Origin of the sequence: Niallia sp. M35, assembly GCF_050971705.1 — a bacterium.
Taxonomy (GTDB): Bacteria; Bacillota; Bacilli; order Bacillales; family Cytobacillaceae; genus Niallia; species Niallia circulans_A.
The window spans coordinates 346029-403699 of record NZ_JBPCEP010000001.1 but is presented as its reverse complement, the minus strand read 5'-3'; the positions used below and the strand labels follow the sequence as shown (position 1 = coordinate 403699).

Below are 57671 nucleotides of genomic sequence, written 5' to 3'. Positions count from 1 at the left end.
AAGTTGACCCTTAAAACCATAAAAAAAACAGCTGCCTATAGCAACTGCCCCTCCCAAGATCATTTCATTTATTTTAAGGGAAAATTTTTTTAAGTTTTTCATCTAATCCAGTAAAAAGCATGAATGCTGTTATTGGTATGCCCATAAGTAGCACAAAAGGTAGGGATGTATGTTCATTTGGTCCTAAAACTAGGTAAGCTAATAACATAATTGCTGCTAATCCTATATAATTCTTTAAAAATGATGCCATTGAAGCTTTCCTCATATTTATTACCTCACTTAGTATTTATTGTTAAAGATATCAACATAAAATAATCACCATTTTTCCCCTTATATTTTAAACTATAACACAAAATTCATGAATTCCTTAGCAATTATTCTAATGAAATGTAAATTAAAATTCCTTCTAGCTATTTAATTAACCAGCCCCCCCTTTAGTGCCTGCATAAATAAAAAAGCATTCATCCGTCTTGGATCAATGCCCCGATTAGTTTAAGAACAATTCTTCACTTACTTTAGTTTCTTACAATGATGCTACCTATTTTAAGCAAGTTCCCCTTTGTGTAAACTATATAGTGATATATTTGTAATCCTGATCTATATGCTTTCTTGTAACAATTTCATTTTCATCTAAGCCATTACATATTGCAAAAAAACCTTCATTAGTTTCAAAACCGACGCCAATCAATTGTTCCATCCATTGAATAATTTCAACAGTATTTATTTCTTTCTTTAAAAATTTATTAAGCTCTACCAATTTGTTCTTTTTCCAAACTAGTTTTCTACCAAAGTAATTAATCTCTTGTAACAGGTCAATGTGATCAAAAGTTACAGCATATTGATTAGTCTTGTATGCACATAGTTCTAACTGGCAAGTTTTAAATTTTAATATTACTGGCAGGTCATTAAACCATTCATCATTAATACTATCCCAGGACATCCATAGTTCTTCTATTGTTTGCCCTTTCAGAGATTCCAGCTTATATTTATATTCTGCTATGATTTTAAATGATTCTTCATACAATTTGGGATTGTAATTTTTTATTCCTAAGATAAAATTCCCTCCTTCTCCATGTTCCTTTATAGTGCTCCGTTATTAATTAAGGCTATGCCTTAATTGGTGCGGTTGTTTCAATATATAAATTGACTTTCTATGAAAAAAAATGCCCCGATAGTTCAAGAAAAATGAACAAATTTTAGTTCTCTGCCAACAAAATTAGAAGATGGAGGTTGTAGTTCTAATTCTCTCGACCAAACTGAAAGTTGTCCGATATGATGAATTTCGTGTGCAATAATATGGTGAATAATATCATTCACAGCATATTTTTTTTCATCCCAAGGGACACTGACACTCTGTTCCTTCAAGTCATCTGTGTTTTTCAAAAATTCAGCGATTTCATTCCGTAATTTATCTGAAAGAGTTTTAACCTTTTCAAGTGTGTGATAGTCATCAAACTGAAATACTACATCCTCTTTCCCTTGAATACCACGAATCCAACTATATTCCACATCAATTATATGGAAAAGTGTAAATAAAATATTTCCTACTCCGCCAATACGATTTTTTAATAACTCTTCAGTTGTTAATTGATTACACCAGTCAAACCATTCATCTCTTACTTGCCAGTTATATACAAAGAATTTTATTAATATTTTGAACACCCCTAATTTAGCTTAATATTATATCTTTCGCTATAAAGTCATTATTTCCTTCTTCCACTAACCTCCCTCTTCAGTAAAAAATGCGATACCTTTTTGTAAAAGTATCGCAACCATTAGTGAAATAACCCATTAATTTTTTTGATTGTGTTAATAGGGAAAGAATAAATCGTATGTGTGTCTTCTGTATTCATAATGGTTCCTGACTTTTCATCAACCAAAATTTCAATTGTTTCTATATCCTCTATAGTCTCTTCTTGAACTCCCCTGCTTCTACAGCAAAATATGAGAAATACTTCCCTTTAATTAAAGGAGAGTCCCTTATAGTTTTTTATTTTTTAAATTATAGCAAAACTAATCGTTCCAATGGAAGGACTTTAAATCTTTGCTTTAAATAACCAGAAAATGATATTAACAGCTCTTTTTTAGAGCATTTTATTTCTTCCAAAGGTTTTAAACGCATTTATCATACTTTCGATAACTCTCTTTTTATAGAAGACTTATCTGAAAGAAAATAAATTCTTCTCTACCTTTAGATATATTAATAGCAAAAGTTAGCTCACAAAAAATGAGTGAAGCAACTTTCATTTTCATGCTGTCCATAAAACAAATCGGATGACGATAGAGATGCTTAAAAGGACAAAAAAATGCAACTGATAGTATCAGCTGCATTTTTTAATTAACGCTCCTCATTTCATCGTAAGTTCATTCGATTTATATGTGTTTACATAGAATTCCTTCGCTACCGGAGTCCGATTTTCTCTTACTACTTTTACCAACACCAACTACGTGTTAATCAATAGTTATTATTCGGACTTTTTATCTCTTACTTCGATGCCTGAATTTAAATAATTCCTCCTAGTATAAGAGGAGTTTTCCAATCTCCTAAAGTTCTAGCGGCTTACTCCCCCACCATACCGTCGTTATCATTATCGCGCATATATTTGTACAGCCAGTGATCACTTGTTATAGGCATGCTATATCCTGCTGCTTTTGCTTCTTTAATTGTTACTTGACCATCACCGTTTGTATCAATAGTTGAAATATCCTCTTTTTCCTTTGAAGTAGTTGACTCGGAAGACTTACTACCAGTTAATCCAAGTGATTTATTTACTTCATCAGGGTTCATATTGTCGAATTCATCCTTAATGACATTTCCTTTTATAGTATAGGTATACTGATATCTAGAAGGAATCTGCGTTTCTGTATTCGGATAGGTGATGATGGCTTCAAAGTTCGTGGCTCCACCTGCCTTACGGATTGCGTCTTCCATATAGGCTTGATCACCATGGCGGTTAAGCGTACTATCTTGTGGGGTAATATTATAAGCATTCGACACTCCGCCTAGTGAATCTGCAATGATATGTCCTTCATCTAAATCTGCTCTCTCGACACCAGGAACCTTTGCTTCATCAGAGTAGTATCTGCCAGACGATGTTACTGGTTCATTTTTGTCATCTTGTAGAATGATTTTCTCAGCAACGACACGGACTAGCTGCCCATGCTTATTTGTAAATGCCCAATATTCACGATCCCCATATCCAACGTCAACAACAACATTTGGTTCACGATGCCCAGACAAATCACCGCCATCCACTTCAATAAGCTTGTATCCTTTAAACAGTTCATTTTTTGATTGGGTTACCGTTTCCTCTACTACTTGTTTTCCAGTCGATGTTTTTTCTTTTTCACTATTTTTAGTAGTTACTTCTTGTGAATTAGCATTCCCATCCGTATTCGATACATCTTCTACGTTGGAGCAACCAACTATAAAGATGGCAGTTAAAAGTAAGATTAAATAGTTCATTTTCTTTTTCATGTCAAGACTCCTCATGGTGTTTTCTTATAAATCATTCTAGAAATTTTTGACGAAAGCAGAATTAACAATGTTAACCCGTTTATAATAGTATATTACAATTTTAATATTATTACAGTAGATACTCAGTTCAATTACGTAAAAGATTAAGAGAGATATTACATTTTTTTCTAATTAGAAGTTTCACTAGTATTCGCTTTTCGATTCAACAAAAGATGCTATTTAGTATGATTAAAAAAGCACTATTCCAAGTCAGGAATTGCCCCATTTAATATTACTTAACATCCACAGTAGAAAATTTCTTTTTATTTACCTTAACTAAGGTAAACGATAATAAAGCAGAAATAAAGATTAAGATAGCGGCAAATATATAAACGGCTCGTATTCCAACAAAGTCAGCAATGAAACCTATTAGAAAAATGGATAAACCTGAAACAGTTGATAATAGAATACTTTGGGATGCAAACACCTTGGGTAAGTCTATGGTTTGAATATTTATTTGAAATGCAGTTTGTTGAGCCACATCTCTTATTTGGTAGGCTGGACCCATTGCAATACAAAGCAGAAGAGCCAATATAGGACTACTGGTCAGCCCATAAATTAAAGTAAAAATACTAAATACTAACGAACCAATCGCCATACTAAATATCAAATGCTTCTGAATTGTTTTAGCTATGAATATGGTGATTATCCCCCCCAAAATAGCGCCAACATAATAGCTTGCATTAATAAAACCCCACCATTGCTCTCCTTGGTTTAGGGCTTCTTTTACATACACCAATGTTATTGCTCCAACCCAAATGGAACCTGCCATTCCCTCAATAACATCCATTAAAGTAACCATTCTAAGCGTCTGATTATGCCATAAAATCTTCCATCCTTCATTCATCAGCGCCCACTTGGATTTATTTTCGACAGGAACTTCCATATTAGAAACGAAATGTTTTGATGTAATATATAAAGCCAATACAGAAAGCCAGAGCAATACTACATTAAACGCCAAAGTAGAATTATGCCCCCAATTTATTACCGCAAAACCTGTAAAGCTATAACCAGCTATTTGAACAGATTGAGTTGTGATGGATAAAGAACTGTTAGCTCTCACAAGATTTTCCTTTGATACAATTTTAGGTGTAACAGAGTTAAGTAATGGGTTCCCCCATCCTTCCATAAAAGATATAACTAAAATAAATAGCAGCAAAACATAAATATGATTCGTTATCGGCAAAAAACCGAGTAGTAAAAAAGTAAGTAATAATGCCTTCAACCCCTGAAACTTTACCATTAATTTAGCGAAAGCAAACTTTCTATAAATTAATGGGGATGTTAGACCAGCAGTTAAATTAGCCAAAGCTTTGAATAAAGGAAACAACGAAGACATTAATGCAGAGTCCGTTTTTTGATATATGTATGTGGTAATAACCATAATGTAAATGACATCTGCTAAGGCTATGCTTGTCTTAGCAAACCAGAAACTATAAAAACGTATACTATTCATACTATCTCCTCTCTTGATTAATCGAAAACAACCCTATGATTATATCATTGGAAATGCAAGTTTTGCCTTCTTCTTTTTGTTTATTACACACATATCAAAAGATTATATCCATTCCAACGCATAAAAACGCAGCTTTTATATAACCTGAAAGTTAATTTAACTAAATAGTCAACTTTTTAGTTAAATTATAAAATTACGCTCTTACTTCTTCATGACTTTTTTAAAGTGGAAAAATTCATATTCTGTATCTGGTTTCGTTTCATCCACTTCAAAGTCTGGGCCTGGGTTACCTCTATGCAAAAATTCCACGATATGAAAACCACATTTATTCACATAAAAGTGAATATTGCGTTTTTCAAAATAAGGTGTATATAGCTCCCAAACTTTTGTTTCTGGGTATGCCGCCTCTATTGCTTGCCATGCTTTTGTCCCGATACCTTTTCCATGTGCATTCGCATTCATATATAAAAATACAACTTCATTATGCTGTGTGTCTTCATCAATTTTTAATACTGCCCCACCCAGCTTTTCTCCGTTCATTACGAGATGATAAATCTCTGCATCTGGTTCTGTGAGCATTTTGTCAACATCCTTTTCAGGTGGAACCGGTGCTATTTCGGTTGGATTGTCATGCTCTGGAAAACTATCTTTTACCCCTTTTAAAAAGGCTTCGTGTAATTCCTGCTTAAAATCAGCCAGCATATTCTTGTTTACCGGAAGTAGTGTAACAAATTGTTCTATATTACCTGTCATCCTATATCTCCCTTTCCGCACATCATTGTGCTTTACCTTATTCATTATCCTCCAAGTAACTATTAGCAAAAGGCATACAAGCACCTAATCTACTGTCCCGTATACTCCATGTTTACTATACATCGATAATAGCTATTGAAGTAATCAACATCAGATCATATTCAAGTAATCCCCCGCCTCGCTTATGCAAAAATCGATTGCACAATCTTGTCTCCATATTATGTAATCGCTACTTTTCCTTAAACTTTAAACACCATATTTGCTCGTTCTTTGGGATATTCTGTGTTTACATAATAATCCTCTGCCTTCCAGTATCTATTCTTAAATTTATTTAGATTCTGCTGTGTTTCCTTGCTTTCTCGAGCAAATCTAGTTTCCTTGGAACAATCTAAATAGAGGATAAAATCGAAGAATTCTCTCCATTCTTTTCGTTGTAAGAAAACTCCTTCCATTATGATTAAGTCGGTATGCAATAAGGAAATCTTTTCTATTTGGTGGGTATCAGAGTCCGGATTATATTTACACAGCTGTAATACTGTTTTATCTTATAGTTTCTTAAAAAGTGATTCTTGTAAAGCTTGGACATCCCATTGTAAATGATAGTATTCATGCCATTCCTCATAGCTGGTATGATAACGCCGATTTCTTTGTACAATATAATCATCTAAGTGTAAAACTGTTACAGAAAATCCTTTTTCATGGAGACATGCTTGTAGTTTTTTCACTATGGTTGTTTTTCCAGACCGGCTTAGCCCATCTATCCCAACCACAACTCTTTTCCCTTTTGCGGGTGTTGGGATGCTTGCTGCGATAGCATTTATATGATCTTGCAAAATTAGTCCCTCTTTTCCTTTACAGCTGTTTCACTATATTTGTTATCATTCTCTCATTCTTCTTTTTCATTAGATTTTAACAGACCAATCTGATTCCATCCAGTTTTTTGGAAAACATATCACCTATTAGGTATCTCTTTTTTCAATCTAGAAATCAATTATTTTTCTTTTTATCAGCTGACCTCTCCTACTTCAATTAAATAAGCGTTTTAAATTTCCTAATCTAAAGCAATGGAGACCAAAACTTTTTGGTCTCTATTGCTATTTTACTAAAAAGGTATGCTTACAGCTTTTCTTTTGTAAAATTCCATTAAACTTTTTTCGTTAATGGAAATAGTGCACAATCTTTAATTGTCTCACTGTCCGTTAATATCATTAAAAGCCGTTCAATTCCAAATCCCCAACCAGAAATTGGCGGCATTCCATATTCCATTGCCAATAGGTAGTCCTCATCCATTTCCATCGCCTCCAGATCACCGCCGCTTTTCAACACAGCCTGTGCCTCTAATCTTCTTCTTTGTTCAAGAGGATCCACTAATTCTGAATATGCATTGATAATTTCAACCCCATTTACTACTAGTTGAAAGCGATCCGTAATTGCGGGATTATGATCATTTGCTCTTGCCAAGGGTGACAAATCAATAGGATGATTGATTAAAAAAGTTGGCTCTATTAGTTGCGGACGACACATTTTTTTATATAGCAAATCGATAAAGTTCCCTCTCCCTAAGGTCTCGATATTGTCTTGTTCTAAATAGATATTTCTCCGCTTTGTTTCTTCATACAAGTCATCTACATTTGGATATAAATCAATATCAATGCCTGTATCTTGGAGGATTAGCTCTCTAAAGGAGACGACTTTCCAGTCTAAAGAAAAATCAATTGTTTTTCCTTGGACTGGAATAACGGTTGTTTGAAAAGTCTCATTCAGAACATATAGAAGTAGATCACGCATAAGTGCCATTGTATCCTCATAGCTCCAATAAGCAGCATAGCCTTCTACCATTGTAAATTCTTGAAGATGCTGAGGACTGACTCCTTCATTTCGAAAGCACTTAGCAAACTCAAATATTTTTGTAAAACCTCCTACTATTAATCTTTTTAAGTAAGTCTCTGGTGCAATTCGTAAATTTAGTTCCGAATCCAATGCATGATGATACGTTCTAAATGGACGAGCTAATGCCCCGGAAGAAGTATGCTGTAACACAGGTGTCTCCACTTCTAGAAAATCTCTTTCTTCTAAAAATCTCCGAATCGCACGCACTAACTTTGTTCGTGTTAACATTCTTTCTTTTGTTTCCTTTGTCATCATTAGGTCTAAATAACGTTGTCGATAACGGGTTTCTACATTGTTTAACCCATGCCATTTTTCTGGCAGAGGATGCAGAGCTTTTCCTAGTAACACATATTTTTCTATTCGCAGCGTTTTTTCCTTTGTTTTCGTCGAATACATTCTCCCTTCCACACCAATAAAATCTCCTACATCTAAATAGTAAGCGAAATCATTAGCTGACTGCTCTCCGACCTCTTCTTTTTTCAAAAGCAGCTGCAGACTTCCTTGAATATCTGAAATCGTCAGGAAGCTAAATTTACTAAACTGGCGAATCCCCATGATTCTTCCTGCCACCCGCACTGCTTCTGTGCCATCCTCCAGTAAAGCTGCTTCATAAAGTTCATAATTTGTCGCAAATCTTTCTGGATATACGAAAACTCCCTCTGATCTTAATGCCGCTAATTTTTCTATTCTCCGCGTTGTTTGTTCCTGGCTCATTCTATGGCCCTCCAGTCCTTTTATTGGATTATTTACTTATACTTATAAAATAAAAAAACTCTCACCCCCAAGATTATTCATCTTGAGGACGAGAGTTATTATTAACTTCGTGGTACCACCCCAGTTTATTGATATGTTGCCATATCAACCTCTTCGGGTACGGCAATTAAAAAATTGATTATACCCTATCTCTATAACGGGAGATCCCGTCGCAGTATCACAAAGAGGGTTTCTTTGATCCGTGCGAAAGCTCCAAGTCTTTTTTCATTAAGATTCTTATTACCCCTTTTCACCAGCTGGAGCTCTCTTTAAATAATGAATCAAAATTACTCTTCTCTTCTTAGCCAACTATTCCGTATTTATTTTAGAAAATATTACCTTAAATTAAATTTATAGTCAATAGTTAGAGCTAGTATACTAGTTTTTTTATTTTCATTATTACTGGCTCTAAAACAGTTATACTATTTGGCTGAGATAACTCACTTAAATTTCGTGAATTCTCCCCCACTTTTTAGTAATTCTTTTAGAAACATTTGCTCTGGAACTGCGAATTTCCCCTGCTTGTTTCTGATACTGAACAATATTTGATTTTCTGGCTTTGTGTTGATTCTTTCCATTTTCCAAGTCTGATCGTTCATAAAATAACTCGTTTCTCCGCTGCCATTTTCCAAGTATTCTAACGTCATTCGCAGGAGACCAATCCATATTAATTCTACATCATCATTGTTTTCCTCTGATGTTATATTATGATCATAATACGTTAATCTATATAGCCATTATTTCGCACTTGATAGTCATTTGCTATGCTTATTGCTTTCTCTTCTGTAATAGCTATTTTTTCTCTTTTTGAATTAAATATATATGTATGTATATTTATAGCTCTCTCCTCCTTAAATGTTAAAAGAGAATATCCACTTGGAATATTCTCTTTTAATTATTAAAAAGTAGGCAAATTATCTAAGTTATTTTCTTTAATCCCATCTGGTTCACTACGGATAATATCCCTGCCATATTTATGAAAAACATCCACATGCGCTAATTTTCCTGCTTTAGCTTCATCAAGGGCAGTATTATAGTCTAATTCTCTACCACTGTTTGTTTTAAAAGCAATAATATCATCATCCTCATTTTTACGAACAGCCACAATTTGTTCTATATTGGGATCGATTTCTTCGGCCGCTTCTATTTGAGCTTCGCTACTTGCTTGCTGCAAATAATCATCGTAAATTTTTTGATAGTCTTTTTCATCCATTACAGCCACCTCCAAAAAATTAGTATGCTCTGGAGTTTTCGAATTATGTATCATCTATCTTTCACTATCGTTAAGCAAGTATTTTTCTTTAAAGCTCGGGCTTAACTGACTCCACACATCAAATTTATTTCCATCAAGATCGTAAAAGACAAAATTGTTGCCTGGATGTCCTCTATCCTCAATATCGTCAACCGTAACACCTTTTTCTTTTAAGGAGTAATGAAGTTTCTTTAATTGGTCTATCCCATCGACTTCAAATGTCAGAAAAAAATGCTCATTTCCTGCATCATCTTGAAAGGCTGCTTTTTCTCCTTTTTTTGCTTTAACAAGAAAGAAACTTTGATTCGCAAAATCTAAAATAGCTTTATCTTCATTTCTGAAATTTTCTCTTGCTCCTAATTTTTCTTGATACCAGTTTGAGGCTAATTCTGGATTTTCAACTGGCAGATAAATTGTTCCCACTCTGTGGATGATTGTATTCATTATTTTTCTCCTTTTCGATAGAATAGCTTGCTTTTATATTCGGCGAAAAGGAAAATATATCCTCTTCTTTGTATGTGGTTTGGCTGATATTTGGTTGCTTTGGTTGATTTCTTTTTAGTTTGGCTGATTTTCCCGCTGCTTTGGCTGATTTCTTGTTTGTTTGGCTGATTTTCCCGCTACTTTGGCTGATTTCTTGTTTGTTTGGCTGATTTTCCCGCTACTTTGGCTGATATTTTTTTAGTTTGGCTGATTTCCCCGCTGCTTTGAATAATATTTTCACTATTCTGTCCCATTGCAACGTAAAAAAGCTCCCTTTTATTTAAAGGAAACCACCTAAACGTTAATTCCATTTAGTTATTTTATCGTGGACAAGATTACTAGCTAATACTGTTTTTATTGCTGAAGATAACTCAATTGGAAAATTAACCTTTTCATTACTATTTATAAATCTAAACCCTTTTATTTTATCCATTTCATTTATCGAAGGTATTCTACCAACAGACGCTGCAAAATAGAAATAGCCCTTCCACTTAGTATGTCCGAAATAAAAATCTCCGTAAGTTGATGAATATAAAGACCGATTTCTTCTTGTGTTTCTCATTTCGCACATTCCTTTCCTAATTCCTGTCTGCCCCCTGGGAAATTCCAAATGTTTGCTCTATCTTGAACTACTAACATATGATGACCATCATCTTTATAAGGACAAGAAAAAATCCCAGCATTTTTCAATAGCAATATTAGTGAGGGTTTTACTATGCCTCCATTGATTTATTTCTTACAGTCCATATTTTATAATTCACAACATTCCTCCTTTTATCACCTTGCTTTTATTTTACTAAACCGTCTCTTTTCTTCCATAAAACATCCAAATGAAAAGGACATTAATCTTTTTTAGATCAATGTCCTTTATGTTTAGGATAACCTTCGAAATTTCTTATGGCAAATCCTTGCTTTCGTGCATATTCATTAATAGCTTGAAGTAATTTATTTTTAGCGATAGAAAAAGACCCGTGAATTTCTCTCTTATCATCTATAACATACTCTACATAAACGACGAAATTTAAAAGATCCATTTTCCGAATGACAAATTCATTGCATTCATATTCTCCACATCTTATATTGCCATTATAAATAAAATCAATAATGCCGTCATAAAACTCTTGATCTGAAATTTCCGCTTCTAAAAATGATTGCAGTATCCCTTCCATCGTACATCATCCCCTTGTAAATTCTCGCCTTTTATATTCTTTGTTCTCTCGTTGTACTCCTTCTTCAACATAAGTCATTTAAGTACATATTGGACAACTTTTGTTTTCCAAATACCATATCCTATCCATGCACCTAACATATTTAAGATAAAATCATCAATATCGAAACTCCCTAATCTTGTAACTACTTGTACTACTTCAATAACTATTAGTAAGGAACACATCGAAATAATAAATTTGCTAAATTTGTTTAAATGCTTGAATAAATAAGGTAAGTATATACCCATTGGCATGAACATCATAAAATTACCAAAAAGATTTTCGATAGGTATATACATATTCATACTTCCGTTAAACATTGCTAGAATATAGGTAGTGATCGTTTTAAATGGGACAAAATTGGATGAGTATTTTATATATTCTATCCATGATATATCTGACCAGAAGATCGCTCTTGTGCCTAAGAATAATAAATAAACTAGTGCTAATAAATAAAACACGAAACTTATCTTTAAAACTACTTTTCCTATTTTCTTCATTTTCCCCTCCATTACTTTTCTATGTTTTGTAAGCTGGTACATCCCTTTATTTACTCTCTTTCAATGATTAGACGATTCTCAACCAAGGGAAGTTTTACCTCTACTAATATTTTTTTGTTTATTCCAGCATAAAAAAAGGCTTCCCTTTTATTTAAGGAAAGACCTGTTAAATCCCGCAAGCATACCCTATTAATAGTTCTCTCTCTCTAACTTCAAGGTTAAATCTATCTATTCCAATTCTTCTTGCTTCATATAAAATTCCATTGCTTGATTAATCCATTGTTGTTCTTCTTCTGTAAAAGGAGATGGTGTCATATTTTCAATTTCTTGAATATCAAGCTCTTCCATATTAGTATCAGCCAGCTTTTGCATCAAATCCTCCCCAAGAAATGCCAAGGATGCTTCTATATAGGTCTTTATCATTTCTTGGACTTCTGGATCCTCTACTGGTTTACCATATAATCGTTTTACTTTTTTAGACATCTGAATATATGTTTTATCTAAAGTGATTTTATCTTCTTCCGATTTCTTTGATAGCTCTTCAACAACATCTGTTAACATATGACGCTCCATCCACTCTTCTTGGATATATTCGGTACGCATGCTATGAATGAGGCTAAATAAAACAGCACTATCTACTTCTCCTTCTTCCTTGACTAGCTTAATTACTCTTTTAATAGATTTTATGGATTGTTCAATTTGTTCTTGTTCTTTTTCTAACACTTGCAATTGGAGAGACAAACTTTCATTCAAATCAGCAGTAAAACTTGATTCATATAACAAATTAGCAATATTATCTAGACTATATCCTAGAAATTTCAGGCTAAGAATTTTCTGTAAGGTTACAATATCCTGATAATTGTAAATTCGGTGACCGGATGATGGATTCTTTTCGGGTCGTAATATACCAATCTCATCATAATAATGTAATGTAGGAATTGATACTCCTGTCTTTTCTGAGAATTCCCCAATCGAAAACTTGTTATTTTTGTCCATTAAAATTCCCCCTATTCAAAGTTTAATCTCATTATAACTCCTCAAGTAACTGGAGGTTCAAGGGAGATTTGGAAAAATTCTACCTAATGGTTGGCTATTGGGGAATAAGTTAAAAATTCCCCAGCTTATAGACTGTGGATATACTTCTTCTAACAACAAATAAACCCCACTTTCTGAATGGCTCTCATCCATCCAAAAGTGGGGGGTATCATTTATTCTTATCCAGCTTACTCGCCTAAATCCACATTGTGGTATACTTGCTGCACGTCATCTAAATTAGGACTAATAATACTACTATATCAATGTTTTCACTAATCATTTAGTGTATGAAGTTATTAACATTTATTATAATTTAAAAGATGGGTTATTACTCTACTTTATTAAAAGTATTTCGTATAATTTTTATTGTTACCAAACAATATTGTGGTCAGTGTTAAAAAGCACTCCCTATATCTTTTAACATCTCCATTATTAATGGACTAATTTGAATCAATCCATAACCTAATCCAGCATTCATTATCGAACTCCATCCCTTTTCACTCTTTCCAAGCATAAAGAAGAAACATCCACCTAAAATAATTACTGAAGCAACTGAAATAAATAGCGCAACAAGGACATCAACTAATAGATTTAAAGCATGGCTAGTGTTTCCATTGCAGTATGACCAGCAAACTCAGTAGCTGCATTAACTGGAACAGCTGCAGGACTAGCAGCAAAGGTAGCTTTAGCTATTAATAATGGATGTTCATATTCTCCTAATTACTTAATCTAAATCATTTTTTACTACTCTTTTTTTGGATGCGTAGTATTTTTCTTTCTTGTAATTTCCACTCATAAAGTCATTATAACGATAGTCTCCATTGTAATCTCTCCTTTTAAGTAACCCCGATTCAAAATTGAATATAGTTGATTTCTAATAGTTACTTTTATAATTATAAGTTGACATCTTCTTCTATTTGTTAAGTGTCCATATTAACATTTAAAACATACTTTATCCTTAGTTTTTTTTACTAAAAGGTTAAAATCCCTGTTTTAATTGTTATCTTCCTACCTCATAAATTAACATAAACATTAATACTCTTCTCCCTCAGCGTCATTCGAGTACATTTCTTTATCAACTTGTATCCACTTAATGATATCTTTCTTGTTTTTCGGATAAGACTTCTCTAACTCCTTGTATTCCTCTACAAGATCATGTCCCTTTTTGGTTAATCTCGCTGGCTTCAAAGAGAAAAACGTATCCATTCTAAGCACTCTTTCAACATATCCTCCTTTTTCCAAATCAAATATGAAATTTTCAAATTCTCTCTGCTTAAATCCATAGTCTTCTGCAGTCGGTAAAGATTCACCTTTATCAATTTCTCTTAATACACTATAAATAACTCTCATAGAATATCTCTCCTATTTTTAAATACTCTACGCATTTTTTAAAATATCCACCATAATTTACAATATATTCCAATACAATTACAGAAGCTTCCTTGGTAAATACTGCTGATTTTGAGGGTATAATAAAGAATAAAAGTATAAAGTTCCTTTTAGTGACCATATCTATAGTTGTTTTATGTTACTCTTTATTACTATCAAGTATTTTCGCAAACGAAAATCAAATCAAAAATAATACAGTTCTAGTTAGCAATCAATTGAAAATTATGACAAAGAAACATCCTCTTTAATCTTAGGAGAACAAATTACTCCACTCTCATTGAATGGCTATTTAGATGATCTGATATTATCAAGTGATGATATTAATGCATCTTACGAATTAGTTTCTCTTGAGCCAAGTGAATTACAAGAAATAAAAAATCTCAATCCTAAATGTAAACCAACTAATGGTTTATATTTAAACTATACTGATTTGGAAGACAATATCCAACAAGTAAAATACTACCTATCTACTCAGTTAATAGAAGCTCCAATTAATTCTGATGTCAGTCTGTTCGCAGTAGATACAATTTTTGATACTGCTAGTTTTACTTAAAAGACACTGAAATTCAAGTATCTTAAATAGTGTATTAAAATCATCTTACATCTGCATATAATTTGTTATTCATAGAGATAAGTAAATTAACTAGTGTACCTAGCGCAATACAAAATATACCGCGAACACATTTAGGAACATTATTTATGTACAACATGCTCAGTCCTTGATTCTTTAAAAGCATTAGATATGCTAAAATTAAATTCATTTTTCAAGTAATTTAAACATGAATTATTGTTATTTGTATATCCTTTAATAGTTCTGGGTGAGCAATTTTTAATCTTTAAATCGCATAAAAATTCTTGGTAAGCATCTGCTAATAACAAAGTAAAACCCCACTTTCTGAATGGCTCTCATCCATCCAAAAGTGGGGGGTATCATTTATTCTTATCCAGCTTACTCGCCTAAATCCACATTGTGGTATACTTGCTGCACGTCATCTAAATCTTCGATTGCATCAATCATTTTCTCGAATTGCGCCTGTGCCTCTGGATCTAATGTTACATCGTTTTGAGCAAGCATTGTTAACTCGGCTACAGTGAATTCTGTTACACCAGCTTGTTTAAATGCTTCTTGGACAGCGTGGAATTGATCTGGCTCTGCGTATACAATAACAGAATCTTCTTCTTCCATGATATCACGGACATCTACATCTGCTTCCATTAGTAGCTCTAATGCTTCTTCTTCTGTTTTTCCTTCTACACCGATAACAGCTGTTGCATCAAACATATAAGAAACAGATCCACTTACTCCCATGTTTCCGCCATTTTTGCCAAATGCGGCACGAACATCTGAAGCAGTTCTGTTTACGTTATTTGTTAAAGCATCAACGATTACCATCGAACCGTTAGGGCCAAAGCCTTCATAGCGAAGCTCGTCATATGTTTCTTCGGAACCGCCTTTTGCTTTTTCAATCGCACGATCAATGATGTGTTTGGGTACACTATATGTTTTTGCACGCTCTAGTACAACTTTTAATGCTTGATTAGATTCTGAATCTGGTTCCCCTTGTTTAGCCGCTACATAAATTTCACGTCCGAATTTTGCATAAATCCGACTAGTATTTGCATCTTTTGAAGCTTTTTTGTCTTTAATATTGTTCCATTTACGACCCATTATGAACACTCTCTTTCTGCTTATACATTCAACTTATTTATTATAGATAAAAACACGGTACTTCTTCAACTTTTAGTTACTGTATTTAAGCGCTTATCTATCTGTCATTACTTAAAGCCACTAATATTATACATGAAATGACCATTTTATTCAGCTTTTTGAAAAAAACTTTGTGGCAAACCTTGGACATTTTTAATGGGAATGCAAAAAAAACTTGCAACCAAGGTTACAAGTTTTTACGATCAATTACTGTTTTTGCACAAATAGCTTTTCTCTTGTTTCTTTCGCTGCCTCTACCATTACTTCAAGTGCACGAATCGTTTCTTCTTCATTTCTAGTCTTCAAGCCGCAATCAGGATTAATCCAGAATAATTGTGGATCCAAAACACCTAAGGAGTTTCCGATTGTTTGCATTATTTCTTCTTTTGTTGGCACTCTAGGACTATGTATATCATATACACCAAGGCCAATTCCTTTCTCATATGTTTTATTTGCAAATGTTTGAATAAATTCACCGTGACTTCTCGAAGTTTCAATAGAAATGACATCCACATCCAGGGCATCAATAGCATCGATAATGTCTTCAAAATTCGAATAACACATATGGGTATGAATTTGTGTTTCCTTTTCCACAAAAGTGGTAGCAAGTTTAAAAGAATAGACGGCAGTATTTAAATAGCCCTGCCACTTTTCTTTTTTCAATGGCAGCCCTTCACGAAGTGCCGGTTCATCTACTTGGATCATGCGTATATCGTTTTTCTCCAGCTCCTCTACTTCATTCTTAAGGCTGAAGGCAATTTGTTTGGCAACTTCTGCTCGTGAAATATCATCTCTTACAAAAGACCAGTTTAAAATCGTAATGGGCCCTGTCAGCATTCCTTTCACAGGCTTATTCGTCAGACTTTGGGCATAAACCGTTTCTTTCACCGTCATTGGATTCACATAGGCCACATCTCCATATATAATAGGCGGCTTCACACAGCGGGAACCATAGGATTGAACCCAGCCGAATGTTGTAAACTGAAAACCAGCTAGTTTTTCGCCAAAATATTCAACCATATCGGTTCGTTCGAATTCTCCATGTACCAATACATCTAATCCCAAGTCTTCTTGTATTTCCATCCATTTTTTTATTTCTGCTTGAATAAAAGTCTCGTACTCCTCATTCGTTATTTCTCCTTTTCGCCATCGCAAGCGTTCCTTCCTTACTTCCTTTGTCTGCGGAAAACTTCCGATTGTAGTGGTTGGAAGAATAGGGAGTTTAAAAGCTTCTTGTTGTGCTTGCTGTCTGATTTTTGCATTTTCGCTTCTTTCCACTTTATCAGGAAGCCATTTTAATTCTTCTTGAAGGCGTTGATTATTTCTTGCTGAGGAGGCATTCAATTGACCGATTGCTTCTACGCTTTTATTGATTTCTGCTTGAATGACTGCTTTTCCTTTTCTAATTCCTTCTGTTAATGCATTTAATTCTTGTAGTTTTTCATCTGCAAAAGAAAGTGCTTCTTTTAAAATGGGAGTGATTTGCTCTTCCTTCACTGTTACCGGTACATGAAGTAAGCTTGATGACGGCTGAACAATTAACTTATCACTTCCGATTGCTTTCTGTATCTCTGTAAGCAGATTCCACTTTTCCTCTAAATTAGCTCTCCATACATTTCTACCATCAATAATGCCTGCCGCTAGGATTTTATCTTGGGGAAATCCGTATTGCTGGATGGATACTAAATTCTCTCCATCATCATGAACGAAATCTAAACCGATTCCTGCAACAGGCAACGAAACAATTGTTTTATAATCTGTTACAGAATCAAAATAGGTTTGGAGAATTATTTTTAAGTTTGGAGCCGCTTCTCGCAATGTTTGATATATTTGCTGCGTGATCTCCCATTCTCTTGCTGTGACATCTGTTACTAAATATGGTTCATCAATTTGAAGCCATTGTACCCCTTCTGCTTCTAGCTCTTTTAAAACCTGCGCATATAAAGGAAGATAGGATGCCACTGTTTCTGCAAGCTTATCTTCTTCATAGCCTTTTGCTAATTTGACAAAGGTCAGCGGTCCTAATAATACTGGTTTCCCCTCGATTCCTAATGCTGCTTTTGCTTCCCGATAAAAAAACAGCGGGCGATTCTCCGTTAATGTTGGTGTTCTCTCCCCAAGCTCTGGCACGATATAGTGATAATTTGTGTTAAACCATTTTTTCATGGCTGCTGCTACAGCAGCCGGATTTCCGCGAGCTATCTGAAAATAAGTTTGTAACGGGACCCTGCCCCCATCATAAGCAAATCTAGCTGGCACTTGCCCAAACATTGCAGCCGTATCTAATACATGGTCATAGAAACTAAAATCGCCAACTGGAATCAAGTCAATTCCTTGAAGCTTTTGCTTTTGTAAGTTTTTCAATCGAAGGTTTTTCGTTTCTTGTAAAAGCTCTTCTTCTGAACACTCTCCCTTCCAATAACGTTCCAATGCTTTTTTCCATTCTCGCTTTTCTCCAATTCTCGGATAGCCTAAATTAGAACTTTTGTACATTTCTTTTCCCCATTTCTTATTTTTTCTCAGCCGAAAGTTAGTAAAAAAAGAGTCTGACATCCACATTCTCTTTACAGAAGCTTCCTACATTCTTGCTTCTTGGATAAACAGTGGAGTCAGACTCTTATGAGATTTTCTCTCATTTTAGTCAGCACTAACTAGAGTTGAGATACGCTTTGTCCCAACACATGGTCTCCCTCCTCTATATCCACGTAGAGTAGCTTACTTACAAAATAGGCAGGTCTCCTGACTTAGAATCATCACTCTTTCTCCCCTTCCCATCTAAAAAGACAGTGGATATTGAGAAATTGCTCCTCTTTACAGTGGCGGGACCGTGCCGGATTCTAACCGGTCTTCCCTTTTAAGCTATGAATACTTCATTCACAGCACCTATTTGCGCTATTCAATTGTCCTGTGTAAAAAATAAAAAACCTCCCTTAAAAAAAAGAGAGGTTTCACCTTGTATCCTTATCCCCCTCTTATCTTTCAAAGCATAGTAGCTTTGCTGGAATTAGCACCTTTTCTTTAAAAAGAATGGTTGCTGAGGCTTCGACGGGCCAGTCCCTCCACCTCTCTATATAAGAGTTTTTATTCGATTTTGAATTAACAAAATATTAGCACGATAATTTCTTGTTGTCAATTCTTGTTTTATAGACGTTGAAAGTTTTTTTACTTTTTGGATACGTAAAATTTTTATTCTCTAATAATTCATTTCCTTCTTTTACCTCTTATTTTTCTTGTTCCCCTTCTTGTTTACGAACGTTTGTTCTGATATGATAAAACCATTAAGGAGATGATGAATACGTAATCGAGGTTCGATTAAATGGACAGCGATGCTGCCGCCGGAGCATGTTCAAAGTATAAAAGAGATTTTAGAGTAACCCGGAAAAATATCAATTCTCATTTTAGAAAAAGATAAAATACAGAATAGAACTACTCTTACTAGAAGGACTCGAATATAATCTTTTGCTTCACTACGATCTTTTTAACCATGGAACGATCGATCGTTTAACTGGCAAAACCATCTAAAACAAGAGTTTCGTATTCAAGGATAAGAATAATCATATGCACTCTATTCCTTTTCACAGCTTAGTAAACATACAAAACAATAAAAAAAGGAGCACTACCGTGTTTGATTATGACCAATTGGCCAATAGAGCGATTCTTTGCGTTGATATGAAAAGCTTTTATGCAAGTATTATAGCGGTCACTAAAGGTTTAGACCCTCTAACCTGTCATCTAGTTGTTGTCGGCAATACCGATCAAAAAGGCAGTGTCGTACTTGCGGCATCTCCTGCTATGAAGAAGGATTTTAAGATAAAGACTGGCTCCCGCCTTTTTGAAATACCAGATGATCCACGAATTATTGTAAGTAATCCCCAAATGGGACTATTCGTTCGGGTGTCAACGGAAATAACGAAATTATTTTTTCGATATGTCCCTGTGACTGCTGTCCATACCTATTCTGTCGATGAAAGCTTTCTGGATGTCAGTGGAATGGAAAAAAGCTTGGGCACTCCCTTCCAAATAGCACAAAAAATAAAAGCTGATATTATGCGTGAGTTTGGGCTGCCTTCAACAATCGGCATCGGTCCCAATATGCTGATGGCGAAGCTTTGCCTCGATTTAGAAGCAAAAAAAGCAGATGGTGGTATAAGCAGATGGACTTATAAAGACATTCCAGATAAACTATGGCCTATCTCCCCTTTACGCGATATGTGGGGGATTGGGAAGCGAACGGAAAAAACATTAAATAATATGGGCATATTCTCTGTTGGTCAACTTGCACACTATGATTTAGGCTTACTAGAGAAAAAATTTGGAATTATGGGCAATCAACTTTACCATCATGCTTGGGGCATTGATTTATCGGAAATTGGCGCACCTATTATGCAGGGACAAATCAGCTATGGGAAAAGTCAGATTTTATTACGGGATTATAAAGAGATTGATGAAATCAAATCAGTTCTTCTTGAAATGTGCGAAGATGTTGCCAAAAGAGCACGAAGTAATCACCATGCAGGGCGCACCGTTACATTAGGCATTTCCTACAGCAAAGATGAGTTCGGCGGCGGTTTCCAGCGCTCGCGAACAATCGAAAATCCGACCAATGTAACCATGATTATTTATCAAGTTTGTCTTGAATTATTTCATGAGCATCACCGAGGACAAACCGTTAGACAAATTTCTGTTTCTATTACAAAATTAGAGAATGATAATGAAATGCAATTAGATTTATTTGATACAGGAGGCTGGAAAAAAAGAAAGCTTGGGTATGTTGTCGATACTATTCGAAATCGCTATGGATCGACCGCCCTTTTACGTGCTGTTTCCTACACTTCTGGCGGTACAGCCTTGCAGCGCGCACAGCTGCTTGGCGGTCATAAAAAATAAACAAAAATGAGGTGTTTCAAATGCTAAAACAAATTCGCTTAAAAGAAGAAAATATCCCATCAAAAAATAGCTATCCTTTTACAATCCCTGCTATTAGCCATTTCAGCTCCCTCGATTTTCAAAATAAAGTGACTTTTTTTGTAGGGGAAAATGGTTCTGGAAAGTCGACCTTGCTTGAGGCAATTGCCTATCAATGTCAATTTAACACAGCAGGCGGCGGAAGAAATAACCGCTATGAGGTTCATGCTTCTCAATCGGATTTAGGAGAATATCTGCAGCTATCTTGGTCCCCGACTAAGCTCACCAATGGATTCTTTTTGCGGGCCGAATCCTTTTATCAATTTGCCACCCATATTGATCAACTAGATGAGTTCGATAGTAATAAAAAATTCGCGAGCTATGGCGGAAAGTCCTTATTGCAGCAATCTCATGGCGAATCCTTCTTATCCCTCTTTCTCCATCGTTTTAGAGGGGAAGCCATTTATTTGCTCGATGAGCCTGAGGAAGCGCTATCGCCGCAGCGGCAATTAAGCTTTCTCCGCATCCTCCATGATTTAGCAGAAACAGAAGAATGTCAATTTATTATTGCCACCCATTCTCCGATTCTATTAGGGTATCCAAATGCAACAATTCTAAGCTTCGACGGGGATCAAATCGAAGAAATAGCATATGAGGATACAGAACATTATCAAATTACTAAATACTTTTTGCAATATCGGGAGAAAATGTTAAAAGATATATTTACAGAAGAAGAAATGTAAAAAAACATATATAGGATAATCTAATCAAAGTAAGTAAATAGTATAACTATCTAATTACTTCCAGGAGGATGTTATGCTTGGATTATTACTCTCTGTCTTTTTATTTAACTTGATTGCTTATAAAACAAATAAAAAGTTAACAGTAAATCAAATCTTACATATATGGATCTTCACGATTGCATTTCAACAGCTATTTGACTTATATATTGATATTGGATATCATGCCTACTGGTACTTCAGCAAAACCGAAGTAGATTGGGAATCCATCATTCATATTCTATTTTTAGTACCGCCTGTAAATATTATTTTCTTAAACCTTTATCCGATGAAAAAGCGGATTCTAAATAAAATTTTGTTTATTTTCCTATGGAATTTTATCATTGTGGGATACGAGTGGCTTACTTTACTCCCTTCCCCATGGGGATTCTTTCATTACGGCTGGTGGAAACTCGCCTACTCCTTTCTTATTAATCCGTTCTTATTATTTATTTTAATTAAATATTATAAGCTAATAAATAAGCTCGAGAAGAAATCCTTTTTGGCGTAATTATAAAGAAAGCGCGCCCTATTGGATTGCTACTCGGCTTTTTTGTTGGGGTTTTATTTGGTTTGGCTGATATATCTGTAATTTGGCTGATATACCCTGTGGTTTGGCTGATTTTCTTTCCACTTTGGCTGATATATTCTGTAGTTTGGCTGATTCCCCCTCCACTTTGGCTGATATACCCTGTGGTTTGGCTGATTTTCTCTCCACTTTGGCTGATATATTCTGTAGTTTGGCTGATTCCCCCTCCACTTTAGCTGATATAGTGGCAATTCATCCTCTTTCTTCGCCACTTTTGGCGATATACCCAAAAATCCATCCCGTTTCCCTTCCACTTTTGGCCGTATACCCAAAAATCCATCCCGTTTTCCTCTGCCACATTCATGAATATAATCGAATATATATCTGAAATTAGTATTTACGCGCGTCTATATTTCCTATTTGACAGCAAATAGGACTATAAACTCATTTTTTTTACAAAAAACATTAAAAAATCATGACTTTATACCTTGAATTAACAGAGGAACATGGTAGAATTAAGTTTGGGCAAATTTTACGAAAGTAAAAGACGCAAAGCCACGGGCCTAAAGCGAAATGCTATGGCAGCCGGGTTGCCAAGATTATTGTATATCTTGTTAATAAATCTTCCTGTCTAATTTGCCTTATAAAATTAGAAAAGAGGAATGTTAATGTTTTACCCAACTGTAGTAACGGATGAAAAGCCTTGTCTTAGACATGTTGTAAAGGACAAAAATTATTGTATGTGTGGATCAAAGTATAAATCATACTCCACCTTTAAAAAATCAGACTTTAAACGAATTGAATTTAAGCAGTTAACTGATATCACCTGTCCTTACTGCCAGTCCATCATTAATTAATGATGGATTTTTTATTTTCTGCTGTTCCATCCCCTTTAGCAAATCAAACTTTATTCTGCAATTTTCCGACTCTACTGAGAATAAAATTATTATTATAGAAGAAAACTAAAGATATTTCATATTTAAGAAAATTTCAAAATGGAGATGAAATCCAATGTCGATTGTTATTTTACGAATTTTTATGGTTCTGATTAGTTGGGAAAGCTTGTTTTTTCTTCCAAAATCAGTAGTAAAAAAATTTCTGCCTGTTACGTTTTTCTCTGCTTCTCTCCTTTTAATTGAAACGCTCTTATCACTTATCTTTAAATGGTGGAAGGTCAAAGGCGGATTAAAATCATTGGTCGCAGACGCATTAGGGTTTATATTCGGACCTTTCGCCGCCATTAATATTTGGATATTTCATTTAACACAAAAAAGGTTCCTTGTGTACACACTAGTAAACTTAATCATGGACCTTATTTTTGCGTTTCCACTAAATGCCTTTTTTCAAAAAGTAGGCTTTTATAAATTAAAAAATTTCACATCCATTCATTTATTCATAATTGCATACGGACTTTCTTTTCTTAATTACTGGTTTCAAAAATTTATCATCTCCGATAAAAAGATAAGGACTGCTTCTTAGCGAGCAGTCCTTATCTTTTTAATTATTACTTTCCCATTCGGCAATTTCTTTGCGGACAATTGGCGCAACTTCTGTTCCAAGCAATTCGATTGAACGCATCACTTGGTCGTGTGGCATGCTGCCAACAGGAACATGGAGCATAAATCGTGTGATTCCCACATTTTTGCGCAGAGCAATAATTTTATCTGCGACAGTACGCGGATCTCCGACATATAAGGCTCCAGTTTCACTGCAAGCGGCATCAAAAGTTTCTCGAGTATATGGTTCCCATCCTCTTTCTTTTCCAAGCACATTCATGGCATATTGAGTGGATGGGAAGAATGCATCTGCTGCAACTAGTGGATCTTCTCCTACAAATCCATGAGAATGACACGCGACTATTAACTTTTTCGGATCATGACCGGCATGCTCCACTGCACGGTAATACAGATCGACAAGCGGGGCAAAGTTTGCTGGGTTTCCTCCGATAATCGCTAACACTAGTGGTAATCCAAGAATCCCAGCTCGTACAACAGACTCACTATTTCCTCCACTTCCAATCCATATTGGCAGTGGATCTTGCACTGGCCGTGGATAAACACCACGATTCTGAATAGCTGCACGATGCTTTCCACTCCAGGTTACTTTCTCGGATGCTTGCAATTTTAAAAGTAAATCTAATTTTTCATCAAATAATTCATTATAATCATTTAAATCATAGCCAAAGAGCGGAAATGATTCAATGAAAGAACCTCGGCCAGCCATAATTTCTGCACGTCCATTTGATAGCCCGTCCAATGTTGCAAAATCTTGAAACACGCGAACTGGATCATCAGAAGAAAGAACTGTCACCGCACTTGTTAACCGAATCTTACTTGTCTGTGTGGCTGCTGCTGCTAAAATAAGCGCAGGTGCGGACGCGGCATAATCTTTTCGATGATGTTCTCCTACGCCAAAAACATCTAACCCAACTTTATCTGCTAAAATAATTTCCTCCACTACTTGACGAATTCGCTCTGCATGGCTTACTACCTTCCCTGTATGCGGGTCTGGAGTTGTCTCTACAAACGTACTAATACCTATCTCCACTATGAATATATCCTCCTTAATAATGACAAAAAAATCATATCTTCTTCTCTATTAAAACAGGAGATGTCTCGAATTACAACTATTGTGTTAGCGAAGAAAAAAGTAATGAACTTCTGATTCACTTCCCTTACAATGAAAGAATATACATAATCTAACCGCGGAGGGATACATATGTTTGAACATACAATTGATGAAGATTTAGCACTGAGAATGTTCCGTTTAGATGATGCCGAAGAATTTTTCCAATTAACGATGAAAAATAAAGCCTATTTAAAGGAATGGCTCGGCTGGCTCGATTATACGCGAACAGTAGAAGACACAAAAGAAAATATTCGGCAAAGACTGCAAGAAATTATTGAAATGGGCGGCTATCCAAAATCCACAGCCATTCTCTATAAAGGAAAAATTGCCGGAACCATTGGTTTCAACGTGATTAACCGTACAAGTAAGATTGGCGAAATTGGCTATTGGTTAGGGGAAGAATATCAGGGAAAGGGAATTATGACAAAGGCATGCCAAGCAATCATCCATTATGGCTTCACTGAATTAAAGCTTAATCGTATTCAAATTGCAGCAGCAAGCGAAAATAAAAAAAGCAGAGCACTTCCAGAAAGACTTGGATTTACAGAAGAAGGGATTATTAGACAAGCAGAATGGCTTTATGACCATTATGTCGACCATGTTATCTATGGTTTGTTGCGTGAAGAATGGGAAAACTCAAAATAAAGGACGGGATACCATGTTTTATAAATTGACTAGAGAACAACAAAAAGCAATGATTGCAGACATTCAATTCTTTTTTTCTCAAGAGCGAGAAGAAGAGATTTCGGAATTTGCTGCCGAACGAGTGTTAGACTTTGTGAAAGACTCCCTTGCTCCCCATTTTTATAATGCTGGAGTAAAAGATGCAAGAAAAATCGTGGAAGAAAGAGCCAGCTCTCTTGAAGACGAATTATTGACACTTGAAAGACCGATTAAATAAAAAGGGAAGGCCCACTGCCTTCCCCTTCTTTTCGTTTTTTTTCAAAAACTAGCTCCATTGTTAAAAGCAACTCCACCGTTTCTTGCATATTCATGAACAAATTGGTTGATAATCCATTTTGAGTATTCCACTCAATCCTTTAACGGGAATGGAAACAAATTGATAGTCAAACATATAATCAGCTCCTCCACGTTTATTAGCGAAACCGAAAATCCCCTACTCTCTTCGATCACCCTCGCTTTTATGTTTTATACGCACTCACCTAACCAGTGGTTTCCTATACGCTACGATTTTTTCTAACTTCACATATATATAATCATTATGTGCATATTATAAAACGAACAAACGTTCTCAAAAAAGTATTGAAAAGAACGTCTGTTCGTTTTATTATAATAATATAAGGAGAGTGTTTACATGATTAAAGACCGTGGAACAAAAAAATGGGTAGCAATGATGCTGCCAGAACATGTTGCTGCTGTGAAAGAAGAGCTATTAAATGAGAAAAAAATAAAAAAGCCAGAATTAGATCAAGAAAAATTAAATGATATCGATTTACTTATTCACGAGGGAATGGAATATCATTTATTTCTGCAATTTTCATTATTTAAAAATGGATTTATCGAAACATTCATTGGCAGAACTGTTTTTATTGACTACTTAAAAAAGGAACTTCGGATAGAAGACGAAACCAATGTTATTCACTACATTCCATTCCATCTATTAATCGATGTGGAACGCCTATAATTTAAAGGAAATCACCATGAATAGACTATCAAAGGAAGACATAAAAATACTGGAACATCTCATTTATTTGCCTCTCTTGCTAACTGTTTTAGAAAGAGATTACCAGCAAGCAAAAACAACTCCCTTTAAACTTAATCAAGTCTATCTAAACTTAATCGAACATACGATGAAAAAAGTCCAAGATGATTTAAAAGGCTTCAAAGAAAAAATGGATAGAAAGAAATTAAAACTAATAAAAGGCAATATGGATAAAAACTTTACCGAGTATCATTACTATGTAGCCAACTATCACGAAGTTCACCGATTTGCTAATACAGAATTAAAAGCAAATACAGAAAAGCTATTATCTTACTATTTATTTAAGGAAAATGCTGTTTTTTAAGTTGCCTTAAATAAATAAAATCCTGAGATTAATGGTCATGAAAAATGGACTCCATTCATCTCAGGAATCAATTTTTTAGCCTACTTAAATATACTAACAATCAAATCCCTCGTAACTGAGATATCTGCTTCCTGCTTTACTCTATATAAATAATCCGCTACCCCTTCGCCGCTTATTTATGCTGACGCTCAAGAAGCGACTTCGTAAGTGGCTGCTGTTCTCAAACGTAATTTTCCCTGCTTGCTTCTCGCAATTTCTCCTTTAGCAGCTCTATCGGCAGATCAAAATAGACAAGAATCGTCGTGAAACCATGTGTTTTATACTATTGAAGCAGTTCCATCCGACTTTCGCGATTGCTATTACTCAAAATGAGATGACAGTCAGAGTGATGGACGGCATAATCAACAATTGTTTTTGTGAGAGCATGCTTAATAAGATTAGGCCACTTCTTTGGCAAAAGCTTTTCATAATAGGTCTGCAACATGATTATCTTGATCCATGACAATCGCGTTTTCAAGTCTGCTTTTAACGTTTGCGTAAAAAGTGGACTTTCCGCTATGTGTCACGCCCACTGTCATGATGACTAATCTTTTCATGTTCCCCCATTAGCAAAATGCTTCCTTCACTCTAACAAAAATCATCATCTTTTCCTATCAAAAAATTTCCAACTCTCTCTAGTACAGAATAGATTCAGCTACTTTTGGAATCATAAAAACGATATGCAGATTATCAAAAAGGAGCTAGATGATGTATGTATTTTTATAAAGAAGATTTAATCAATATGATCGTCCCAGACAAACCAGATCCAAATGCAGCAAAAGTATTGCAGGAGGCATTAGGCGGACAGTTTGGAGAAATGAGAACACTAATGCAGTTCTCCTTTCAAAGCGCTAACTTCCGTGGAAAAGCAAAACAGTATCGTGATCTTATCCGCGGCGTATTCTTGGAAGAGCTTAGCCATGTAGAGCTTGTACAATCCACTATCAATCAGCTTCTAAACGATTCTGGTGGTAGCATGCCAGGAAATATGGCAAGTGATGGAGCTCCTTTAGATGATGTCATCAAAGGCGGGGCAAACCCTCACCATTATATAATTGGTGCAAAAGCTTCTCTTCCTGTCGATGCAGGCGGAAATCCATGGAATGGTTCTTGGGTGTACGACCATGGAAACCTCGTTGCTAATCTTCTCAATAATGTAATGTTAGAATCAACAGGAGTTCTTCAAAAATCAAGAATTTATGAAATGAGCGATAATAAGACATTAAGAGAAACGATTGCTTTTTTAATCGTTCGTGATAATGCTCATCAAAATGCTTTTGCCAAAGCATTAGAAACATTAGGAGTAGATTGGGGGAAAATTCTGCCTGTTCCAAACTACGATATTAATAAATATCCTGAATGCCGCAAATATGTAGAGATGGGCTTCCACAATGCCCAATTTAATTTCCGCCTAGACGACACGAGAATCGGTGAGATTTTTCAAGGCACAACCCCTAGCCGAAATAATGGCGATTTAAATGTCGTTCCACCACCGCAAGGCTATCCAGTTCCAGAACTGCCAGATATGCCAAATGAGCATGCATCAGGCCTTATGGATTTAAATAATTAAGCTTAAAAAATGGGAGATGCATTATGGCATCTTCCATTTTTTCTTCCTCTTTTCTTGCTCTCCTTAACACCATCGTCATTCCATGTGCATATTAAAAAATAGGATCTATTCCTTAAAAATTATGTATTGGAGGAAAAACGCATGTCAAAGTCAGGCTATATTCCTGATAACACGAATATTCATTCATCAAGTGGCACTCCTAATCTTATTTATAACAGTCGTGATAATGTATTTTTTGAAAGAAATCCCGAAAACATTGCCTATAAAGTTACTTCCACACAATTACCAGCTATGATCGGTGGAGCCTTTGTCGATTTATTTTTAACAAGAGGACATATGCGAGAGCCACATTGGCATCCAAACGCATGGGAATTAGATGTCATTGTATCCGGAGAAGCAATGATTTCGATTGTTGATCCAGATACAAGAAAACTTCATCATTACCATGCGAAGGTTGGGGATGTCGTATTTATTCCAATGGCATGGTGGCATTGGATACAGCCGACGACAGAGAAATTGCACTTACATCTCTTCTTTAATAATGACCAGTTTGAAAGTGCGGAAGGCTCCGATACATTACGCTTAACTCCACCAGAGGTTTTTGAAGCAGCATATGGAGTGGATTCAGAAAAGGTTGCCAATGCTTTTTCTGCGCTGAAGGAATCTGTTGTCATTGGTCCACCAGATTCCCATCGCCTCCAAACTTCCTCCGTCTCCAATCTGGAACAAACAAAAAAAGAAGTTCCCGATAAAATATCTATCCAAATTAATCATAAACAGATTGATTATTAATTTTTTGCTAAAAAAAACTCTGCTCAGGATGAAATGAGCAGAGTTTTTCGCGTTCCTAGCTGGCAAGTTATTGGTTGTCCATCCACTTTATCATATGCAGTCTTAACAATTTGGTTATAGAAAAAACAGCATTTTTCTCATTCTTGGGGAAAGTTTGATAACGAAAGGAAACTTTCTCATCCACTAGCGCGTATATGTAATAAACAAACTATTTGGAGTGGTACAAATGAACATAGATAAAAAGTATTGGCTATTAATGCCTTCTTTTTTAATAATAGGAATTGTACTTATTCTCTTTCTTCCACCAGAAAAGAGTTATATTCCCTTATCTTTGCCGATTGTATTTTGGTGCATTTATTATGTTTGGAAACATTACGGGAAAGCCAGAGAACGCAAGCAATAAATTTGTTTGCTGCTATTACTTCTCTATCTGCCAATGGACAGTTGCTTTCCACCTGCCTTCACTTGTTAAGGGTAGAATAGTCTAGAAGTCTTCCATTTTATTTTTCTGGATAAATTCTGTCCCCGCGGCAATACTATGAATAACTATCTATTTGAGCAGGTGAAATTCCCCATGAATATGGAAAGATGGATTTTAGTCGGGATTATCGCAATCAGTATCCTTGCCATTTTCTTACTTGTTCCCAAACAGAAAACGAGAGATGCGTGGGTGATATTTTTATCTCTGCAGATTATTACCTGGCCTGCCGGATTACTTGCTGTGGAATGGAATATGATTGACTACCCTGTTCAACTCTTCTCCTCCGCAAACGAATTTAACCGGTCTAGCTTTACATTTGAGTTTTTCCTTTTCCCTGTGACAGCGATTATGTTTAGTTTATACTTTCCCAAAAAATTTAAAAAAACAGGAAAATTCTTCTATTATTTTCTCTTTGCTGGATTCTTTACTTGTCTTGAAGTAGTAATAGAGCGCTACACCGAACTCGTGGACTATCTTAGTTGGCACGGATATTATACGCTGCTAAGTGTTATGGTCACATTGTATATTAACCATACTTACTATAGTTGGTTTAAAAAGGAACTGAAATACAATGAATAAGGAACTAATTATTTTAATTGTTTCATGGGTTGTCTGTTTGTTTTTACTCATTCGCTTTATTCCGAAAGAGAGAAAAAGATATTTTCAAATTGTTTTTTTATTTGCCCATGCAACTGCTTGGATCTTTACACATATACAAGTATCGATGGACTTGGTGAGATTTCCATATAGAGAATTTTCGCATGCAACAAAAATGAGTTTCTCCCTCTACTACATAGTATTGCCAACCTTCGCTGTTCTTTTTCTTCTCTATTATCCGGAAAAGAAACATCGGCTAAAAATTTTCCTCTATTACTTAATCTTTAGCAATGGCATACATCTTTATATGTTTTTAGTAGAGAAAAATAGCAATCTTATTCATGATCTAAACTGGCATTGGTGGCTTGCTGTCAGTATCGACTTCCTCGTTTTATATATGACTAAGACATTTGCCTTCTGGTTTAGAAAAGGTTTTTCAAAAATACAAAGGATAAATAAAAGGTCAAATTCCCCCTGAACATGAAGGAATTTGGCCTTTTTCTTTAACATCTTACATATTTCCGCTTGAACCCAAGCATTCCCCTGTCCAGCTCTTTTTGTATTCTGTCTGCTACAATCGAGGTCGTGCTTTTTTTCTTGCCTTTCTTGATTTCCACTGGACCTACTGCTTTAGCTGTTGCTACTGCCAGCTCATGTAAGGGAACATAGGAAATGGCCACAGTGGCAATAAAGTTGTTCATAGAGGATTTCACAATATCTGGAGCTTGATGAATCGTATTTTTCACTTGCTCCAACATGCTTGCAAGCTTGGTTTCACTAAACTCCTCGTCCTTGCGGTTTCCTAACAGCCAGCAATAACAGCTCCATCCGGCTGACATACGAAATTCTTCTCCGCTTTCGATCCACTTATCAGCAACAGCTTGGGCAAAATCAGTTTCCGCTAAAGAAACGGCTACTATGTAATCGGAAATCATGTAAAAATAAGCTGCATCAATCCACCGTTCAAAATCTTCCTCTGTCATGCTCTTTGGATCACAAATAACCCCTGCAAAATACATGGCATCATAGTTACCCGTTGCATATAGTTCTTCTGCTAAGGGCTGATTTTTCTTAATTATCCTGGAAAGTGGCTTCATCGCACCTGTTGCAACCCCAAAAACCGGCTCCTGCGCTCCGTTTCCCATATAAATCTTTTTCGTTCTTTCCTTCCCTAGTGCTTCTAGTTCCTGCATAACTGTTTCCAAATCCATTGTTTCACTTCCTCTTCTATTATTTTAATTCAAATATATATTCTGCGGACTTTTGACAATTGAAGGAATTTATCTGTTTCTTGTTGAAGTATACACCTATCCATTGTATTTAGAAAAAAGGAGTATTGTCAATGAAGCAGCTATTCCCTATCATAGAAACAGAGCGTTTGCATTTAAGACAGGCAACAAATGAAGATGCAAAAGATATGTATATCTACTTATCGGATCAAGAGATAGTGCAGCATATGGGGCTTGAACCTTACAAGTCAGCAGATGATGTATTAGAAGAAATAAATTGGTACAAATCAATCTGGGAAAAAGGCACTGGCATACGCTGGTGCATCACATTGAAAAAGGAGAACATCGTTATAGGAAGCTGCGGCTTTCTGAATAGACAGCCAAAGCATTATAAAGCAGAAATTGGCTATGAATTAAGCAGAAGCTATTGGGGGCAAGGAATCGCAGGCGAAGCCCTCAACGCTGTTCTCGCCTATGGATTTCAACAGCTTAGCTTAGAAAGAGTCGAGGCCTTAATCGAACCAGCCAATACAGCCTCGCAAAAATTAGTCGAAAAACACGGCTTCTTAAAAGAAGGCCTATTAAGGCATTATGAGTATACACGCGGAAAGTTTGATGATTTATATATGTATTCGATCCTTAAAGGAGATTTTAAAAAAAGCCCTGTGTAAGAAGCAGGGCTTTCGGTTTGTCGATATAAAGATATTAGAGAAGAAACATCGTTATCCTTCTTAATAGCTACTTTTATAGTCATTTACTTGGATGGTTTAGGAATAATAGGCACCCAGAGTTCATGGCGAGGTTTATGTCCTGGGCCATAATAACATTCTATACATGGTAAATTAGCAAGCTCATATCCAGAGGTAGGAACCCACTCGGAATATAATCGTTTCCATGCTTCTACGATATTGGGAAAAACAGCCCATGTTGCTGGAGGAATTAAGATGGTTTCCATCCCATTTTTTGCTTCTCCCTCATACCGGACACCCGTAAAATAATTGAATTCCTCGTCCATTATGGCGGCTTCTTTCCCACAAATACCTAAAATGCCTTCCAGTAAGCACTTCGGATTTTCCCAAGATAGATCAATCAATTCCTGCATAAATCCATCTTTTTTCGCTTTGCTCCAGATGGTCGGGATTTTTTTAAAAGCTTTACTTGTTTGAACCGGATTGCTTTTCCCAACAATCTTTACTTCAAAGTCTATATTTTCGATTCGATATTCCATTTCTGTGTCCCCTTTCATAGCGATTTGAAAGGAGATTTTTGGAAAGGCCTTTAGCTGTGTTCCTTGATGGCGGCATTCAGAAGGCTTTATTCCATGCAGTTTCTTGAAAGCGCGAGAAAAAGAATCAGCCGATTCATAACCATATAATTGAGCAATTTCAATAATCCGCCTATCGCTTTGTTGTAATTCAAAAGCAGCAAGCGTTAACCGTCTGCGTCTAATATATTCAGATAGGGTAAATCCAGATATAGATGCAAACATTCTCGAAAAATGGAACTCGGAACAGTACGCAATTTTGGCTAATTCTTTGTAGTCTATCTCTCCTTCTAGATTTGCTTCTATGTAGTCTAGTACATTATTCATTCTATCCAGCCAGTCCATAGATTCCCTCCTTTCACTTCCTATGTTATAAAACTTAGAGACATTTTGTCCGACATATGTTGCCTATAAATGTCGTATCCAGGTGGCATTGATAAAGACGGCTAATCTGCCATATATTCATTCACTAATTCATAGCATCTTTTCTTAGTTGATTCGTATAAAGAAATATAATTGGCAACATTCTCAAACGTACCGCCACTATATTTTTCTCTCTCTTCCTTTGCTGCCGCTTCCTTTTGTTCAATCCACTTCATTTGTTCTGTTTTCAAATTATTCATTACCTCTGGTGCTAACTCTGCTTTTAAAATGCTATAAATCTCGTTCAAAGCCTCATCATACTTTTCATAGGATACACCATAGTAATTTTTCATTGCATTTGTTACGCCTTTATCTGAATCCTTCTTATCAGGCATAGCATCTACTTCTTTTTGGATGTTATCTAATTTTTTGATAAACTCCGCTTTTCTTCCCTCTACTTTATCGTCAGCTTGCGATTTATCTTCGCTGGCCGGTTCATCCATCTGGCTATCCTTACTATTTTCAGCAGTTTCTGTACTATCTGCAGGTGACTCATTAGACGGAGAAGAAACGTCTTTGTTTTCTGCTTTCTGATCAGTTTCTGACTGCTTATTATTTGTGTTGTTCGCTGAATCACTTTCAGATGCATTGCTGCATGCAGACATGCCTGCTAATAAAAGAACAAACAGGGTTGCTGCAAAAAATATACTGCTTTTTTTCATTTTTTAAAAACTCCAATCTCTTTATGTCTTTTCCGAAAAGTTTAACCTTCCCTATTCATTTTAACATAGATTCCCAAATTTCTTCCTTTTTCGCTAATAAATAACTGTTTAAATGATAGAAAAGGAGTTTTATACATGTCTTTGATTCATAAAACAATGTTTTACTCTGACAATGGTTTGGGATAGCAGAGGAAAATGTTTATTCTTGGATTTAATTCACTTTTTCTCCTGATAAAGATACTGATAACGCAAGATTAAATAAAGTGACTGTTGATTGAATCTTTGGTGAGAAGAAAATACGGATACGAGAAAATTGATTGGTGGATTGGCTTTTTTGGGGCTAAATTCCTTTTCTTCTAATCTATTTTGTAGTTGTAATAGAAAGCGAGATAAAATGAAGATTTTATTGGAGGATAATGGAACGGTTTATGGCTCTATTAATATTATCTAGAAAGGCGCCAATTTAACGGTTACGATAAATAGACTATTTCTGTGCGCTAATAATTAGAAGGTAGACAACCGTTTGAAAAGAATAGTATCGATAATAACGAGTATAGAAAGTATAAGTAGAAAACAGCTGGACAATGAATTTCGAAGCTGCTGTCTGCATTTACAAACAGCAGCCTCTCTAAAAGTTATCTAATCAAACTTTAGAAAATTAACGATAAACTAAGCCACCATCTGTTAAGATTGCTTGTCCTGTAATATAATCGGCATCATCAGAAGCTAAAAATGATACTAAGTTTGCTACATCTCTTGGTGTTTGGTAACGTTGTAATGCAATATCTGCACTATACTGAGAAAATGCTTCACCTGGTTGTAAAGCACCATTACTATAACGTACCATTTCTTCATCAATTCGATCCCACATTTTTGTTTTCGCAATCCCTGGACAATAAGCATTAACTGTAATTTGATATTTGGCAAGTTCTTTCGCAGCAGAATGTGTAAATGAACGTACTGCATGTTTTGTAGCAGAATAAGTACCTAACATTTCAAAAGATTCATGACCTGCTATACTGCAAGCGTTTATGACTTTACCTTTTGACCCTTGCGCTATAAATTGTTTAGCAGCAGCTTGTGTACCAAAAACTACACCATTTACATTGATGTTAAATAGGCGGTTTAATTCATTTTCTTCAATTTCTAAGAAAGGTTTAACTGCATCAATACCTGCATTGTTTACAAATACATCTAAACGTCCAAATGCGTCTACTGCTTTTTGGACAAGATTAAACTGATCTTCTCGTTTTGAAACATCTCCCACAACACCAATTACATCAGCATTTTGAGATTTCATTTCTTCCAGAGTGGCATTCAATAACTCTTGATTGATGTCATGTATTACTACTTTGAAACCATCTTTAAGTAAACGCTCTGCAATACCACGCCCTAAACCACCGGCTGAACCTGTAATAACTGCAACTTTACTCATTGAATAAACACCTCTTGTAATAAATTATTACTGAAAAATCAGTTTTTTGTCACTTTATTATATTAATAAACTATAAAATAAAAATCAAATCATTTGAATTCAAGCAATTTTCAAATTTGGTCACCACTCCCCTCGAAAAATCATGTTTCAGAGGATGTATTTATGAGCGTTTTTGTATAATTGATGTTGGAATTTGTTGAGCATCTATATAGGCTATACCTTTATCGCTAAATTAATCAAACAAACGTTTAACGAAAAAAACAACAGGGTACAAATTAAACATAACCTGAAATAAGGAGTGTTGAATCATGGCAGAAAATAAACATAGTATAGCGGATAAAGTTAAAAGTGGCGTATCGAAAGTAAAAGACCAGCTTGGTAATGCAAAAGGCGATACAAGCATGCAAGCTGATGGTAAAAAAGATAAACTGAAAGGAAAAATGCAAGAAGCCGCAGGAAAATTTAAAGAGGATGTAGACCGTAAGTAATCAAAACAAAAACATACTAAAAGAGCCCTTCCATGCTTATACAACACATCGAAGGGCTCTTTATTGTTCTTATCTTAATTGGTGTTTTTTCCTCCACCATTTAAACCTTCTTTAATTAACTCATTTACCTGACTATTTACAACTAATCCCAAATGACCAACACCGCTTATTTGTACGTTTTTAGCGCCTTCCAATTTTGAAAGCATATTAGGAACTAAATAATCATTTTTGCTGTAAATAGAAGTGTATAGGATTTTGTGATTAGGATCTTTCCCTACAGGTGCTTTTGATGTGATGAATTTGTTGGGAGATCCCAATGTAATCACATCATTTACCTTCGTTCCGCCCGTATTTTGGATATACTTAAGGGTATTGATTCCACCAGCACTGTGACCGATAATATCCACTCTATTTTTTCCAGTTTCCTTTAACACTTTATCTACATATGATTCAAGCTGCTTTGCATTCGTCAAGCTGTTGCCTGTTTTATCAATTAATTCAATAGCGAATAATTCATCAGAAGACCAGCCTTGCTTAAGTAAATAATTTTTTATTGCAAGAAAGTTTGTACTGTTGCCGCCAGTTCCGTGAACATAAATTACTGGATCATGTCCAGTTGTCTGAGCTTTTAAAACAGTTGGATTCATACCCATAACAGAAATGATAATCGCGATACTCATAGTTAGTGATAATAATAGTTTAGTTTTTTTCATGATATTCCTCCCTGTTTGGTTGACTGCTATCTTGCTATATCATTGTTATATATTTTAAGAGTAGAAACAACCGGTAACTTTTTCTAGTCTGTTCAAAGATTAGATGAATACGCCTTTCGGATACACAACTCTACTTGAAAATACGTGGTATTAAACTCCTTTTCTCTTTTATTATTGTTATAAATCTTTTTTATTCATTTCCTCTTCTTCAAAAAAAGTAAACAAAACAGAGACTATATTATTAAACACTACTATCTTTTATGTATTTACAATTCTCTCATCGATCTAAAGCATCAATTTTGTGAATGGCTCGTTAGCTAGCAAAACAAAAAACACGGCTAGTATTAACCGTGTTTGAGAATTAACAATCACCATGTTTATTAAGATGTAATGGCGGTGGGATAAGCCAGCCTTTTTCTTTATTTAAGCGAAGAACTTTTGCTCCAAGAGCTGCCTTTTTGGTATGAAATTGACCATACATAGCAGCAACGTCTTCTCTGATGGATTTACCAATTATTTGACTGCAAGTTACTAAACCTGCAGCAATATCAGCAGAAAGTGTTGCGGCTATTGCAGGATCTGGTATTCTTGCACCGACTGGAATATCCTCTAAACAAGCATCAGGAGGTTCGGGTGCAGCCGGTGGTAAACCGACACCATTTTCTTTTAAAAGCTCTTCCAGCTGCTTTTTTTCTTCTTTGCAAGTTTCAATAGCTTCGACTAATAACTTCTTTAAATCCCCATCACCAGCATGATTCAACATCGTTTGATAGCCTGCTGTCATACTATTTCCGACTAGTTGCGATGCCCAAATATCATAAACTTCCCCATAGTGTAACGGCTCTTCCTTTGGATTTCCAGATAAAATCCCCATCAATAATCCTCCTTCATGTTTAGTAACTCTATAGTTAGTGCGTCCGTTCGCACTTCCATAGCTTTTCCAACATAAGAGAAGAATATTGATAATTTCACTTTCATCTATATAACGAAAACGATTACAACAAGTAAGTAAATTGGGGATTATAATATCATCAAATACCGTCTCTTCCATAACTATAAAGATATCCATTCTTATTCACATATATGTTTTATTGATATAAGGTAAGTAAATTAGATATATCCTCCAACAGTAAGTTGGCAAAGGATTCATCGATCTTTTTACCGGATTGTGCTTGAATTAATTTTGTCATGGCATGTAAATTATTCCTGATTGGTTTGTTATTCATCTTTTTCTTTTGAATAATATGGTTAATCTTTACATGTAGATTATTAGCGATCTCATTATTTATCCATTCTTTGTCTCTTCCATAATTAATCGCTTCCCTTAAATGATTGATATCCATTATAACGTTTAGCTGATATATTTCTTCAGCCACATTTCCAGCCTGATCGGTAGCGATTACCTTAATGGTATGTTCTCCTAAAGATAGAGAATACGGTTTGATTTCTATCGGGTTGCTTACAGCCACATCATCTAAGTAAAACTCTTTACTTGCTATATCGCTATAAGAATCAGACATCGCAAATGTTAAATTGACTGTGTCCGTTCGATAAATATCATCCGTTTTTGGCGCTGAAATAGTTGGAGATTCTTTATCGATAAATTGAATAGAATGTGTTTTGCCAATCGAATTGGCCACATTCACTTCCACCTGAATGGTTGAGGGAGTCTGCAGAACTTTTATTTTATCATCTTTCTTATCTACTTCTAGTCCTGTTTTATTCATCTCGATCATAATTTTATCCTGTTTTTGTGTCGGATCTGAGACGGAAAGTGTTAAACCATTTTTCTCTTCTTTTACCATTACAGATGCAGCGCTCCCTGCTTTAATGAAACCTACTGTGTCTTTTTGATAAAAGTTTGCTGCTGTTAGCTTAAGTGTTTCCTCTCTAACTGCCTGAACAGATGCTGTATTGGCAAGAATAGTAACATCAGGTTTCTCGCTGTAATTTTTTGTTTGTTCCACATCCTTATTAGGTAAAAGAACATAGGAGTAAGTGGCATCTACAGGCTGTTTGCCATGGTCAAAGGCTAAACTTAAATAATTTCTTGTAATGGATTCGGTAGATCCTCCATTATTAATCTCATTCCAAGATCCTGTTCTTGATTCCCGTAAACCACGGAGACTAGGTGAATTGGGAAAATAATAGCCTATATCTGATCCTTGAACATTTTTCTCTAAATGAGCCCATTGAACATCGTTTAAGACCTCTGAATCACCAAGTTCTTTTATCTTTTCTTCTCCATTGATCAATAGCTTATTATTACCGTTGGTATTTAATTGTCGATTTTCAACAATTGTTTCTACTTCAGATTCTCCCGTGCTATTAATAGCTGCACCTAATGCCACAATTTCATCATCAAACATAAACCATGATTTTTTTCCTTTTAATGAACTTCCCGTTAATTTCTCAAGGGAAAAATCCATTCCTGCTGCACCATAAAGATCATCCAGATTAGAACCGCCAACCCATGACCTTGGGTTATAGTAGCTTTCCCAATCTTTTAGTGTTCCTTTCGATTGATCGGTTGTTGTTCCTGGTAATCGATAGCTGTCCACAGTTGGCCAGTAATCATTGCTGAATTGCTTTAAATCATTGTTATATAAATATGTAGCACCAGCCCCTGTGTACCAGCCTTTTTTATTTTCTCCATTGCCATATTCGAAACCTGAAATTCTATCAGAAAACATACTGATTCCAAAACCAAAACCAGGACGCAAATGAACAACACGGTCCATGCCTGCAAACACTTGATTCTTGATTAACTCACCCCTCGGTTCGATCGTTGTGTCATTCACCAGTGTATGGACAAGATGGATTTGATAAATGGATAAACCATTAACATAATTGCTAAAGGTCGTATCTGTTTGAATCCACTCTTTGACCATTTGTTTAATGGACAATGCATGTTCTTGTGGAGCGGCATCTGCTAACCGAAGCAAACTCAAAATCGTCGATCTGCCTGTTGCATGATCATTGGTGCTCTGCCTCGAAACACCTCTGCCTGACACCATGTCCATCATGGCGCCTTTATAAATAAGTGGTTCAAACGAATCGCTCACCCAGTTAAAAACGTTGTCAACGTTTGAATCCTTGACCTCCCATGGTGAATCTTTTAATAAATACAACATATCAGCTGTTCGGCCGACCCATGTTGCTCCATATCCCCCTGTGTATGCAACATTAAAGTGTTGAACAAGTGAACCGTCTCTGTATACACCGTCCCCGCTGTTAACATAGATATATTCTTTACTAATGGAATCACGCCCTTGCAGTACCTTTCCGCTATTTTTTTCGATAATACCGCGAAGAGAAACAACTAAAGCCTTATCCAAAAGGTTTGCGCCTGTTTCACGGAAGTTTGGGTCACCAAGTGAAACCCGTTTCGCAGGATCAGGAACAAACCTGTCGATTGCTTTAATATAATTATTAATTTGAAGCGATGATAAATCGTTATACATTAACACCATAATATCGTTCAACGTTTGGGGAATTCCAATTTCCCAGTCCCACCAATTACCGTATTCTTCTTTATCGGCATTGTATCGATTATTATGCAACCAATCTAATCCACTAATAATATCAGTCTTTAAAGCTTGATTGCGAAACAATGCTGAACCTTTACTTGAATAAGCAAGAGCCATATCCTTTAAGCGTTGATAGGAGGTAGTAATTTGAGCAGAATTAGTTGTACTTTCATTATCTGCCCACAAGGATTTTCGGTTCTCCATTTTATTCATCATATCCCATATACCTGTTCCATCCTCATTTGTAACTTTATTTTCTAAGCCACTCATATAGGCGGCTGCATCCTGATCAGCCGGATTATAAAGCTCATTTCCTGTAAGTTTATGGAACCAACTTAATCGGAGCTCCTCATAGTACCCAATGTCCTCCACAGAATCTACACTAATTAGACATTCTGCCGTAAAACCGCCATCTTTTGATGTTGCTTTAATAGTCGCAAATCCTGACTCTGCGCCTGTAACAACGCCCGCGCTATTAACAGAGGCAATTTCAGGGTTGGAGGATGTCCAAGTTACCGTTTTGTCTGTCACATCAGCCGGTGTAAAAACAGGCTCCAAGGTCACTGTCTCTCCTATTCCTACCTTAACGGCATTTTGCTTTAACGAAAAATCCGTTACTGTTTTATCTGATTCTTTCAAAGCCACTTCATCAAACCAAGCCTGTCCTTTTGCTGTTTCAAAAAATAACTCTATTCTTACTTTACTTGCATTATTAGGAATCGTTAAACCAAGCCGTTTTGTGTTCCAATCCTGTGAACCTTTTAATTTTTCAGTAGAAGGTCCATCGCTGATTTTTTTGTTTGCACTATCTAAATATTGCGTTCGGACAAATACACCTCCACCAGATGCTTCAATATTTTCTGTTTTGACCCAGAAAGATAATTGATAAGTGGAACTAGGTTTGACGGAAACATCTTGGAGAATATCCGCTCTGCTAGTTTCTGAGGCATTGATAGAATTAGACTTTTCCCCCTCATGAAATACAGTTTTGTCTATTCGCAGTTCTGGATTACCACTTGGAATCCAGAAACTCCAATTTTCTGGTCCCTCACTATTTGTCCAAGAACTATTACTCGTTATCGTCTCAAACCCACCATTCTGGATCAAATTCTCATTTATCGTTTCTTCAGCTGTGATGTGACCAGCAGGGAGAAAGAAACTAATTATCATGAAAGTGAATAAAAAAACACTAATTCCTTTTTGCATTTTCCCATCCTCCAAATACAGTTTTGTAATCAAAACGTGGATTATAGCTTTTAGTTAGAATCGTATTTTTATTAGATAAAGTCATAAAAGTTAAGCTAGATATTATTAAGCTCAACATTAACTGGTTACCAGTTAAGTAATCTTTGAATTGTCATTAGAGCAAAACAAGTTCTATGAGGAATTTGTTCAAAAAAGTCCCCTGATCTTGACATTATTTTTTTCTATCTGTCTAATCAGGGGAGATAAATTATATGATAATCTGAAATTATTTTATATATATTGGTTTATCAGCAAAATGGATTTCTTCTGAGTAGATACCTTCTGTTTCAAATATAATTAAACGGTTCATTCCTTTTTTTAACAAAGGAGCCGGTATATACAATGAACCGGTTGGGCCCTCATTCCAAAAACGCCCTAAATGAAAACCATTTAATTCTGCCATCCCTTTCCCGAAACCCGAACAGTCCAGAAATGTATCTACACACTCCTCTAATTCAAACACATATTCATAAAAACCTGGTTGATTTTTCTCCCAGCTGCGAGAAAAGTCAACCTTGCTTAAGTCATCTAATGTTAATGGATAATGATCAAAATAATGATGAAAATGAATGTCAATCATCACTCCAGAACGAATTCCTTTTCGCTGGGTTGGCGAGAGTAATCTTCCTCCATAATTTACCCGTCCAACATTTTCCACTAAAATACTCAATTCCTTTGTTTCTTTTGGTAAAACAAAAGAACTACCGAGTGTTTCCTGATATTCAGTGTGAATCCATTTTTCATTCGCAAAAATTTGTACTCGATCGTTTGCCTCAACGACTTGACAGTTGTCGATTTGCTCTCTATTATCTATTTTTGTTTGATAGAGAATATAGCCATAATTCTGATCTAATTCTTCCATTGTTAATGTATGTGAATGAGTTATCTTTTGGCTTAAAGTTGGAAGCGTACTAAATAAAGAGACTTTCCGGTTTAGTTTGACCCTCCCTAAATCTTTTCTGACTAAATCACGCGGTTGATCTTGCCAGCAGTTTTCAACTACTTTTTTTATGGCCTTTTGAACAGCAAAATATTTTTCTGTTGGTTCTCCCCACTCCGTTAGAAGGGCATCGTAATCATAGGAGGTGATTTGCGGAAGGTCAATGCCGTTACGACTTGAACAACCATTCATAAAACCAAAGTTCGTTCCACCATGAAACATGTAAAAATTGATGCTTCCAAGTTGCAGTAGTTCCTCCACTTCACCAGCTAGCTCATCTGGGTCACGTCTGATAATTTCGTTTCCCCAGCGATTAAACCAGCCATCCCAAAATTCCATACACATTAACGGCCATGATTTATTATTTTCCTGATGGAAAGCAGCTAACTCTTTGAGATTATGACCTGACTTGGATCCAAAATTTCCTGTAGGTAGAATATCATCCTCCAAAAGACTTCCCGCTTTTAAAGCCTCATGCCATGTGCCATCAGAAGTAAATAGCGGTACTTCCGACCCATGCTTAACCATTAAATCTTTTATTCTTTTTAAATACTCTTTATCATTTCCAAAGGATCCATACTCATTTTCCACTTGCATCATAATAACAGGTCCACCCTTTGTAACTTGAAGTGGTCTAATCACATCAAATAGTGATTGATAATAAGTATCTACTTTTGATAAAAAATCGGATGAACGACTGCGAATTCGCATTGTCCGATCTTTTAAAAGCCATGCTGGTAAACCTCCAAATTCCCATTCAGCACAAATATAAGGAGAAGGTCTTATTATGACATATAATCCAAGCCTTTCAGCTGTCTTTATAAATTCTTTAACATCTGCAATCCCGTCAAAGTTGTATATTCCTTCTTGTGGTTCATGTAAATTCCAAGGAATATAAGTCTCTACCGTGTTGCAGCCGAGTGCTTTCAAATTAAAGAGGCTGTGCTCCCAATACTCAGGCACAATCCTAAAATAATGAACTGCACCTGAAATAATTTTAAATTCCTCTCCATTTAACAAGAACTCTTTACCAATTTGAAAGCTTGTCATCTTATCCTCCCATCTTATTTCATGAACATCGTTAAGCATTTTATTACCAATATGTTTCCCAGGTAGGTCTTAATAGACGAAATAATGCCTCCATATAGAAGTAATCTCCCCATAGATTAGGTTCGTCTACGCCTTTGCCCTCTTGATATGCATAAACACCATGTAATAGTAAACCTTCATTCCCTTCCACATTTTGAGAAGTATACGAATCTCGTAGCACTTTCACCATTCCAGCAGCTAATTTGTCTGCATCCGGATAAAGACTGACTTTCTTCGCAGATAAAAGACCACAGGCCGCTATAGCCAATGACGAACTATCGCGTACTTGACCATCTTCCTTTGTAAAGGAAAAATCCCAGTAAGGTACTATATCATCAGGAAGGTTTGCCAAAAAATAATCAACCGTTTTTTCATAGACGAATTCATTTCGCAGTGATGGATTGTATAAGCTGTTAAGCGGCAATCCTAAAACAGCCCAAGCTTGCCCTCTTGCCCAGCATGAATCATCACGATAACCTTGGTGCGTTGCTCCAGATAGAGGTTCCCCATTTTCATGATTAAAATAGTACGTATGGTATGTTGAATAATCTTCTCTAAAGATGTGGTTGCACACTTGGTGATAATGGTTCACTGCTTTTTGATAATATTTCTCTTCCCCTGATAACCGCCAGACAGCGAATAATAAGGGCAAATTTATTAAGGAATCAATAATAAGGCGATATTCTTTTTCATTGTTTAATGCACCCCACGCTTGCAAAAACTTGCCCTTAGGCTGGTATCTCTCTAATAATTTATCTGCTGCTCCTTTTAACAGTGGAATAAAATCTTCCGTACTAGTAACACGATAACCAGCACCTACTGATAAACTATATAAAAAGCCGAGATCGTGATGATCTAACACAATATTCTCTTTTAAGCGAATTTCAAAGCTTTTTATTTGTTCAAGTGCAGCATTTTTAAAGGCTGCATCCTGAGTATATTCATAGGCGATCCACAGCATCCCTGTCCAGAAGCCGTTTGTCCAGTCATCATTGTCTTTCAAACGATATTTTCCATTTGTCGCTTCTGCCGAGGGAAATTTATTCTGATATCGTGCTAGATTCGACTTTAGCTTTGCGCAAATCCAATCAAGCTCTTTCTCGATATCATCATTTGTTAATAGGTTGCCTGATTCTAATAACTTCTCTTTGATACTTTGTAACTCTGCCATTTATTCACCTCATAGGTAGGAAATAATATTGGCTGCTGGATCATCAGGCACCATTTGGGCTGTCACCTCAACACCCTTTTCGATTAGAAAGTCTACTGCTTTTCTCTCTGATTCTGACAAACTAACAGATTTCTTAATTTGTACCGTATTCGGTCGATTCGAGAGATTTCCAATATTCACTTCTTTCACATTTAATCCTGCCTTCAATAGCTGAACTGCCACTTCAGGAGTTTTGATTACAACGAGAACACGCTGTCCTTGATAATTTCCATTTTTAATATTATTTACAGCCTTTTCAACATCTAAAATCGATGTATTTACACCAGAAGGAGCTGCCATTCTTAACACCGATTTCTCCAATTCATTCGCTGCCACTTTATCATCAATAACCATAATCCGATTAACTTTTAAACCTGTTGCCCATCGTGTAGCCACTTGACCATGAATTAAACGATCATCTACACGGATATGAACGATTCCTTCCATCCTGCACACTCCTTTTTAAGCGAAAATTTTTAAATTATAAGCAATAATACCAAAAGCAATTAACATAAAAATAACCTTTGTTGAATTCATCTTCTTACGACCTAAAACCCAGTAAGTTAGTAAGACAATTAATGCAGGAGCAAGCCCTGGCATTATTTGATCGGCAATGTCCTGTAAGTTTAATTTGACCTCACCTTGTGTAAATTGATAGCCAAAGGTTGCTTTCACAACACTTGGAATGAGCGCACCAACCACTGTTATTCCAAGAATATTGGCTGCACTTGTTACTTTCTTCAAGCGATTTCCTATTTCGCTGATAAGTTTCGTGCCCTCTCTATGTCCAGCCTTTACAAACAAACGCATACATATTAGTCGAACTATTCCGAAAACTACCCACAATATTAATCCTGCTGGATTCCCCTTAAGAGCAAGATAAGAAGCAATTGAACCTATTATAGTGGTTGGAATCATAAAAAACAGGGTGTCTCCAATACCAGCAAGTGGTCCCATTAAGCCTGTTTTAATAGATGTTACTGCTTCCTTGGCCTTAATTCCTTCTTCACTTTCAATAGCTGTATTTACCCCTAATATCATCGGAGCCATAGTATTATTCGTATTGAAGAACTGGAGCTGATTCAATGATGCTTCTTTCAATTCTTCTTTATTCTCTTGCTTCCCATAAACCGATTCCAATAATGGATAAATGCTATAATAATAACCTAACCCTTGCATCTTTTCATAATTCCAGCCGGCCTGCCCTAGGAAATACCATCTCCAAAAGACACTGTTTAATTCTTTTTGATTATTACTCATCACCCATTCCTCCTACTGGTGTAACTTGTTCTTCTTTCTCTGCTTTCGCAAAAAATTGTAAGTAAATAAGCGCAAGTGCTACCCCAACAATCGCTACTCCAAGTACCGGTACTTTTAGATAGGCTGCTAAGAAGAAACCAATTAACAGAAATGCAAAGTTTGGTTTAATCGGTAAATAACGTAATAAAATTGCTATACCTAATGCTGGTAAAATACCACCCGAAACTGATAATCCTTTCATTAACCATGTAGGAATCCAATCCACAACATCTTGAACAAAATGAGATCCTAGTACAAGTGCTAAAAAAACAGGGATCATTCGCGAAAGAGAAGTTGGTACTATTCCCCAAATATTCATATACGTTGCCTGCTTTGTTTTCCCTTCCTTGACTAGCTTTTCTGCACGATGTTGAAAAAAAGTATTCGTAAAACGGGCTAATACATCTAATTGAACCATTAACAAACCGATTGGTACCGCTAATGTTGCCCCAAACTCTGCACCTTCCCCACTCAATACTGCAAATGTTGTACCAAGCAGCGCACCTGTCATATAATCAGGAATCGATGCTCCGCCAAAATTTCCAACGCCAAGAACAAGAAGGTTTAATGTACCACCAACAATTAGCCCGGTTTGTATATCCCCTAAAATTAACCCTGCAAAAAAACCTGCCATCGTAGGTTTAACAAACCCGAAGGTCGTATTGTTTCCATCATAAATTGCAAATGCAGCATAAAGGGTTAATAAAATTATTTGCCACCATTCAATACCAGCCATATACCATTCCCCTATTCATCTAAATTAGATATATTCATTTCCAACTGACAAAATTCGATTGCTCTTTTTCCTTTTTCCTCTAAAAGTGACAGATCATCCTCTTCGAAATAAAACGCTTCCAAAATTAACGGTAAATTAACACCCGAGATAATTTTTACCTTATCAGCAAGGTTTAATCTCAATGTTTCTTTCACAATTTGGTTATAGGGTGTGCCGCCCTTTAAATCAACAAATGCTAAATATTCCTTTTGTTTATTTATGACCTCATTTTGTAGAAACTGTTGTACATCATTTGTAAAAGTTTCTACACCCAGCTCTGTTAATTCAATTGTTATGAGAGGGTTGAATTCTCCTACTATCATTTGTGCAGATCTTTTCAACCCTGATGCAACGCCTTGATGAGAAAGTATAACAATATTCTTCATTTTTTATCTCCCTAACTAAACGGAATCAATTCTTATATTAAAATAGTCCCAACGTTTGTAACTCTCGATATACTCCACCACTCTACCATTTGCAAGATACGTATGTCTTTTTGTAAAAACAACAGGAGCAGCTTCTTTAAGGTCTATTTGTGCGCAAATTTCATGTGGAGCTGGAAAGATTATTTCGGTTGTTTCCGTAAATTCTGCCTGAAATAGATTAATGCCAAATTTATTTTTTATCATTTCATAAATTGATTTAAAGTTTTCCAGATTTTCAACCTCTTCATTCCCGATGAATTCCGGTAAAATAAAGGTATTTTGCAATATAAAAGCACACCCATCACTATACCGAATTCGTTTTACGGAATAAAAAAGCTCATCTTCTGCAATCCGTAACTCTTTTGCGATCCGTGGGTCTTTCATTAATTCCACTTCTATTACTTTTACATCCTCTTCATCATGCTGAATATTTTCTTTTTCCGTAAATTTAACAATTTTCCCCCGTCTTGCTTTCGATACGAAAGTGCCTTTTCCCTGGTAACGTACCAAATACCCATCATTCACCAACTCTGTAATTGCTTTAATTACAGTGATACTGCTTACATTAAACTCCTTTTTAAGCTCCGACTCACTATAAAACTTATCACCAGGTTGAAATTCACCATTAGTCAATCTTTCCAGCAAACTATTTTTTATTTTTAGGTACTTAGGCATCCTAATCCCCCCGATCCAATTAAAATATGTAAGAGATAACTTAATATGTTAACATGTTAATATATTAAGTTAAGTAAATCTTATTATAATTATCTAATAATTGCAAGCGTAATTAAAAAATAAATAAAATTTTTTTGGTAAAATATTTTCCTTCTCTTGTAGTGTCCTTCCATAACAAAAAAAGCAGCTGTCTCTGGCAGCTGCTTTTTTAAAGGTGTATTCAATTTTAATATAAAACAAGCTAAAATCTTATTTTTGTATAATGAAAGCTCTCTAGTAACGCAAGTATATCTGTGTTTTTTGTAAGTATCCGCGTAAGCAAAGCATTGTTTGTTTTACCCATTCATATTCTTCCTTTAATTCATCATAAGCATATGATGGTATACAAAAAACGTCTAAGCCTTATGGTATAAAGATTTTAGAAGTTTCTTTAAACATTGGAGTCTTAATCATAACATATGAAAAATATCTTTATTCTATTCACCATTTGTATAGATTTAGCAGATTCTTCTAAATTGTCTTTAGCCTATTATAAAGAGATTTTAGTTCTTCTTCAATCTTAGTAAGTCTATTTTCTAAAGGGCGTATATTTCCATTTACATATTCCAATTTTTCTAGATTGTCTTGTACCTGTAAATATTCGTTCTTCAATTCCAAAATTTTATATTCAATGTCTGTTTTATTCATATTCTCGCACCTCCCCCAGAAGAAGATATCGATATATCCTCTTTTTCGCTTAATTTTTGTTCGCACTAATCAATCCCAAACTCTGTTTAAACGCCAGCGATTTAGACATGATTTTATTCAAAGTAATCATAATCCTTTTATCATTTTCTTGTAAAGATAATAGATTGCTTCTTTTGTTTCGTTTTCAGCTATATTTTAAAGTATTTTCTCTTTTTATCGGATTGCTATTATTCCTCTCTATATTTTCTATTAAGTCTTAAATAGTATCTAAATTGATTGATCATCCTTAGGTATTGTTTACCGTGCTTAAACAAATGCACCCAATTATTTAAGCACAACCTTTATAGTGAAGAAAACAATTGTATAAAAACCAAATTAAAAACCACAATAATTTAATGAAGAAAGGTGGTGTGATAATGAAACATGTTAAAGCTTTTGCGATAAAATTTCTTTCAACACTTGTTCTATTATCGTTAATTTTAATGATTCTATTTAATTTGCCATTTACAAATGTCTTCATGATTACGGTTGTATTAGGAGTTTTAGCATACATTATTGGCGATTTACTTATTCTTCCGCGCACCAATAATCTAGTTGCTACCCTTTCGGATTTCGGATTAGCTTTCTTTGTTATATGGCTAATGAGTGAAAATTTCACATATAGAGGGAATACGGTTATGATATCGTTAATTGCCTCTATAGGCGTTTTAATTTTCGAATACTTCTTTCATAAGTACCTTATTCAAAACTTTATACAGGAAGCAAAATCCAATCCACGACAGGAAAAACTGCAGTTTCAAACTGAAATGGCTGAAGAATTTCATCCAAACTCAAAAGCAGATAATGATGAATCTTAGTATTACTTTTTTATCCCCAAAAACATCCACTCTGATTTTTGAGTGGATGTTTTTTCTTTTTCAATACTTTATTCCAATCATATGGATAGTTCCCTACCTTTAGCATTACGTTCCCTTCAGCCTATTATAAATCTTTTAAGTTTATCTCTCCAAGTATATAATTCACCTGCAATTATTTTAGTATCTAATCCGCAGCTTAGCAAAATTCTCTAACTCTGGTTGTGTAAACTTGATATTCTGCCCTTGCCTAAAAAAATTACAAAAGCGGTATATTACTTTCTTTACAAGCAGTAATAATAGCATCATTCCAAACAGATACTTGAACTTCGCCAATATGTGCTTTCTTTAACAGAAACATCATTAATCTCGATTGGCCTATCCCGCCACCGATTGTATACGGAAGTCTTTTATTTAGTATGCCTTGGTGATATTCTAGATCTTTCCGATTTTCATTCTTTGAGCATTTTAATTGTTGCAAAAGTGTCTTCTCATCCACACGTATCCCCATAGAAGATATCTCGATAGACTTTTCTAACAGAGGATACCATAAAATAATATCTCCGTTTAGATTCCAGTCATCATAATCAGGCGAACGTCCATCATGCTTGATACCAGATAACAATTCCCCTCCAATCTTCATAATGAAAACTGCCCCAAACTCCTTGGCTATTTCATCTTCCCGCTGTTTTGGTGTTAGAGATGGATATATATCCTCAAGATCTTGTGTCGTAATAAAATGAATATTTTCTGGCAGTGTGGGTTCGATACGAGGATATAACGTATATAAGAAATCTTCCGAAGACTTTATAGCACTATAAATTTTTTGGACCTCTAATTTTAGAGTCGCTAACTGACGTTCATCGAAGCTGATAACTTTCTCCCAGTCCCATTGATCAACAAACATAGAGTGTAGATTGTCTAAAACCTCATCTCTCCTAATTGCATTCATATCAGTGTATAACCCTTCACCATAACTAAATCCATACTGTCCTAGGGCCATTCTCTTCCACTTGGCCAATGATTGAACTATTTCTATTTGTGAATGTTCCACATCCATTGCATTAAAAGTAACAATGCGCTCTACTCCATTTAAATTATCATTAATACCACTTCCTGCCTTTAATATAATCGGGGCGGAAATCTTTGTTAAATTTAACTCTTTAGAAAAGTGATTCTCAAAGTGATGTTTTAATTTATTTATAGCGATTTGGGTTTCGATAAAGTTCAAATTAGGTTGATATATACTTGGAACAATAAGTGATTCATTCATAGAAAAGTACCTCCATTTATATCTAGGGTTGTTCTTTATAATTGGGTTTTTATTCTGTTTACTATATGATGGAATCCTCCAGTTGATATCCGCTCCTGCCTAATTATTGATTCAGAGGATTAATTCCCCTTAACACTTGCCAGTTAAGACATAATTCGATACAGATTACTAAAGGAACTTGTATTAGAAAAGATCCGTTAACTATGCTAATTATTTCAACAAAAGAGACTGCTAAAAAAGCAATCTCTCCGAAAAATTGTTTACCTATAACTCCTTTATACCGAATGGTTTGCTCTGTTAACCAATTAGAATCCTCACTAGCTAGAAAGTCTTAGATTAATAGAATTAACCGGACTCCTTCTTTTCCTTCTTAACCTTAAATAAGGTATAATAAAGAAAACATCTAATCCCTTATGTATCAGCGTTTTAGACGTTTATTATTAGAAATTTTTGAAGCTTGAGTTTCAGTAATAAAATGATTCATATCATTTTACATTCTTTTAACGAGGCAACTATAACATCCTGGTTTAGCGTAATGAATGTGAATATATGCTACTTCTTCATTATCAAATACATCATCTATCATTTCCCTCACATTCACACCTTCTGTAACCCTAGCATCTACTAACATTGCGTCAATATTGTAACCGCGTAAAGAAAGAAGCCTATGATATATGATATCCGGAATTTCATTTACATCTAACATAGCGGTAGTTGCTTCTTTTCGTATAAATATGGGTCCATTTGCTTTATAAGGTGAATTAACAAAATGATATTGGTAATTCAATAATATAACTTCTTCTCCTATTTCTGCATCCTTCAAGCTTACCCTGCAAGGAAATCCAGGCTTCTTATCTGCTATCATTTTGACTGCTCCAATATTTATTAGTTCTTCTTCATCCATTAAGAATAGGTCATTAAACTCATTATCTTGTAACGCAATGAATTGAAAATTATTTCTCATATACTTATCTCCTTCAGTTTAAATTTATCTAGAGGGAATAATGCATTATATGTAATAACTACCATATAAACACTTCATTCTATATTCTTTTGGTGTTAAGCCTGTTCTCGTTTTAAAAATCTTGTAAAAATTAGACATACTTTGAAAGCCAGCTTCAAAGGCGACTTTCGTAATTTCTGTATCTGTACGAGTCAACAACCTAGTTGCTTCTTTTAATCTCAACTCAATTAAGTATTCAGAAATTGTCTTGCCATAATACTGTTTAAAAAGTCTAACTAGATGATTATTACTCACCCCAAGCATCGGTGCTATTTTCTTAGTTTCAAAAGATTTACTGTAGTTGTTAGAAATTAGTTCTTTTACTCTCTCTACCAAATCTTTATTTGGGTCGTAAATTGTTTCACTAAGATCTGGTCTACACATTTTACATGGTCTAAACCCATTCTTTAGTGCATCCTTTATGGAATCGAAGAAAATAATGTTCTTCTGCAAGGGTGTCTTGGCTTTACAGGATGGCCTACAGAAGATTCCTGTTGTAATGACTGCATAGTAAAACATGCCATCATAATAATTATTACAGGTACTCACTGCTTTTCATTTTTCTTCCCAAATCATCCATTCATTACCTCCTATCTTTTACTTCCTTTATTTATTATATATCTGTTATAGCAGAAACTTCTTCCTGTTTTTAACCAACCTATTTTTATTTAGATAAGATCAATAATATCGGAACAAATGTATAAATCCATCATATTCTTTATTCTCTTCTATTTAAAATTCCAACAATTTTGACTAACATATCTCATTTTTTAACGAATTGATTTTAATAACAAGCTGTTAATATTTTTTATCCTTCTCTTTTAGTCATGTTTACATATTAGGACTTATAGTGATACAGCCAAAATACGCATAAAAATAGGTCATAAAATCATTTATTCCACATTACAATCGGTGAAAAAGTTCACGTTTTTCCAAACTAAAAGTTTATCCTTCTAGTAAACGGAAATAATAATGTTAATAACTATTAAATGGAGGAGTTAAAGTGGCCGAAAACGCTAATTATAAGGAAAAATTACCACCTAACACCGAATCTTATTGGACTAACACTATTCATTTACCTGAGTACCCCTGCCTTGAGGATGACATGCAAGTTGATGTAGCTATTGTTGGTGGCGGAATTACAGGCATTACTTCCGCCTATCTGTTGGTAAATGAAGGTCTGAAAGTTGCTATAATCGAAGCAGACAAATTACTGAACGGAACAACGGGACATACCACAGCTAAAATCACTGCCCAGCACGATTTAATTTATGATGAATTAATCCGCTATGCTGGGAAAGACACGGCAAGATTATATTATGAGGCGAACACCGATGCTTTAGAATTCATTCAAGAAACGGTTAATAAGCATCAAATTGATTGTGATTTCACTCATCAAGATGCCTATGTGTATAGCACAACAGAGGAATATGCGCGTAAACTAGAAAAAGAAGCAGAAGCCTATGAGGAGCTTCATATTGAAGGCAAACTTATAAACAAACTTCCTTTCGATTTAGAAATATATAATGCACTTGTTATGGAAAATCAAGCACAATTCCATCCACTTAAATACTTGGCTCATCTTACCAAAATAATCACCGAAAAAGGAGGATACATCTTTGAAAATACAACAGCTGTAAATATCGATACTGGCGAACACCCCGCAGTTCTTACCCGTGGAGGAGCACGAATTACAGCGAAATATGTTCTTGCCTGTTCTCATTTCCCTTTTTATGAAGGTGCTGGACTTTATTCTACAAGAATGCATGCAGACCGTTCTTATATTATTGCTGCAAAAGCAAAAACAGACTATCCAGGTGGTATGTATATTAGTGCAGATGAGCCGAAAAGATCTCTACGCTATGCAATAATTAATGGAGAAGAAATGATTCTCATTTCTGGAGAAAGTCATAAAACAGGACAAGGTGGAGAAACATTGAAGCATTACGAGGCCTTAGAGACTTTTGGTCAAAAAGTATTCGGAATTGAGAATATTACCTACCGATGGTCAGCGCAAGATCTAACTACTCTGGATAAAATTCCATATATTGGCGAAATTACTTCCGGTCAAAAAAATATTTTAATCGCTACTGGATACCGGAAATGGGGAATGACAAACGGAACTGCAGCTGCGCTTTTATTCCGAGATACCGTACTTGGTAAAAAGAACAAGTACCAAAAATTGTATTCTCCTTCTCGTTTCAATTTGAATCCAAGTCTAAAAAATTTCTTAACGCAAAATGCGAACGTTGTCAGTCACCTAATTAAAGGAAAGTTGGAAATTCCTCAGAACGATATTAATAACCTATCCCATGATGAGGGAGCTGTTATTGAAATTAATGGGCACAAAAAAGGAGCGTATAGAGATAAAGAGGGTAAGCTTCATATTGTCGATACAACTTGTACGCACATGGGGTGTGAGGTTGCATGGAATGATGGTGAACGATCTTGGGATTGCCCGTGCCATGGTTCTAGGTTCTCGTATACAGGGGAAGTGCTTGAAGGACCCGCTGAAAAGCCATTAAAAAAATATGATTATAAAATGACCGATAACCTTACCTCAGAAGACTCCGGTTATTAACAAAACTAGGGTGAAAACAGCTAAACGATCTTCAGTTGTTTTTACCTACTTTTTTTATTTAGCTTCCTATTAATTTTATTCTCACTCAGAAGTAATCTTAGTTTTCTATCAAACTCGTATAATGAACATATCATTAAATTTAGTAATATAGCTTTACTATATCAAAAAACAGCCTAGTTTATTGACAAAATCACCCATTAATTCAAGGGTGATTTTCTTTTATTATTGAATAAATACAAATGTCAGTTAGCCTGCTACCATCCGCAGATAAATCATCATTTCTTAAGGTTCCTTCTAATTTAAAACCTAGTTTTTCTGGAATTGAACGACTTTTAACATTTGTTGATTCACATCTTATTCCAATCCTGCTAAATTTGAGTTGTTGAAAGCCATGATTAATTAACGCTCTTACTGCTTCTGTCATATATCCATTGCCAGTATATGTTGTATTAATCCAGTATCCAATTTCACATTTAGCAATCTTCCAATTAATTCCGTGAAGGCTAGCAGTTCCAATAAATTCTTTAGTTTCCTTATGAAAGATAAGATAACGAAAGCTTTCTCTTTTCAGAAAATCAATATGGGCATTTCTCAAGATAATTTCAATTTCATCCACAGTAGGAATTGTTTGGAATAAGCTTAACCATTGCTTTAACTCATGAAATGAATCCTTTATAGCATGAAATACGACATCCCCGTCACCAGCTTGATGTGGTGCTCGAAGAATAAGTCTATCTGTTTCGATTCGTAACGGAATATCTAATAAAATGGGATTTATATAAATTCCCCCTATAATACTTAAATTATGATTGTATTTATTATATTCTTTGTGTAACTAACTATCCCTGGTAGTACCAGAACAAAAAAGAAGCATAAAAGATATAGATTAAATAGCGTACACTTTTCAGGATTCCTTTCGGGCAGTTAATGAAAGTTCTAGTCTAGGATATCCGGCAACTTTATAACAGAGGTTATTAGAAACTGCAAAAGTTAAAAAAATTATATTTTTAAATTAGACTGACCTAGCCAAATGGGGCAGCCTATGTTTTTTCGTTATGATCCTCATAAATTGTTCTACATGTTCTGTTACTTCTTTGAAACCTCTCTAATTTTACATTCGAATGAAAAGACTCAATGACTGTGTTTTCCCAATAGTCCCTCGGCGTGACATACTAATGACTAAATTTTTTCTTTAATCCTATTTTTTGATATGTATAAGAAGCGTAGACGCTGCATTGATCAGAATGGATAATTATGCCTTCATGGTTTGCTCGTATTTCTATCGCTTCACCCAAGGGGCAATCACCAAAATGGATGATATAGCTTATAAGCTACGATTTATTTATTAAGCAAGTCAATAATCATTGAAAACCACTTTTATTTCCTGCCTGTCCAATTACTATTTCTAGACAGAGAAAATTTAATCATTTTTCTTTTTGATAAAATCGGCGGGCTTTAGCTCGATTGCCGCAATCAGCCATTGAACACCAGCGGCGGCTCCTGTTCCGACTCGTATCAAAAAATAACCATCCACAAGAATCTCCCTCACATTTTTTGACTCGTTCTAAATCGTTTTTAGAAACAAGTAAATCAACAGCAGATTGCAAAATTGGAGGCAGCATAGTGTCCAAGTTTTCCTCGTTATCCATGAACTTCAATGTGTAATGATCCTTTTCCTGGATTACACGCAAAGTTTGATAGAATTTACTTACAGATTCATTGAAACATTCAAGGTCAAGCGGTTGTGGCGGTGTCCCCTTTGAAACGGACTTGAAGATTCGATACATGACTTCCCGCATTTCGATAGTCTGCTTTAGAACTTCTCCCGCTTCAGACGGTTTCTCCTCAGCCTTTAAAAGAAGTACTTTTGCTTGTTGCTCGGTCAAGACGTCAGCATGGATGCACCAATCGACTATTTTAGCGTAACTCGTAAACCAATCCCGCCTTTTCTCATCACTTTCACGCCAACTGACGGTATTGATAAAATCCATACACAAACGTTCTCCGACCATCATATAAGAATTCATTTCCGACATATTCAAAGCTCCTTTACTATAACTATCATAATACAAATTGACAGTTAGAATCAACCCAGCTATAATTTAACCATCAAAAGTATTTTTGATGGTTAAACACTAAATTTAGGAGGTACTGAGATGGACAATCCGATGTTGGTAGCTGTTAGAACATTGTTGAAGGAAACATATGATGGACCTGAAAAAAACGCAAGCTGGTACACAGAAGCAAAACCTGGTAGTGGTTTATTCGGAACACTTGAAAAGATATCGGCAGAAGATGCTTCATTACCTGTCAACGGTACGACAATCGCCGCACAAACAGATCATACACGCTATTACTTATGGGTTGCGAACTCTTACTTAAATGGGGAAGTACCCAGTAAGGACTGGGGAGCATCATGGAAAATCACAACCGTTGATAAAATCACATGGGCTCAATTTACTGACGAACTTCAACAAGAATACACAAAACTAATAAAAAAGATTGATTCTCTTCGCTCCTTAGATAAACAAACATCAAATGGTTTGTTGGGGGCGCTCGCTCACTCCGCCTACCATCTCGGATCAATACGACAGATGATAAAATCGATTAAAGTCCCAAACCAAACATAATTCAGAAAAAAGCCTGTCACTAAAGAGACATATGTATCCCTTAGTGACAGACTCTTCCAAAAAAGTAAAGGTATTTAATCTAGTCTTCTTTAAAATATTCAAGCCGCTATAATTTTCATGTATCATACTAGGTTTATTTAGAAAATATTTTTGTCATGTAATATTCGCTTTGCAATATTAGCCGCCTTTTTTCCATTGGCTTTTCCAGTTTTATTTTGAATATTTATCGAAAAATAATAACTATAGCCATCTTTTTTCACAAAGCCAACAAACCAACCATTTATTTCTTTTCCATTGATTGTACCAGTTCCTGTTTTTCCATATAGCTGTGCCTGCTTTTGTTCATCTATGAAAATAGCATTATTTACTGAACGAATATTTTCCTCTTTAAAGCCCAATTTATTTTCTTCTAATGCAAATAATAATTGAACTTGCTCAATTGGAGAAATTTTCAAAGAAGATTCCATCCAATAGTTATCTATATTACCTGACAGATTTTCATTCCCGTAGTTTAGTTTGTGAAAATAACTTTGTAGCTTTTTCTTCCCAACTTCACGATCAAGTTGTTGAAAATACCAGTTAACAGAATTTTCCAAAGCGGTTGATAAATTCTGATTGGTATTCCATTTTTCAAAAGGATATGCCGTTCCATCCCACAATTGCTCGTTGCTTGTAGTGGAAATTACATTCGTTTCTAAAGCGAATAATGCAGAATAAATTTTATATGTGCTATTTGGGGAAACCCTCTGTTCACTCATTTCACGATTATATATTTGATATTGTTTTTTGATAGGATCATATAGAACAAAACTACCCTTATACCCATTAAAATAAGAACTAAGATCTTCATAAGTAACATTTTTCTCATTAAAATGATACTTATCGTCTGAACTAGCGAGTGCAGAGGAAAGCGAAGTAAAGAGTAACACAACCATTGCCAATAGTGCATA

At 35.3% G+C, this 57671-nt stretch carries 60 protein-coding genes, 1 pseudogene, 3 riboswitches and 1 other annotated feature (1 of these 65 only partly in view); of the genes and pseudogenes, 19 read left to right on the top strand and 42 right to left on the bottom strand.

Annotated features, from left to right (window positions below; translation table 11 throughout):
* Positions 1–73: 73 nt before the first annotated feature.
* The 18 genes and pseudogenes from NiCM35_RS01935 to metE form a co-directional block, all read right to left on the bottom strand.
* A complete protein-coding gene (locus NiCM35_RS01935) occupies positions 74–250 on the bottom strand; it encodes a hypothetical protein (protein WP_163188258.1) in 177 nt (58 codons plus the stop codon).
* Positions 251–568: 318 nt separating this feature from the next.
* Positions 569–940, bottom strand: coding sequence for a hypothetical protein (locus tag NiCM35_RS01930; RefSeq protein WP_171509568.1), 372 nt, complete (start codon positions 938–940; stop codon positions 569–571).
* 236 nt (positions 941–1176) lie between these two features.
* On the bottom strand, positions 1177–1647 hold the full coding sequence (locus NiCM35_RS01925; RefSeq protein WP_163188275.1) for a DinB family protein: 471 nt from the start codon (positions 1645–1647) through the stop codon (positions 1177–1179).
* Positions 1648–2560: 913 nt separating this feature from the next.
* Positions 2561–3478 (bottom strand): DNA/RNA non-specific endonuclease, encoded by a 918-nt coding sequence (locus NiCM35_RS01920; RefSeq protein ID WP_095328331.1) that lies wholly within the window; start codon positions 3476–3478, stop codon positions 2561–2563.
* A gap of 271 nt (positions 3479–3749) precedes the next feature.
* Positions 3750–4973: an MFS transporter gene (locus NiCM35_RS01915; protein ID WP_095328330.1), complete on the bottom strand. Its 1224-nt coding sequence runs from the start codon at positions 4971–4973 to the stop codon at positions 3750–3752.
* A gap of 201 nt (positions 4974–5174) precedes the next feature.
* Positions 5175–5726 carry a GNAT family N-acetyltransferase gene (locus NiCM35_RS01910; RefSeq protein ID WP_371471095.1) on the bottom strand — a complete coding sequence of 184 codons (552 nt, stop codon included), beginning with the start codon at positions 5724–5726 and terminating at the stop codon, positions 5175–5177.
* Positions 5727–5965: 239 nt separating this feature from the next.
* Positions 5966–6547 (bottom strand): annotated as a pseudogene (locus NiCM35_RS01905) (kinase).
* A 322-nt stretch (positions 6548–6869) separates the two neighbouring features.
* A complete protein-coding gene (lysS, locus tag NiCM35_RS01900) occupies positions 6870–8330 on the bottom strand; it encodes a lysine--tRNA ligase (protein ID WP_433778428.1) in 1461 nt (486 codons plus the stop codon).
* 81 nt (positions 8331–8411) lie between these two features.
* Positions 8412–8681 (bottom strand) — a binding site (T-box leader).
* 128 nt (positions 8682–8809) lie between these two features.
* Positions 8810–9016 (bottom strand): hypothetical protein, encoded by a 207-nt coding sequence (locus NiCM35_RS01895; protein ID WP_433778426.1) that lies wholly within the window; start codon positions 9014–9016, stop codon positions 8810–8812.
* Positions 9017–9267: 251 nt separating this feature from the next.
* The gene (locus NiCM35_RS01890) at positions 9268–9582 is read right to left on the bottom strand and encodes a DUF3892 domain-containing protein (RefSeq protein ID WP_123259532.1); all 315 of its coding nucleotides are present in this window, start codon (positions 9580–9582) and stop codon (positions 9268–9270) included.
* A gap of 54 nt (positions 9583–9636) precedes the next feature.
* Entirely contained in the window at positions 9637–10065 is a 429-nt protein-coding gene (locus tag NiCM35_RS01885; RefSeq protein ID WP_095328325.1) for a VOC family protein, read from the bottom strand.
* A gap of 340 nt (positions 10066–10405) precedes the next feature.
* Entirely contained in the window at positions 10406–10666 is a 261-nt protein-coding gene (locus NiCM35_RS01880; protein ID WP_433778423.1) for a hypothetical protein, read from the bottom strand.
* A gap of 295 nt (positions 10667–10961) precedes the next feature.
* Positions 10962–11273: a hypothetical protein gene (locus NiCM35_RS01875; protein WP_123257549.1), complete on the bottom strand. Its 312-nt coding sequence runs from the start codon at positions 11271–11273 to the stop codon at positions 10962–10964.
* A gap of 74 nt (positions 11274–11347) precedes the next feature.
* On the bottom strand, positions 11348–11812 hold the full coding sequence (locus NiCM35_RS01870) for a VanZ family protein (RefSeq protein WP_123257548.1): 465 nt from the start codon (positions 11810–11812) through the stop codon (positions 11348–11350).
* 228 nt (positions 11813–12040) lie between these two features.
* Positions 12041–12808 (bottom strand): MerR family transcriptional regulator, encoded by a 768-nt coding sequence (locus NiCM35_RS01865; RefSeq protein WP_433778421.1) that lies wholly within the window; start codon positions 12806–12808, stop codon positions 12041–12043.
* Between the two features lie 1071 nt (positions 12809–13879).
* The gene (locus NiCM35_RS01860) at positions 13880–14197 is read right to left on the bottom strand and encodes a hypothetical protein (protein ID WP_095328317.1); all 318 of its coding nucleotides are present in this window, start codon (positions 14195–14197) and stop codon (positions 13880–13882) included.
* A 988-nt stretch (positions 14198–15185) separates the two neighbouring features.
* Positions 15186–15905, bottom strand: coding sequence for a YebC/PmpR family DNA-binding transcriptional regulator (locus tag NiCM35_RS01855; protein WP_433778418.1), 720 nt, complete (start codon positions 15903–15905; stop codon positions 15186–15188).
* A gap of 246 nt (positions 15906–16151) precedes the next feature.
* Positions 16152–18437 carry a 5-methyltetrahydropteroyltriglutamate--homocysteine S-methyltransferase gene (gene metE, locus NiCM35_RS01850; RefSeq protein ID WP_123259110.1) on the bottom strand — a complete coding sequence of 762 codons (2286 nt, stop codon included), beginning with the start codon at positions 18435–18437 and terminating at the stop codon, positions 16152–16154.
* Between the two features lie 219 nt (positions 18438–18656).
* A riboswitch (cobalamin riboswitch) is annotated at positions 18657–18846 on the bottom strand.
* Positions 18847–18913: 67 nt separating this feature from the next.
* Positions 18914–19022, bottom strand: a riboswitch (SAM riboswitch).
* 591 nt (positions 19023–19613) lie between these two features.
* On the opposite strand from metE, the gene NiCM35_RS01845 reads away from it, so the two are divergent.
* The 3 genes from NiCM35_RS01845 (at position 19614) to NiCM35_RS01835 (ending at position 22139) form a co-directional block, all read left to right on the top strand.
* Positions 19614–20831 carry a Y-family DNA polymerase gene (locus NiCM35_RS01845; protein WP_217279845.1) on the top strand — a complete coding sequence of 406 codons (1218 nt, stop codon included), beginning with the start codon at positions 19614–19616 and terminating at the stop codon, positions 20829–20831.
* A gap of 20 nt (positions 20832–20851) precedes the next feature.
* Positions 20852–21592 (top strand): AAA family ATPase, encoded by a 741-nt coding sequence (locus NiCM35_RS01840; RefSeq protein WP_433778416.1) that lies wholly within the window; start codon positions 20852–20854, stop codon positions 21590–21592.
* A gap of 73 nt (positions 21593–21665) precedes the next feature.
* Positions 21666–22139, top strand: a complete 474-nt coding sequence (locus NiCM35_RS01835) for a hypothetical protein (protein ID WP_095319988.1) — start codon at positions 21666–21668, stop codon at positions 22137–22139.
* Between the two features lie 53 nt (positions 22140–22192).
* Here the strand turns inward: NiCM35_RS01835 and NiCM35_RS01830 are convergent, their stop codons facing one another.
* Positions 22193–22489, bottom strand: coding sequence for a hypothetical protein (locus tag NiCM35_RS01830; RefSeq protein ID WP_371471097.1), 297 nt, complete (start codon positions 22487–22489; stop codon positions 22193–22195).
* Positions 22490–22671: 182 nt separating this feature from the next.
* Positions 22672–22755: riboswitch (cyclic di-GMP riboswitch) on the top strand.
* Positions 22756–22825: 70 nt separating this feature from the next.
* Here NiCM35_RS01830 and NiCM35_RS01825 point away from each other — a divergent pair.
* Both NiCM35_RS01825 and NiCM35_RS01820 read left to right on the top strand, forming a co-directional pair.
* Positions 22826–23014 carry a hypothetical protein gene (locus tag NiCM35_RS01825; RefSeq protein WP_141231309.1) on the top strand — a complete coding sequence of 63 codons (189 nt, stop codon included), beginning with the start codon at positions 22826–22828 and terminating at the stop codon, positions 23012–23014.
* Between the two features lie 154 nt (positions 23015–23168).
* Positions 23169–23636 carry a hypothetical protein gene (locus NiCM35_RS01820; RefSeq protein ID WP_433778413.1) on the top strand — a complete coding sequence of 156 codons (468 nt, stop codon included), beginning with the start codon at positions 23169–23171 and terminating at the stop codon, positions 23634–23636.
* Between the two features lie 18 nt (positions 23637–23654).
* Here the strand turns inward: NiCM35_RS01820 and NiCM35_RS01815 are convergent, their stop codons facing one another.
* Positions 23655–24704 (bottom strand): LLM class flavin-dependent oxidoreductase, encoded by a 1050-nt coding sequence (locus NiCM35_RS01815; RefSeq protein WP_095328309.1) that lies wholly within the window; start codon positions 24702–24704, stop codon positions 23655–23657.
* Positions 24705–24875: 171 nt separating this feature from the next.
* Here NiCM35_RS01815 and NiCM35_RS01810 point away from each other — a divergent pair, with 171 nt between their 5' ends.
* From NiCM35_RS01810 to NiCM35_RS01795, 4 genes are all read left to right on the top strand, one after another.
* Positions 24876–25430, top strand: a complete 555-nt coding sequence (locus NiCM35_RS01810) for a GNAT family N-acetyltransferase (RefSeq protein ID WP_095328308.1) — start codon at positions 24876–24878, stop codon at positions 25428–25430.
* Positions 25431–25443: 13 nt separating this feature from the next.
* Positions 25444–25686 (top strand): DUF2164 domain-containing protein, encoded by a 243-nt coding sequence (locus tag NiCM35_RS01805; protein ID WP_095328307.1) that lies wholly within the window; start codon positions 25444–25446, stop codon positions 25684–25686.
* Between the two features lie 414 nt (positions 25687–26100).
* Complete coding sequence (locus NiCM35_RS01800; protein WP_095328306.1) at positions 26101–26430, top strand: YolD-like family protein; 330 nt, start codon at positions 26101–26103, stop codon at positions 26428–26430.
* A 16-nt stretch (positions 26431–26446) separates the two neighbouring features.
* Positions 26447–26812: a YhjD family protein gene (locus NiCM35_RS01795; protein WP_095328305.1), complete on the top strand. Its 366-nt coding sequence runs from the start codon at positions 26447–26449 to the stop codon at positions 26810–26812.
* A gap of 464 nt (positions 26813–27276) precedes the next feature.
* Here the strand turns inward: NiCM35_RS01795 and NiCM35_RS01790 are convergent, their stop codons facing one another.
* On the bottom strand, positions 27277–27408 hold the full coding sequence (locus NiCM35_RS01790; RefSeq protein WP_235973236.1) for an ATP-binding protein: 132 nt from the start codon (positions 27406–27408) through the stop codon (positions 27277–27279).
* A 155-nt stretch (positions 27409–27563) separates the two neighbouring features.
* On the opposite strand from NiCM35_RS01790, the gene NiCM35_RS01785 reads away from it, so the two are divergent.
* The 5 genes from NiCM35_RS01785 (at position 27564) to NiCM35_RS01765 (ending at position 30769) form a co-directional block, all read left to right on the top strand.
* Positions 27564–28421, top strand: coding sequence for a manganese catalase family protein (locus tag NiCM35_RS01785; RefSeq protein ID WP_123257539.1), 858 nt, complete (start codon positions 27564–27566; stop codon positions 28419–28421).
* 141 nt (positions 28422–28562) lie between these two features.
* The gene (locus NiCM35_RS01780; protein WP_095328303.1) at positions 28563–29213 is read left to right on the top strand and encodes a cupin domain-containing protein; all 651 of its coding nucleotides are present in this window, start codon (positions 28563–28565) and stop codon (positions 29211–29213) included.
* Positions 29214–29439: 226 nt separating this feature from the next.
* Complete coding sequence (locus tag NiCM35_RS01775; RefSeq protein ID WP_164463618.1) at positions 29440–29616, top strand: hypothetical protein; 177 nt, start codon at positions 29440–29442, stop codon at positions 29614–29616.
* 171 nt (positions 29617–29787) lie between these two features.
* On the top strand, positions 29788–30273 hold the full coding sequence (locus tag NiCM35_RS01770) for a CBO0543 family protein (RefSeq protein ID WP_095328302.1): 486 nt from the start codon (positions 29788–29790) through the stop codon (positions 30271–30273).
* On the top strand, positions 30266–30769 hold the full coding sequence (locus tag NiCM35_RS01765) for a CBO0543 family protein (protein WP_123259538.1): 504 nt from the start codon (positions 30266–30268) through the stop codon (positions 30767–30769). Before NiCM35_RS01770 ends, NiCM35_RS01765 begins: the two co-directional genes overlap by 8 nt.
* 25 nt (positions 30770–30794) lie before the next feature.
* Here the strand turns inward: NiCM35_RS01765 and NiCM35_RS01760 are convergent, their stop codons facing one another.
* Positions 30795–31502, bottom strand: a complete 708-nt coding sequence (locus NiCM35_RS01760; protein WP_095328300.1) for a DNA alkylation repair protein — start codon at positions 31500–31502, stop codon at positions 30795–30797.
* A 131-nt stretch (positions 31503–31633) separates the two neighbouring features.
* On the opposite strand from NiCM35_RS01760, the gene NiCM35_RS01755 reads away from it, so the two are divergent.
* On the top strand, positions 31634–32191 hold the full coding sequence (locus NiCM35_RS01755; protein ID WP_433778406.1) for a GNAT family N-acetyltransferase: 558 nt from the start codon (positions 31634–31636) through the stop codon (positions 32189–32191).
* Positions 32192–32274: 83 nt separating this feature from the next.
* Here NiCM35_RS01755 and NiCM35_RS01750 read toward each other — a convergent pair whose 3' ends face one another.
* The 3 genes from NiCM35_RS01750 to NiCM35_RS01740 form a co-directional block, all read right to left on the bottom strand.
* Positions 32275–33129 carry an AraC family transcriptional regulator gene (locus NiCM35_RS01750; protein WP_095328298.1) on the bottom strand — a complete coding sequence of 285 codons (855 nt, stop codon included), beginning with the start codon at positions 33127–33129 and terminating at the stop codon, positions 32275–32277.
* Positions 33130–33230: 101 nt separating this feature from the next.
* A complete protein-coding gene (locus tag NiCM35_RS01745; RefSeq protein ID WP_371471099.1) occupies positions 33231–33869 on the bottom strand; it encodes a lysozyme inhibitor LprI family protein in 639 nt (212 codons plus the stop codon).
* 658 nt (positions 33870–34527) lie between these two features.
* On the bottom strand, positions 34528–35304 hold the full coding sequence (locus NiCM35_RS01740) for an acetoin reductase (protein ID WP_433778403.1): 777 nt from the start codon (positions 35302–35304) through the stop codon (positions 34528–34530).
* 308 nt (positions 35305–35612) lie between these two features.
* On the opposite strand from NiCM35_RS01740, the gene NiCM35_RS01735 reads away from it, so the two are divergent.
* Positions 35613–35792, top strand: a complete 180-nt coding sequence (locus NiCM35_RS01735; protein WP_433778401.1) for a CsbD family protein — start codon at positions 35613–35615, stop codon at positions 35790–35792.
* A 74-nt stretch (positions 35793–35866) separates the two neighbouring features.
* On the opposite strand, the gene NiCM35_RS01730 is transcribed toward NiCM35_RS01735, so the two are convergent.
* The 11 genes from NiCM35_RS01730 to NiCM35_RS01680 form a co-directional block, all read right to left on the bottom strand.
* Positions 35867–36505 (bottom strand): esterase/lipase family protein, encoded by a 639-nt coding sequence (locus tag NiCM35_RS01730; protein ID WP_433778399.1) that lies wholly within the window; start codon positions 36503–36505, stop codon positions 35867–35869.
* Positions 36506–36866: 361 nt separating this feature from the next.
* Complete coding sequence (locus NiCM35_RS01725; RefSeq protein WP_433778397.1) at positions 36867–37379, bottom strand: DUF3231 family protein; 513 nt, start codon at positions 37377–37379, stop codon at positions 36867–36869.
* Positions 37380–37593: 214 nt separating this feature from the next.
* Positions 37594–41241 carry a polysaccharide lyase family 8 super-sandwich domain-containing protein gene (locus NiCM35_RS01720; RefSeq protein WP_433778395.1) on the bottom strand — a complete coding sequence of 1216 codons (3648 nt, stop codon included), beginning with the start codon at positions 41239–41241 and terminating at the stop codon, positions 37594–37596.
* Between the two features lie 265 nt (positions 41242–41506).
* Positions 41507–43270: a glycoside hydrolase family 35 protein gene (locus NiCM35_RS01715; protein WP_433778393.1), complete on the bottom strand. Its 1764-nt coding sequence runs from the start codon at positions 43268–43270 to the stop codon at positions 41507–41509.
* Positions 43271–43313: 43 nt separating this feature from the next.
* On the bottom strand, positions 43314–44480 hold the full coding sequence (locus NiCM35_RS01710; RefSeq protein WP_249878670.1) for a glycoside hydrolase family 88 protein: 1167 nt from the start codon (positions 44478–44480) through the stop codon (positions 43314–43316).
* A 9-nt stretch (positions 44481–44489) separates the two neighbouring features.
* Positions 44490–44966, bottom strand: coding sequence for a PTS sugar transporter subunit IIB (locus tag NiCM35_RS01705; RefSeq protein WP_371471103.1), 477 nt, complete (start codon positions 44964–44966; stop codon positions 44490–44492).
* 15 nt (positions 44967–44981) lie between these two features.
* Entirely contained in the window at positions 44982–45779 is a 798-nt protein-coding gene (locus NiCM35_RS01700; RefSeq protein WP_249878672.1) for a PTS system mannose/fructose/sorbose family transporter subunit IID, read from the bottom strand.
* Positions 45772–46554, bottom strand: coding sequence for a PTS mannose/fructose/sorbose/N-acetylgalactosamine transporter subunit IIC (locus NiCM35_RS01695; protein WP_371471104.1), 783 nt, complete (start codon positions 46552–46554; stop codon positions 45772–45774). Before NiCM35_RS01695 ends, NiCM35_RS01700 begins: the two co-directional genes overlap by 8 nt.
* 11 nt (positions 46555–46565) lie before the next feature.
* Positions 46566–46979: a PTS sugar transporter subunit IIA gene (locus tag NiCM35_RS01690; protein ID WP_371471105.1), complete on the bottom strand. Its 414-nt coding sequence runs from the start codon at positions 46977–46979 to the stop codon at positions 46566–46568.
* A 15-nt stretch (positions 46980–46994) separates the two neighbouring features.
* Entirely contained in the window at positions 46995–47693 is a 699-nt protein-coding gene (locus NiCM35_RS01685) for a GntR family transcriptional regulator (protein WP_249878675.1), read from the bottom strand.
* 510 nt (positions 47694–48203) lie between these two features.
* Positions 48204–48380 (bottom strand): SE1832 family protein, encoded by a 177-nt coding sequence (locus tag NiCM35_RS01680; protein ID WP_164463616.1) that lies wholly within the window; start codon positions 48378–48380, stop codon positions 48204–48206.
* 416 nt (positions 48381–48796) lie between these two features.
* On the opposite strand from NiCM35_RS01680, the gene NiCM35_RS01675 reads away from it, so the two are divergent.
* A complete protein-coding gene (locus tag NiCM35_RS01675) occupies positions 48797–49237 on the top strand; it encodes a YndM family protein (protein WP_433778389.1) in 441 nt (146 codons plus the stop codon).
* A gap of 256 nt (positions 49238–49493) precedes the next feature.
* Here NiCM35_RS01675 and asnA read toward each other — a convergent pair whose 3' ends face one another.
* The 3 genes from asnA to NiCM35_RS01660 all read right to left on the bottom strand — a co-directional run bounded on the left by asnA (position 49494) and on the right by NiCM35_RS01660 (position 52059).
* On the bottom strand, positions 49494–50480 hold the full coding sequence (gene asnA, locus NiCM35_RS01670) for an aspartate--ammonia ligase (protein ID WP_412973417.1): 987 nt from the start codon (positions 50478–50480) through the stop codon (positions 49494–49496).
* A 517-nt stretch (positions 50481–50997) separates the two neighbouring features.
* Complete coding sequence (locus NiCM35_RS01665; RefSeq protein ID WP_095329311.1) at positions 50998–51471, bottom strand: DUF1203 domain-containing protein; 474 nt, start codon at positions 51469–51471, stop codon at positions 50998–51000.
* Positions 51472–51516: 45 nt separating this feature from the next.
* The gene (locus NiCM35_RS01660; protein WP_433778386.1) at positions 51517–52059 is read right to left on the bottom strand and encodes a bifunctional transcriptional activator/DNA repair enzyme AdaA; all 543 of its coding nucleotides are present in this window, start codon (positions 52057–52059) and stop codon (positions 51517–51519) included.
* Positions 52060–52513: 454 nt separating this feature from the next.
* Between NiCM35_RS01660 and NiCM35_RS01655 the strand changes: the two genes are divergently transcribed.
* Positions 52514–54091, top strand: a complete 1578-nt coding sequence (locus NiCM35_RS01655) for an FAD-dependent oxidoreductase (RefSeq protein WP_433778384.1) — start codon at positions 52514–52516, stop codon at positions 54089–54091.
* Between the two features lie 202 nt (positions 54092–54293).
* Here NiCM35_RS01655 and NiCM35_RS01650 read toward each other — a convergent pair whose 3' ends face one another.
* On the bottom strand, positions 54294–54869 hold the full coding sequence (locus NiCM35_RS01650; RefSeq protein WP_433778475.1) for a GNAT family N-acetyltransferase: 576 nt from the start codon (positions 54867–54869) through the stop codon (positions 54294–54296).
* 646 nt (positions 54870–55515) lie between these two features.
* The gene (locus NiCM35_RS01645; protein ID WP_371471312.1) at positions 55516–56127 is read right to left on the bottom strand and encodes a CGNR zinc finger domain-containing protein; all 612 of its coding nucleotides are present in this window, start codon (positions 56125–56127) and stop codon (positions 55516–55518) included.
* A gap of 120 nt (positions 56128–56247) precedes the next feature.
* On the opposite strand from NiCM35_RS01645, the gene NiCM35_RS01640 reads away from it, so the two are divergent.
* Positions 56248–56721: a hypothetical protein gene (locus NiCM35_RS01640; RefSeq protein WP_095329306.1), complete on the top strand. Its 474-nt coding sequence runs from the start codon at positions 56248–56250 to the stop codon at positions 56719–56721.
* A gap of 137 nt (positions 56722–56858) precedes the next feature.
* On the opposite strand, the gene NiCM35_RS01635 is transcribed toward NiCM35_RS01640, so the two are convergent.
* Positions 56859–57671, bottom strand: the 3' end of a protein-coding gene (locus NiCM35_RS01635; RefSeq protein WP_433778381.1) for a BlaR1 family beta-lactam sensor/signal transducer. It continues 978 nt past the right edge of the window; only the last 813 of its 1791 coding nucleotides appear in the window; its start codon lies off the right edge, out of view; its stop codon occupies positions 56859–56861.

Coding starts and splice junctions, on each gene's coding strand:
- NiCM35_RS01885 (WP_095328325.1), bottom strand. CDS start 10,065: ATGAATACAATCATCCACAGAGTGGGAACAATTTATCTGCCAGTTGAA.
- NiCM35_RS01860 (WP_095328317.1), bottom strand. CDS start 14,197: ATGAGAGTTATTTATAGTGTATTAAGAGAAATTGATAAAGGTGAATCT.
- NiCM35_RS01870 (WP_123257548.1), bottom strand. CDS start 11,812: ATGAAGAAAATAGGAAAAGTAGTTTTAAAGATAAGTTTCGTGTTTTAT.
- NiCM35_RS01725 (WP_433778397.1), bottom strand. CDS start 37,379: ATGGGGATTTTATCTGGAAATCCAAAGGAAGAGCCGTTACACTATGGG.
- NiCM35_RS01825 (WP_141231309.1), top strand. CDS start 22,826: ATGTTTTACCCAACTGTAGTAACGGATGAAAAGCCTTGTCTTAGACAT.
- NiCM35_RS01765 (WP_123259538.1), top strand. CDS start 30,266: ATGAATAAGGAACTAATTATTTTAATTGTTTCATGGGTTGTCTGTTTG.
- NiCM35_RS01700 (WP_249878672.1), bottom strand. CDS start 45,779: ATGAGTAATAATCAAAAAGAATTAAACAGTGTCTTTTGGAGATGGTAT.
- NiCM35_RS01640 (WP_095329306.1), top strand. CDS start 56,248: ATGGACAATCCGATGTTGGTAGCTGTTAGAACATTGTTGAAGGAAACA.
- NiCM35_RS01840 (WP_433778416.1), top strand. CDS start 20,852: ATGCTAAAACAAATTCGCTTAAAAGAAGAAAATATCCCATCAAAAAAT.
- NiCM35_RS01935 (WP_163188258.1), bottom strand. CDS start 250: ATGGCATCATTTTTAAAGAATTATATAGGATTAGCAGCAATTATGTTA.
- NiCM35_RS01715 (WP_433778393.1), bottom strand. CDS start 43,270: ATGACAAGCTTTCAAATTGGTAAAGAGTTCTTGTTAAATGGAGAGGAA.
- metE (WP_123259110.1), bottom strand. CDS start 18,437: ATGTACAAAAGTTCTAATTTAGGCTATCCGAGAATTGGAGAAAAGCGA.
- NiCM35_RS01910 (WP_371471095.1), bottom strand. CDS start 5,726: ATGACAGGTAATATAGAACAATTTGTTACACTACTTCCGGTAAACAAG.
- NiCM35_RS01855 (WP_433778418.1), bottom strand. CDS start 15,905: ATGGGTCGTAAATGGAACAATATTAAAGACAAAAAAGCTTCAAAAGAT.
- NiCM35_RS01820 (WP_433778413.1), top strand. CDS start 23,169: ATGTCGATTGTTATTTTACGAATTTTTATGGTTCTGATTAGTTGGGAA.
- NiCM35_RS01895 (WP_433778426.1), bottom strand. CDS start 9,016: ATGACGTTAGAATACTTGGAAAATGGCAGCGGAGAAACGAGTTATTTT.
- NiCM35_RS01845 (WP_217279845.1), top strand. CDS start 19,614: ATGAAAAGCTTTTATGCAAGTATTATAGCGGTCACTAAAGGTTTAGAC.
- NiCM35_RS01740 (WP_433778403.1), bottom strand. CDS start 35,304: ATGAGTAAAGTTGCAGTTATTACAGGTTCAGCCGGTGGTTTAGGGCGT.
- NiCM35_RS01645 (WP_371471312.1), bottom strand. CDS start 56,127: ATGTCGGAAATGAATTCTTATATGATGGTCGGAGAACGTTTGTGTATG.
- NiCM35_RS01770 (WP_095328302.1), top strand. CDS start 29,788: ATGAATATGGAAAGATGGATTTTAGTCGGGATTATCGCAATCAGTATC.
- NiCM35_RS01680 (WP_164463616.1), bottom strand. CDS start 48,380: ATGAATAAAACAGACATTGAATATAAAATTTTGGAATTGAAGAACGAA.
- NiCM35_RS01690 (WP_371471105.1), bottom strand. CDS start 46,979: ATGAAGAATATTGTTATACTTTCTCATCAAGGCGTTGCATCAGGGTTG.
- NiCM35_RS01930 (WP_171509568.1), bottom strand. CDS start 940: ATGTCCTGGGATAGTATTAATGATGAATGGTTTAATGACCTGCCAGTA.
- lysS (WP_433778428.1), bottom strand. CDS start 8,330: ATGAGCCAGGAACAAACAACGCGGAGAATAGAAAAATTAGCGGCATTA.
- NiCM35_RS01865 (WP_433778421.1), bottom strand. CDS start 12,808: ATGGACAAAAATAACAAGTTTTCGATTGGGGAATTCTCAGAAAAGACA.
- NiCM35_RS01790 (WP_235973236.1), bottom strand. CDS start 27,408: ATGAAAAGATTAGTCATCATGACAGTGGGCGTGACACATAGCGGAAAG.
- NiCM35_RS01785 (WP_123257539.1), top strand. CDS start 27,564: ATGTATTTTTATAAAGAAGATTTAATCAATATGATCGTCCCAGACAAA.
- NiCM35_RS01755 (WP_433778406.1), top strand. CDS start 31,634: ATGAAGCAGCTATTCCCTATCATAGAAACAGAGCGTTTGCATTTAAGA.
- NiCM35_RS01705 (WP_371471103.1), bottom strand. CDS start 44,966: ATGGAAGGAATCGTTCATATCCGTGTAGATGATCGTTTAATTCATGGT.
- NiCM35_RS01810 (WP_095328308.1), top strand. CDS start 24,876: ATGTTTGAACATACAATTGATGAAGATTTAGCACTGAGAATGTTCCGT.
- NiCM35_RS01685 (WP_249878675.1), bottom strand. CDS start 47,693: ATGCCTAAGTACCTAAAAATAAAAAATAGTTTGCTGGAAAGATTGACT.
- NiCM35_RS01875 (WP_123257549.1), bottom strand. CDS start 11,273: ATGGAAGGGATACTGCAATCATTTTTAGAAGCGGAAATTTCAGATCAA.
- NiCM35_RS01780 (WP_095328303.1), top strand. CDS start 28,563: ATGTCAAAGTCAGGCTATATTCCTGATAACACGAATATTCATTCATCA.
- NiCM35_RS01710 (WP_249878670.1), bottom strand. CDS start 44,480: ATGGCAGAGTTACAAAGTATCAAAGAGAAGTTATTAGAATCAGGCAAC.
- NiCM35_RS01795 (WP_095328305.1), top strand. CDS start 26,447: ATGAATAGACTATCAAAGGAAGACATAAAAATACTGGAACATCTCATT.
- NiCM35_RS01835 (WP_095319988.1), top strand. CDS start 21,666: ATGCTTGGATTATTACTCTCTGTCTTTTTATTTAACTTGATTGCTTAT.
- NiCM35_RS01735 (WP_433778401.1), top strand. CDS start 35,613: ATGGCAGAAAATAAACATAGTATAGCGGATAAAGTTAAAAGTGGCGTA.
- NiCM35_RS01805 (WP_095328307.1), top strand. CDS start 25,444: ATGTTTTATAAATTGACTAGAGAACAACAAAAAGCAATGATTGCAGAC.
- NiCM35_RS01665 (WP_095329311.1), bottom strand. CDS start 51,471: ATGAGAAATAATTTTCAATTCATTGCGTTACAAGATAATGAGTTTAAT.
- NiCM35_RS01880 (WP_433778423.1), bottom strand. CDS start 10,666: ATGAGAAACACAAGAAGAAATCGGTCTTTATATTCATCAACTTACGGA.
- NiCM35_RS01760 (WP_095328300.1), bottom strand. CDS start 31,502: ATGGATTTGGAAACAGTTATGCAGGAACTAGAAGCACTAGGGAAGGAA.
- NiCM35_RS01750 (WP_095328298.1), bottom strand. CDS start 33,129: ATGGACTGGCTGGATAGAATGAATAATGTACTAGACTACATAGAAGCA.
- NiCM35_RS01695 (WP_371471104.1), bottom strand. CDS start 46,554: ATGGCTGGTATTGAATGGTGGCAAATAATTTTATTAACCCTTTATGCT.
- NiCM35_RS01890 (WP_123259532.1), bottom strand. CDS start 9,582: ATGGATGAAAAAGACTATCAAAAAATTTACGATGATTATTTGCAGCAA.
- NiCM35_RS01915 (WP_095328330.1), bottom strand. CDS start 4,973: ATGAATAGTATACGTTTTTATAGTTTCTGGTTTGCTAAGACAAGCATA.
- NiCM35_RS01745 (WP_371471099.1), bottom strand. CDS start 33,869: ATGAAAAAAAGCAGTATATTTTTTGCAGCAACCCTGTTTGTTCTTTTA.
- NiCM35_RS01675 (WP_433778389.1), top strand. CDS start 48,797: ATGAAACATGTTAAAGCTTTTGCGATAAAATTTCTTTCAACACTTGTT.
- NiCM35_RS01775 (WP_164463618.1), top strand. CDS start 29,440: ATGAACATAGATAAAAAGTATTGGCTATTAATGCCTTCTTTTTTAATA.
- NiCM35_RS01800 (WP_095328306.1), top strand. CDS start 26,101: ATGATTAAAGACCGTGGAACAAAAAAATGGGTAGCAATGATGCTGCCA.
- NiCM35_RS01920 (WP_095328331.1), bottom strand. CDS start 3,478: ATGAAAAAGAAAATGAACTATTTAATCTTACTTTTAACTGCCATCTTT.
- NiCM35_RS01730 (WP_433778399.1), bottom strand. CDS start 36,505: ATGAAAAAAACTAAACTATTATTATCACTAACTATGAGTATCGCGATT.
- NiCM35_RS01720 (WP_433778395.1), bottom strand. CDS start 41,241: ATGCAAAAAGGAATTAGTGTTTTTTTATTCACTTTCATGATAATTAGT.